This is a genomic window from Streptomyces africanus (assembly GCF_030816955.1).
Lineage (GTDB): Bacteria > Actinomycetota > Actinomycetes > Streptomycetales > Streptomycetaceae > Streptomyces > Streptomyces africanus.
In genome coordinates this window covers 3,863,623-3,920,366 of sequence record NZ_JAUSYP010000001.1, presented here as the reverse complement: position 1 = coordinate 3,920,366, position 56,744 = coordinate 3,863,623, and the positions used below count along the sequence as shown (strand labels likewise).

The following is a 56,744-nucleotide window of genomic DNA, read 5'->3' as shown; positions in this document are numbered from 1 at the left end:
CATCTTCGGATGAGCCGGGTCCCCGGGGCGTGGGATGCGGCGGAAGCGGGCAGCGTAGTCTTGATTGGACTAGACCTGTTTGGGTCAGACCTGCTGTCGTACGCCGACGCCATGCCGACGAAGGGGCCCCATGAGCAAGCGTGCAGTCCTGGAGGTGATCGCCCTCGGCGTCGAGGACGCGGTCGCCGCCCAGGCCGGAGGCGCGGACCGGCTGGAGCTGGTCACCGACATGGCGGCCGACGGGCTCACCCCGTCGGCCGCCACGGTCGCCGGGATCCGCCGGGCGGTCGACCTCCCGCTGCGGGTGATGCTGCGGCTCGCCGACGGCTTCGCGGCCGGGGACGTCGACCGGCTGGCCGGGGTGGCCGCCGGGCTGCGCGAGGCCGGGGCCGAGGAGTTCGTGCTGGGGTTTCTCGTCGCGGGGGGTGGGGTGGATCTGGCTGCTGTGGAGCGGGTTGTGGGGGTGTTGGACGGCTGCCCCTGGACCTTCCACCGGGCCATCGACCGGGCCGCCGACCGGGATGCCCTGCGCAAGCAGCTGGACGGGATGCCCGGGCTGGACACGTACCTGACGGCCGGGTCGGCGGACGGGGTCGACGACGGGCTCCCCGTGCTGCTCGCGGAGGCCGGGCGTGCCGGGGAGCCGGGGTATGAGCAGCGGTTGCTGGTGGGGGGTGGGTTGCGGCTCGATCATGTGCCGATGCTGTTGAAGGCCGGGGTCGACGGTTTTCACATCGGCGGGGCGGCTCGTCCCGGGGGCTGGGACGAGCCGGTGTCGGTGGAGGCGGTCGCGGAGTGGCGGGTTGCGGTGGACGGCGGTTGACGAGGGCTCGGCGTTGGGGCCCTGGTCGGGTGGGTGCGCAGCTCGGCGCAGCGGGGTGCCGCTGCGCCCACCCGTGCCGCCCCAGCGGCACGACTGCCCGCAGCTACGTCGGCACGCGGGCCCGCGGCTGCGTCGGAACGCATGCCCGCGGCTGCGTCGGCACGCATGTCCGCGGCTGCGTCGGCACGCATGTCCGCGGCTGCGTCGGCGCGACTGCCCGCGGCTGCGTCGGCACGCATGCCCGCGGCTGCGTCGGCACGCATGTCCGCGGCTGCGTCGGCGCGACTGCCCGCGGCTGCGTCGGCACGCATGTCCGCGGCTGCGTCGGCACGACTGCCCGCGGCTGCGTCGGCACGCATGCCCGCAGCTACGTCGCCACACGGGCCCGCAGCTACGTCGGCACGCATGCCCGCGGCTACGTCGGCACGCGTGCCGGCAGCTGCGTCGGCGCGACTGCCCGCAGCTAAGCGAGCACCGCAGCTAGGCGATCAACTGGGGCGGCAGCGGCGCCGCGTGCGTCACCGTCAGTCCCGACACCGCTCGCGTCAGCGCCACGTACAGGCGGCGCAGGCCCGTTCGCTCGTCCGGTTCGCCGTCGACCACCGCCCGGGGTTCGTCCAGGACGACGTAGTCGTACTCCAGACCCTTCGCGAGCGACGCCGGGACCAGGGTCAGGCGGGTCTCCCGGGTCGTCTCCTCGCCCGGGCCGAGGTAGGCGATCCCGGCCTCCGTCAGGGCCGCCGCCAGCTCCGGGATCCGGGCGTCCGCCGCGATCAGGCCCGTCGAGCCCTCGTGGCGCAGCGACGCGCGGCAGGCGTCGACCACGTCGGCGGTGCCGGTGACCTCCCGGACCTCGAAGTGGCCCGGGTTCTCACGGATCGACACGACCGGGGTGAGCCCCGGGGCGATGTGCGGGAGCAGCCGGGAGGCGTAGGTGATGACGTCCGTCGGCACGCGGAAACCGGCCGTCAGCTCCTCCACCATCGCCTCCGCCTTGCCCAGGTGGACCAGCGCCTCCTGCCAGCTCCGGGTCGCCCACGGCGTGGTGCCCTGCGCCAGGTCGCCGAGGACGGTCGCACTGCCGGTCGTGCAGCGGCGGCCGACCGCCCGGTACTGCATGGGGGAGAGGTCCTGCGCCTCGTCGAGGACGACATGGCCGAGGGAGTGCGTGCGCTGGATCAGGTCGGTGGCCTCGTCGATGAGGACGGCGTCGGCGGCCGACCACTTGGCGGACCTGACGCTGCGCGCCGGCTTCGCCCACAGCACCGCCTTCTGCTCCTCCTCGTCGAGGATCCCCTCCGCGTGCTCGGCGAGGAAGTCCGCGTCCGACAGCAGGCGCAGCACCAGCTTCGCCGGGTCGACGGCCGGCCAGACCGCCTTGACGGCCGCCTTGACCGCGCTGTTGCGGGCCACCGCGTCCTGCACCCGGTCGTCCGGTGCCTCCCCCGACCGCTCCATCTGCACCAGCACCGCGTGCGCGATGCGCTGCGGCAGGGCCTCGCGGGCGGCGCCGTAGCGGATGTCGCGGTCGAGCAACTCCCGGACGATGTCCTCCAGTTCGTACGCCGCCACGCGCCAGCGGCGGGAGCCGCGCACGACCACGACCGGCTCGGCGGGCATCGTGACGTGCGAGTACAGGGCCCTGCGCAGCACCTGCGCCATGCGGGCGTCGCCCTTGACGACCGCGGCCGTCGCGTCGTCCGTCCCCTTGATCTCCACGTGCGCCACCAGGTCCTCGACAGTGGCCTGCCGCACCGTCAACTCGCCGAGCGCGGGCAGCACTTGCTCGATGTAATGCAGGAAGGACCGGTTGGGTCCGATGACGAGCGTGCCGGTGCGGGCGAGGCGCTCGCGGTGGGCGTAGAGGAGGTAGGCGACCCGGTGCAGGCCGACGGCGGTCTTCCCGGTGCCCGGGCCGCCCTGCACGCACACCGTGCCGGAGAGCCCCGACCGGACGATCTCGTCCTGCTCGGGCTGGATCGTCGCGACGATGTCCCGCATCGGGCCGACACGGGGCCGCTCGATCTCCTGCTGGAGCAGCTTGCTGGTGCGCGCCGCCTCGCCCGGGTCCGACAGGTGCTCGTCCTCGTACGCCGTGAGGTCGCCGCCCGTGTACCCGAAGCGGCGGCGCAGCGCGATGTCCATCGGGTCCTTCTTGGAGGCCCGGTAGAACGGCTGGGAGACCGGTGCGCGCCAGTCGATGACCATCGGGTCGCCGTCGTGGTCGTGCACATGCCGCCGCCCGATGTAGAAGCGCTCGCCCTCGGCACCTTCGGCCTGCTCGGCACCCGGGGCGTGCAGATAGTCGAGCCGCCCGAAGAACAGCGGGGTGTCGCTGAGGTCGGCCAGGGCCTTGATGCGCTCCTCGATCTGGCGGGCCAGGACCTCCGCGTTGACCCAGTTCGCGGTGACGTCGCTGATGTCGAGGGCCTCGACGTCCTCGCGCATGGCACGCAGGGCGGAACGGGACGCGGCGAGGTGGGAGCGCTCACGGGAGAGCGGGTCGTCGACGGGCGTGGACAAGGGGGTGCCTCCGGAGGACCTGCTGAGAGTTGGCGGTGAGATGCCGGCCGGTTTCCGTCCGGTCGGCGGCACTCCGTGAGGGAGGCGGGCAAGAGCGGAGATCCTAGAGGAGCGCAGGAGGTGACCGCCAACGGTTTTTCTCATCCCCTAGGGGACGAGGCCCTCCTCCCTGAGGGGCCGGTGTCGGTCCGCAGGCGTACGAGCGGGGCACGCGGGTTCGGCCCTCAGGCCGACGCGGACTTTACGTGCGGAAACGCACCATGGAGACATGAGCGCAGCAACCATCTCCCCCGCCCCGGCACCGGGCCGCCCGCCCGGCGCCACCGCCGTCGCAGGCAGCCACCGGCACCGCCTCGGCGATGCCCTGCGCGCCGTCAAGGTGTTCGCGGGCGCCGCCTTCGACGTGATCATCCTCGGCCAGTACGGCGAGGAAGTGGGCGTGGTCCGCCGCAAGTGAGCGGCCCCACCGCCCGCGAGCGGCCCGCCCGCCTCAGCTCTCCGTGAGCAGCTCGTCCGCGTCCATGATCCGGTACGCGTACCCCTGCTCCGCCAGGAAGCGCTGGCGGTGCGCGGCGAAGTCCTGGTCGATGGTGTCCCGGGCGACCACCGAGTAGAAGTGGGCCTGGTGGCCGTCGGACTTCGGGCGGAGCACCCGGCCCAGCCGCTGGGCCTCCTCCTGGCGCGAACCGAACGTGCCGGACACCTGGATCGCGACCGTCGCCTCCGGCAGGTCGATCGAGAAGTTCGCGACCTTGGACACGACGAGCACGCTGATCTCGCCCTCCCGGAACGCGTCGAACAGCTTCTCCCGCTGCGCGTTCGACGTCTCGCCCTTGATCACGGGCGCGCCCAGATGCTCACCCAGCTCGTCGAGCTGGTCGATGTACTGGCCGATGACGAGGATCTGCTGCCCGGCGAAGCGGCGGACGATCGCCTCCGTGACCTTCCGCTTGGTGTCCGTCGTCGCGCAGAAGCGGTACTTCTCCTCCGCCTCGGCCGTGGCGTACGCGAGACGCTCCGCGTCCGTCAGGTTGACCCGGACCTCCACACAGTCGGCGGGCGCAATGTAGCCCTGCGCCTCGATCTCCTTCCAGGGCGCGTCGAAGCGCTTGGGCCCGATCAGGGAGAACACGTCCGACTCGCGCCCGTCCTCACGCACCAGCGTGGCCGTCAGGCCCAGCCGCCGCCGCGCCTGGAGATCCGCCGTGAACTTGAACACCGGCGCCGGAAGCAGATGCACCTCGTCGTAGACGATCAGGCCCCAGTCCCGGGAGTCGAACAGCTCCAGGTGCGGATAGACGCCCTTCCGCCTGGTCGTCAGCACCTGGTACGTGGCGATCGTGACGGGCCGGATCTCCTTCTTCGTCCCGCTGTACTCGCCGATCTCGTCCTCGGTGAGCGACGTCCGCCGCACCAGCTCGTGCTTCCACTGCCGGGCGGAGACCGTGTTCGTGACGAGGATCAGGGTCGTGGACTTCGCCTGCGCCATCGACCCGGCGCCGACCAGCGTCTTGCCCGCGCCACAGGGCAGGACGACCACGCCGGATCCGCCGTGCCAGAAGTTCTCCACGGCCTGCTTCTGGTAGGGCCTGAGCGCCCAGCCGTCCTCGGCCAGCTCGATCGGGTGCGCCTCGCCGTCGACGTACCCGGCGAGGTCCTCGGCCGGCCAGCCCAGCTTCAGCAGCGTCTGCTTGATCTGTCCCCGCTCGGAGGGGTGCACGGCGACCGTGTCGGGGTCGATGCGGGCGCCGACCAGCGGCGCGATCCGCTTCGACTTCAGGACCTCCTCCAGCACCGGACGGTCGGTGGTCGTCAGGACCAGCCCGTGCGCCGGGTGCTTGGACAGGGTGAGCCGCCCGTAGCGGTCCATCGTCTCGGCGATGTCGACCAGCAGCGCGTGCGGCACCGGGTAGCGGCTGTACTGCACCAGCGCGTCCACGACCTGCTCGGCGTCGTGGCCCGCCGCCCGGGCGTTCCACAGGCCCAGCGGGGTCACCCGGTAGGTGTGGATGTGCTCCGGCGCCCGCTCCAGCTCCGCGAACGGGGCGATGGCCCGACGGCAGTCGCCGGCCTGCTCGTGGTCGACTTCCAGGAGCAGGGTCTTGTCGGACTGGACGATCAGCGGACCATTCACGCGTGGCACCCTTTCCCACGGCCGGACGGCTCGGACGGCTCGAACGACTCGGCCAAACGTCCAGTGTGCCTGATCGTCGCGGTCCTGAGGGTGTGATCTGCGCGGGACCGGACCGGTTCCGGTCCTACTGAATGCCTTTTCATCCCAACGTGTGGTGTGAATTCAGTTTTTCCACGGCGGCCCCGAAGAATGGCGAACCGTGCGGAATCCCACGACCACCACCCTCGGATACGCCCTGTTCGCCACCCGCTGGCTCCAGGCCCCGCTGTACTTCGGGCTGGTGGCCGCCCAGGGCGTCTACGTCTACAAGTTCTTCAAGGAGCTGTGGACCTTAATCCGGATGTGCGTGAGCGGGCACGCCACCGAGACGTACGTGATGCTCGCGGTGCTCAAACTGGTCGACGTCGTCATGATCGCCAACCTGCTGATCATGGTGATCGTCGGCGGCTACGAGACCTTCGTCTCGCGCATCGGCCTCCAGGGCCACCGTGACCAGCCCGAATGGCTCTCGCACGTCAACTCCAACGTGCTGAAGGTCAAGCTCGCCACGGCGATCGTGGGCATCTCCTCCGTCCATCTGCTCCAGATGTTCGTGGATGTCCACCACACCTCCCACCACGCCCTGTTGTGGGGGACGGTGATCCACATGGCGTTCATCGGCTCGGCGGCGATCCTCGCGTACATGTCGGGCCCGATGGCGGCACAGTCGGATCGCGGGCATGCGGATCGCGGGCATGGGGACCGCGGGCATGCGGACCGTTCGCCGGCCGGCCGGACTCAGGACGAACGCCCGCAGACCGGCAGCGTCCCCACCCCCGCCGAGCAGCCCGAGGCGTCGTACGCGGAGGCCCCGGCGGCCACCCCTGCCCTGCCCCGGCAGTCCGCTCCCGACGCGGACGCCGAGGCCCGGATCCGCGCGGCCGGCTTCCCGGCCCGCAAGCTGCTGGAGGACTTCGACCAGGAGCACCCCCGGGGCCTCGACCGGGAGGCACTGGCCCGGCTCGGCAAGGCGGAGTTCGTCGCCGCCCGGGGCAACGTGGTCCTCGTCGGGCCGCCCGGCACCGGCAAGACGCACCTCGCCATCGGCCTCGGCGTGCGCGCCTGCCAGGCCGGGCACCGGGTGTTGTTCGCGACCGCCGCCGAGTGGGCCGCCCGGCTCTCCGAGGCCCGGGCCGCCGGCCGGCTCGACGCGGAACTGGCCGCCCTCGACGAGCACCCCCTGCTGATCGTCGACGAGGTCGGCTACACGCCCTTCGACGCGGCCGCCGCCGGCCTGTTCTTCCGGCTGGTCGCGCACCGCTACGAGCGTGCCTCGCTGATCGTGACCAGCGACCGCCCGCTCGGCCGCTGGGACGAGGTCTTCGGCGGCGCCTCCACCGCGGCGATGGTGGACCGTCTCGCCCATCACGCCGACGTGGTGCGGCTGGACGGGGACAGTTACCGGACGCGCCGCGCTACTTCAGCGTGGGCAGACTGACGTTGTTGATCAGTGGCCCCTCGATGCCGACCCCCTCGGAGATCAGGGGCTCGCCCGCGGCGGCCGGCAGGGGCAGCGGCGGCGCGTGGGCCGCGGCGGCGCAGGGCGCGAGCACGCCCACGAGGGCGACGGCGGACAGGGCGGCGGCGGGGAGCTTTTCACGCATGGGGACGACAGGGCCTTTCGCGTTCAGGGAGGCGGGGGCGGCGCGCCGGGCCGGCCCGGGGGATGCCGGGGCCGGCCCGATGGTGCGCGGCGGGCGGATCAGACCTGCGGCGTCTCGAGGACGAGGCCGGCGACGTCGATGCTCACCGCGGCGGCCGGAGTGGCCAGCCCGCCGAACGTCATCAGGGCGGCGGTGGCCAGGACGGCGGCGAATCGACGGACAGCGCGCATGCTGGGACTTCCTTTCGGCAAGGACTCAGGACACCCGGTGGCTGCCCCCGCGCGAACGGCGGAATGCGGCACGCCCGGCAAGGTCGCCCAAGGGTGGGAAATCCCCGGCGTGGCGTGCATGAACGCCGGTGTGCACCCGAACGGGTGAGACCAGCCCCGAGCAGCCCCCGGCGGCTCAGCCCGCGTCGTCGGCGAGCTCCGCGACCCCGGTGATCCGGTGCAGCGGATACGTACGGACCTCGTCCGCCGTGTGGTCGTACGCGGTGACGAAGCCGCCCTCGACGCGGATCGGGGCGATGACCCGCTGGCTGGCGGCGCCCTCGGCGTTGACGTAGCCGATCCACAGGGCCTCTCCGGTCAGGACGGCGGCCTGCATCGTGGCGAGGGTCTCGGCGGAACCGGTGCGGGGCAGTTCGCCGTTGACCGCCGGAGCCGTGCCGGGCTTGCGCGGGGTGGTGGAGGCGAGGTCGCCGGCCCGGATGGCGCGCACCGCCGCCGCGAGGAGCGTGTCGTCGGGAACCGGCGGGCCGTCCGGCACCGGCTCGGGTGCCGTACGCGGCGGGGTGCGGTGCGCGTGCGCGCGGGTGATCAGCACATCGCCCTCGGCGGACTCGGCGGCCGGCGCGAACCCCATCGCCCGCAGGCCCTCCAGCAGCCCCGCCGGGTCGCTCTGCGCGGCCAGCACGGTCGGGGCGAGCCGGCGCAGCCCCAGAGAGGCGGCCCGCTTGTCGGCGAGGATCTCGCCCAGCACCGCGTCGTCGTCGCAGCGCACGTACGCCGAGGCCGCGCCCACGCGCAGATGGCCGTGCCTGCGGGCCACGTCGTCGATCAGGTACGTCAGCGGCTGCGGCACCGGCGTACGGGAGTGCGCGGCGAGGAAGGCGTGCAGGTCCGAGGCGCTCTGCCCGGCGTCGAGAGCGCGCCGCACCGATCCGGGCGTGAAGCGGTAGACGGTGGCCCCGCCCTTGGACTCGACGTCCGCCAGCGCGCCCAGCATGTCGGCGAGCGGACGCCGCAGGGGCCCGGGCGCGACCGCCGTCAGGTCGGCCTGGAGCAGCACGTGGTCCAGCGGCTCGGGCAGCAGGGGCGTGAGCAGCCGGGCCGCGGCGGCGGAGGCGACGGCCTGTTCGGTGGCGGAGAGGGTGGTGACATGGGTGGGGCGGTGGTGGACGGGGAGCTTGTCCCCTGGACCGGATGGCTCCGCTTCCGGGCTCTTCGCGGGAGCCGCGGGCGCCCCCAGCAGGGCCCGGCCGTGGGCCGACAGCGCACCTCTGCCCGTGACGCCCAGCAGTTCCGCTTCGGACAGGGCCCACTGGGCGAGCCGGCCGCGCAGGTCGTCCTCGGGCTGGGCGCCGCGCAGGGGGCGCTCCCAGCGCAGCCGCGCCAGCACCGACTCGGCGGCCGGCGCGGTGCCCTCCGGCAGCCCGGCCAGCAGCGCCAGCACCCGGTGCCGTACCTCGGGCGCCGCCGAACGGTCCAGACCCGGCCCGAGCGCCGACAGCGTACGGTCCTTCGCGTCCCGCCCGCCCACCAGCCCGGCCGTGCGGGTCGCGGGAAGCCACGCCGTGACCAGCCGCGACCAGCGCTCGGCGGCGGGCAGCTCCCGCCACTCGTCGTACGCCGGGGTCGCCGCGTACCGCTCGTCGGCCTCCCCGTCCGGGGCGATCAGGCCCGCCGCGTACGCCAGCTCCACCCAGAACGCGGCGACCGGCTCGGGCACGTCGAGGGCGACGGCGGTCCGCTTCAGGTCCCGCACGCTCAGCCCGCCGGCCCGCAGCACCGCCGGCCCGCCCTCGTCCCAGTCCTTCAGCAGCTCCTCGACGGTCGCGAGCGAGGTGTACGCCTGCCCGGCCGCGGTGCTGTCCACAACCTGTGGACGGTGAACGGCGGCGGCCTCGACCGTCGGCGGCACCGGCTCGGGCGTCCGGTGCGCGAGCCCCCGCCGCAGGTGCAGGGCGACCTCGCGCGGCAGTACGACCGTCCCGGGCGCCGTCGGCAGCAGCAGCCCCCGGTCCAGCAGCCAGCGCAGCCGGGGCGCCGGATCGGCCGTGACCTGCCCGTACGGCGGCCCCCACACCAGCCGCTCCAGCACGTCGAGGGAGTCGGCCGGGGCCCCGGCGAGCAGCGCGGCCATCCGGCGCCGGTCCGAGAACAGCTCGGTCAGGGACGTCACCGCGGAGACCGAGTCGTGGGTCGAGGGCAGCCCGGCGGCCGTGACGATCTCCTGGATGCGCCCCGGGGACATCCCGGCTGTGGCTTCCTGGACCGTCGGGCCGAGCCCCGTCGGCGACGGGTGCTGCGGCGAGGGAGCCAGCAGCTCACGGGCCGTGCGGACCAGCCGCAGCCGGTCGTCGCCGCCCCAGACCAGGGCCTGCTCGCGCAGGACGCCCAGGGCGTGCGGCAGGGCGGCGGCGACGGCCGGGTCGGCGTCGTCCCCGGCCATGAGCCCGAGCAGTTCGTCGTACGTCGCCGGATCGGCCGCCACGGCCAGCGCTTCCGCCGTCTGGAGGGCGAACCGGTCCAGCCGCTCCAGGGCCCGCACGACCGAGGCCCGGGTGCCGGCGCGGGTCGCGAGCTGCGTGAGGTCGGTGGGCACGGGCGTGATGAGATCCGGACGGCTGCGCAGGAGCGCGCCCAGCGAGACGTCGTCCCGCCCGCGGAGCGCTTCCGCGAGGGAACGGGGGGCCGACGGCCTGTCCTCGGTGCTCATCCGGTCCACGGTAGCGGGTCGCCTCCGGCGGCCGGGGCGACTGTGCGTGGGCATGTGGGTCGCCCGCTCGGACTCGCGGTACCGTCGACCGACGGCGTCAGCCAACGCACACGCCCCGGAGGGGACTTCGTGGGGATTGAGAGCGACCAGGTCGTTTACGAGTATCTGAGCCGCGTCGGGGACGTGGCCCAGCAGCGCCAGTTGTCGTCGGCCACCCGGATGCGTCTGGTCGCGGACCTGCGCAACGAGATCGACAAACGCCGCGCGAAGGCCACCGTCGACTCGCCCGCCGCCGTCCGCCGCATCCTGTCCCGCCTCGGCAGCCCGGACGAGATCGTGGCGGCGGCCGCGGACGGCACGGGCGCGGGCACGGGCAGCGGCGGTACGACGCAGAGCGCCCCGGCCGCCGTGCCCGTACAGCGCGAGGCCCGCGAGCCGGAGGAGACGGGCGAGCGGCCGAAGGGGGTCCTGCGGCGCGTCGTACCGCGTCCCCGCCCGGCCCGGCCCGCCGAGGAGTCACACCCCGCCGCCGGGGGCGCGGCCCCGCCGCACCTGGCCGCCGGGCACGAGCTCGGGGACAGCGCCGTCCAGCCGGACTGGTGGCGGGTGGACAGCAGCCCCTTCGGCGTCGGCGACGAAGTGCCGGGCTTCGTGGGCGGCGTGGAGCTGCCGGACCTGCTGAAGTCGCCGAAACCGAGGAAGCCGGAGCTGGAGAAGCCGGCGGCCGACGAGGACGCGGCCCCGGCTGTCGAGGTTGCCGGGGAGCCGGAGGAGACGGCCGGCAAGGCGACCCGCCGGCGTCTCCCGGGCCTGCCCGCGGGCGGCTGGAGCAACCCGCTCCTCCTCGTCGCCGCCGGTCTCCTCGTCGCGGGCGCCGTGCTCGGCAACTGGTTCGTGCTGATCCTCGGCTGGCTCATCGCCTACGCCTCACGCCGCCTGACCCCGGCGGAGACGAAGTGGGCGGTGATGATCCTCCCCAGCCTCTCCGTCGCGGCCGGCATCCTCTGGCTGTGGGGCAGGACGAACGACCGCTGGGGCACCCCGATCGCCGAGGGCCACATGAACGACGCGGTGGCACAGACCTGGCCGTGGGTGGTCAGGGGCGCGGCGGTGGCGTCGGCCCTGTTCCTGGTCTGGCGCTCACAACGCTCCCGCTAGCCGATCAGCTCTCGCCGGCCGATCACAGGGTGACGTCTGCCGTTCACACCGGCTGGGCACAATGGCCCATATGGCAATCACCGTCGGCTTCGACCTCGACATGACCCTCATCGACTCCCGCCCCGGCATCCGCGCCTGCTACCAGGCACTGGCCGAGCGGACGGGGACGTACATCGACGCCGACCTGGCGGTGACGCGGCTCGGGCCGCCGCTGGCCGAGGAGCTGATCAACTGGTTCCCGGCCGAGGAGATCCCGGCCGTGGCGGACCTGTACCGGGAGATGTACCCGACGATCGCCATCACCGCGACCTCGGCGCTGCCCGGCGCCCGGGAGGCCATCGAGGCCGTACGGGAGGCCGGCGGACGCGCGATCGTCGTCACGGCCAAGTACGAGCCCAACGCCAAGCTGCACCTCGCCCACCTCGGCATCGAGCCGGACGCCGTCATAGGTGACCTGTGGGCCGAACAGAAGGCGGAGGCGCTGCGCGAGCACGACGCCGGTGTCTATGTCGGCGACCACGTCGGGGACGTGCGCGGCGCCCGGACGGCCGGCTCGCTGTCGGTCGCGGTGGCCACCGGCCCGTGCCCCGCGGAGGAACTGCGCGCGGCCGGCGCGGACGTCGTCCTCACCGGTCTGACGGAATTCCCCGGGTGGTTTTCGGACTACCGTCCCGCACGCGCCTGACGCCGGCCCGCCGCCACGGAACGCAGTACTCCCGCACCGGCCATCAGGAATCCGACCGCCATGAGCATGCTCAGGCCGAACATGTACGTCGGAAAGGGCGTCGTCCCCAGGAACAGCGGGGCGACCGTGACCAGTGTGGCCACGGCGCCGATGAAGAAGACGATGGCACCGGCACGGACCAGACGGTCACCGGGAGCGGCGGAATTCGTTTGGGTTTTGTCACGCACCCGACCAGGGTAGTTCCCAGCGCGAAGGAACAACCGGGTGACGTCTTGTCACCGGCCTGAAGACCATTAGCCTGGGTACCGGCGGGTCCGTACGACCCGCCCGAGTGCTATCAAGAGCCGTTTCCAGAAGCAGTTTTCCGACGAGTACGAGGACGAGGACAGACGTGCCTACCGGCAAGGTCAAGTGGTTCAACAGCGAGAAGGGCTTCGGCTTTCTCTCCCGTGACGACGGCGGCGACGTCTTCGTCCATTCCTCGGTCCTCCCCGCCGGAGTCGAGACGCTCAAGCCGGGACAGCGGGTGGAGTTCGGCGTCGTCGCCGGACAGCGCGGCGACCAGGCGCTGTCCCTGACGATCCTGGACCCGACCCCCTCGGTCGCCGCCGCGACCCGCAAGAAGCCGGACGAGCTCGCCTCCATCGTCCAGGATCTGACGACCCTGCTGGAGAACATCACGCCGATGCTGGAGCGGGGCCGCTACCCCGAGAAGACCGCCGGCAAGAAGATCGCGGGCCTGCTGCGCGCGGTCGCCGACCAGCTGGACGTGTGATCCCCGCCAGGGAAGACGCTCAGGGAAAAGCGAGTGCGTTCGGGCCGAGGGGCGGCACCAGCCCCTCGGCCGCCGCGCGTGTCAGCAGCCCGCGTACGGCGGCGTAGCCGTCCTCGCCTAGGTCGGCGGTGAACTCGTTGACGTACAGCCCGATGTGCTGGTCGGCGACGGCCGGGTCCATCTCCTGGGCGTGCTCCATGACGTAGGGCCGGGACACCTCGGGATCGTCCCAGGCGGCGCGCACCGACCTCCGGATGGAGTCGGCGAGCAGCCGCAGCTTCTGTTCGCCCAGCGACCGCTTGGCGATGATCGCGCCCAGCGGGATCGGCAGCCCGGTGGTGTTCTCCCAGTGCTCGCCCATGTCGGCGAGCTTGTGCAGCCCGTAGTTCCGGTACGTGAAGCGCGCCTCGTGGATCACGAGCCCCGCGTCGACCTTCCCGTCCCGCACGGCCGGCATGATCTCGTGGAAGGGCATGACGACGATCTCGCCGACCCCGTCGCGCACCGTGTCCGCGGCCCACAGCCGGAACAGCAGATAGGCGGTGGACTTCTCACTGGGCACGGCGACCGTACGGCCGGTGAGGTCGACATCCGGCTCCCGCGTCAGCACCAGCGGCCCGCACCCACGCCCCAGCGCGCCCCCGCACGGCAGCAGGGCGTACTGCTCCAGCACGTACGGCAGCACGGCGTACGACACCTTCAGCACGTCGAACTCGCCGCGCTCGGCCATGCCGTTGGTGATGTCGATGTCGGCGAAGGTCACGTCGAGGGCGGGGGCGCCGGGGACGCGGCCGTGGGCCAGGGCGTCGAAGACGAAGGTGTCGTTCGGGCAGGGGGAGTAGGCGATCTTCAGCTGCTCACTGGTCATGCCGGTTCCAACTCTCCAGTACGGGCACGAGCTTCCCGAAGCCCTCGGTGAGGGCCGCCAGGGCGTCCGGAATACGCCAGGCGGCGCGGTCGCGCGGCCCGACGGGATTGGAGATCGCCCGCACCTCCAGCACGGGCACCCCGTGCACGGCGGCGGCCTCGGCCACCCCGAAGCCCTCCATGGCCTCCGCGAGGGCGGTGGGGTGACGCTCCCGGAGCGCGGCCGCGCGCTCGGCGGTCCCGGTCACGGTGGACACGGTGAGCACGGCCCCGGTAGGCGCCCCGACGGCGTCGCCGACCAGCCGTACGAGGTCCGCGGGCGGCTGATGCCGCACACTCCCGAACCCGAGCTCGGTGACCGACACGAACCCGTCATCGGTCTCGGCCCCCAGATCGGCCGCGACGATCTCATCGGCGACGACGAGCGACCCCACCCGCGCCTCCGGCAGAAACCCCCCACCGATCCCGGCGGAAACGACGAGGTCGTAGGGGGTGCCTTCGAGGGCGGCGGCGGTCAGGGCGGAAGCGGTGGAGGCAGCGGCGAGGGCGGGCCCCACACCAACGGCGACGACGTCGATACCGCCGCTCCCGCCGTGGGCAGTCGCCCCGCTACCGCCGTGGGCAGTCGTTCCGCTGGGGCGATGGGGGTCCCCCCTGCTCGAGCGAAGCCGAGAGCTTGGGGGAGGGTGGGCACGGCCTGCAGCGCCGAGCACCTCGTCACCGGACGCCAGGGACAACGCCCCAAAGCCAGCAGCCACCGCGTCCCGCTCCACGGAAACCGCGGTGGCGACAAGCACCCTGCCCAGCCCAGCGGCAGCGATTACGCGTCCTTCTCCAGCTTGAAGTTCCACAGCCCCGACGCGTCCTTCTTGCCCTCCTTGATGGACACCAGCGTCGAGTCGCCCTGCGCCCCGTACTGCGCGTTGAAGAACACGCTGCCCGGAATGGTGCGGTACGTCTTCGTGCTGGAGTCGGTCAGCGGCTGACCGTTCATCAGGATCGTCCAGCCCTCGTCCGCGATCTCCGGGTCGACACCGAAGCGCACGGTCTCGTCCGGGTCGACGGAGATGCTCTTGATGCCCTTGTCCTTCAGGCACTGGTTGAGATCGGACGGCTTCAGGGCATCGCCCTCGCCGCCACAGGTGGCCTCGGAGTTCACCGAGTCCTTGCCCACGGTGACCGTGGCCATCGGAGTCGGCTTGTCACAGGCCGAGAGGACGAGCAGTCCGGCGGACACGACGCCGGCGGCGGCGACGGCGCGGCGGCGTCGCACAGCGGATTGCAACCTGGTCATGGGCGAAGGCTATCTGGCCCGCAGCCCGGACCGCCCACGCGGGGTACGGCGTGCCCGTACGCCTAGGCCACGCGCGGCCGTGCCGCACTCCCGCGCCGGGCCGAGGAGATCAGCCCCCGCACGGTCGTCAGCCAGCCCGCGCCGACGATCGCGGCCCCCACCGCCAGCCCGAGCGTGCCGTTGAGCGGCATCGCGATGCCGACCGCCCCGCCCAGGACCCAGGCCATCTGCAGGAGCGTCTCGGAGCGGGCGAAGGCCGACGTGCGGACCAGTTCGGGCACGTCCCGCTGGATCAGCGCGTCGAGCGACAGCTTGGCCAGGGCCTGCGCGAAGCCGGCGATCGCGGCCAGGCCGGCCACCAGGACCGCGCCGAAGAACAGCGCGGCGGTGATCGCCGCGCCCAGCACGCACGCCAGGACCGTCACGATGATGATCTCCGGCGCCCGGGACCGCAGCCACGCCCCCACGGCCGTACCGAGCGCGTTGCCCGCGCCCGCCGAGACGCCCACTATCCCCAGGGACACGGCGGCGCTCTGGCCGGAGATCGGGTGCTCGCGCAGCAGGAAGGCGAGGAAGAAGATCAGGAAGCCGGTGAGACAGCGGATGGCGGCGTTGGCGGCCAGGGCGTGCGTGACGGCCGGGCCGACCGTGCGCAGCCCGGGGCGCTTGACGGGACGGCGGTGCGGTCCGTGCAGGTGCTCCTCGTCCGCGGCCAGCAGGGCGGTGTCCTCGCCCTTGGCGGAGTCGACCTTCGGCGGCAGCGTGAACGACAGGAACGTCCCTGCCACGAAGATCAGGAAGGCGCCGTAGAGCGGCCAGCGCGGTCCGACCTGCTGGAGTCCGGCACCGATCGGCGCGGCGATGCCGGTGGCGAGGAGCCCGCCCAGGGTGACGCGTGAGTTGGCCTTCACCAGGGAGAAGCCGGGCGGCAGCAGCCGGGGCACGACGGCGCTTCTGACCACCCCGTACGCCTTCGACGCGACGAGGACGCCGAGGGCCGCCGGATACAGCTGGAGGCTGCCGCTGACGACCGCGCCGGACAGGATCAGTGCCAGCAGTGCCCGGGCGAGCATCGCCCCGGCCATCGCGGCCCGGCGGCCGTGCGGGAGGCGGTCGAGGAGCGGGCCGACCACCGGCGCGAGGAGGGTGAAGGGCGCCATGGTGATCGCGAGGTACAGCGCGACACGGCCGCGGGCCTCGTCGGTCGGCACGGAGAAGAACACCGTCGACGCGAGGGCGACGGTGATCATCACGTCCCCGGCGCCGTTCACGCCGTGCAGCTCGATCAGCTTGCCGAGGCCGGACTCGCCGGCGCCGTGCGCGTGGGTGGCCTTGCGGATGCCGCGGGCGGTGCCGGTGAACGGGAGGTGCAGGGCATGGCCGACCGCACGGAGGGGGCCGCTCAGACGGCCCGGCCCGCTCAGTCGGCTGCTTCCCTTGACCCGTTTCGGCCCACCGGTCCCGGTGGCGCCCTGGGGCGTCCTCGCGGCTGCCACGACGTCATAGTGCCCCGAGATGGCCGTGGGTAGTGCCATTACCGCTTGTATAGGGCCTGTGGGGTGACTGTCCGGGTTGCGGGGGCCCGGTCGGCACGGCGGTCGGGGGCGTCGGTCAGGACCGTCGGTGTACGCGAAGTGGGGCGGAAGGGTAGCGTGCGTATCTCAGCCATCCCGCAAAATGGATGAAGGACGTCGACGCGGTCCCCTGGTCCGCTCCGTCCGCCCCCTGCGCTGGGAGTGGCGCACACGTGAGACGGCGTATGGAGAGAAGCGATACCTGTGAGCGCAGCGACAACGCGAAGCCGCACCCCTGACCGTCTGTGCGCCGAGGCCGTCGACCTCGCCCGCGCCGCAGCCGAGGAGGCCGCGGCACCAGGAATCGTCGGCGAGCACGTGGAGCTGGTCTCCGAAGGGGATCGCGTTGTCACGCACTTCTTCGAGTGCAAGGAGCTCGGGTACCGGGGCTGGCGCTGGGCCGTGACCGTGGCCCGGGCGTCCCGGGCGAAGATCGTCACGGTGGACGAGGCGGTGCTGCTGCCCGGCCCGGACGCGGTGCTCGCGCCCGAGTGGGTGCCGTGGAGCGAACGGCTGCGCCCCGGCGACATGGGCCCGGGCGATCTGCTGCCCACCGACGCGGAGGACCTGCGTCTGGAGCCCGGCTGGACCGGCGAGGACGAGCCGCCGCCGAACTCCGTCGTCTCCGACGAGATGGCCGCACTGGCGGAGGCCGAGGACGCGGAGGTCACGGCGGGGCCCCTGGCCGTCCCCGCCCGCGGCTCCATCGCGGCGGTGGCCGAGGAACTCGGCGTGCGCCGTGCCCGGGTGCTGTCCCGCTACGGCCTGCACATCGCCGCCGACCGCTGGGAGGAAGCCTTCGGTCCGAAGACCCCGATGGCGCAGGCGGCCCCCGCCGCCTGTGTGAGCTGCGGCTTCCTGCTCCGTATCGGCGGTTCCCTGGGCCAGGCCTTCGGCGTCTGCGCCAACGAGTTCTCCCCGGCCGACGGCCGCGTCGTCTCCTTGTCCTACGGCTGCGGCGGCCACTCCGAGGCGGCGGTCATGCCCAAGCCGCCCCAGCCGGCCCCGCCGGTCATCGACGAGACCCGGGTGGACCCGTTCCCGCTCCGCCCGGCCTCGGACTCGGGCTCGGTCCCGGCGACGCCGGACGAGGACACGGAGGAACTGGGCCACTCGTAGCCGCAGCCGCCATCGCGCGGCGTTCGAGCGGGCGGGCCTCGGTGAGGTCGCTTCGAGCTTCAGGTGATGCCGACTCCCAGCACGCCGAAAGCCCCCGGCTCGCCGTCGCCTCCGCCGCATGGTCGGATTTCGTGACGTTCGCCTCCGGGAGCTGAAGCGGGGCCGGACGGCGCGCGCAGCCCCGCTCCCCAGGCGGTACCTTCGTCCTCTCGTCGATGAGGAGAAGGAACGTGAGCAGCAAGTTCGTGCGGCCCGCCGCCGAGGGCGCCGACCCGTTCGGTACGGCACGTCTGCGGCGTGGCGTCATCGATGCCTGGGCCACCAGCCCCGCCCGGTTCCGTGAGGACGCCAACGCCGAGGAGGATCTCGTCCTCGGTGGCTACCGGGACCGGCTCGTCGTCGAGCTCGCGCAGAACGCCGCCGACGCGGCGGCCCGGGCCGGGGTGCCGGGGCGGTTGCGGCTCACCCTCCGGGACGGGGTTCTCGTCGCCGCCAACACCGGCGCTCCGCTGGACGCCGCCGGCGTGGAGTCGCTGTCCACGCTGCGTGCCTCCGCGAAGCGGGAGACCCACGAGCAGGCCGTCGGGCGGTTCGGCGTCGGGTTCGCCGCCGTCCTCGCCGTGACCGACGAGCCCGCCGTCGTCGGCCGGCACGGCGGCGTGCGGTGGTCGCTGGCCGAGGCCCGGGAGCTGGCCGCCGAGACCGCCCGGCACAGCCCCGGCCTCGGGGACGAGGTCCGGCGGCGCGACGGTCACGTACCGCTGCTGCGGCTGCCGTTCGCCGCCGAGGGCACCGCCCCCGACCCGTACGACACCGCCGTCATCCTGCCCCTGCGCGACACCCCTGCGGCCGACCTCGCCGAACGCCTGCTGCGGGCCGTCGACGACGCGCTCCTGCTCACCCTCGCCGGTCTCGAAGAGGTCGTCGTCGAGATCAACGGCGAGAGCCCCCGGACGATCACCCGCCGCACCGACGGCCCCTTCACCGTCGTCGACGACTCCGGCGACGGCGTCACCTACTGGCGCACCGCCGCCGCCCACGGCCCCCTCGACCCCGAGCTGCTCACCGGCCGGCCCGTCGAGGAGCGGCTGCGCCCCCACTGGGCGGTCACCTGGGCCGTGCCCGTGGACTCCGACGGCACCCCGGCCCGGCCCCGCACCAGCCCGGTCGTGCACGCCCCCACCCCCAGCGACGAGCCGCTCGGCGTCCCCGCCCTGCTCATCGCCTCGTTCCCGCTGGACTCCACCCGCCGGCACGCCGCCCCCGGCCCGCTGACCGACTTCCTGATCCAGCGCGCGGCCGACTCCTACGCCGAACTCCTCGGCGCGTGGCGGCCGGTGACGGCCGGGCTCATCGACCTCGTGCCCGGCCCGCTCGGCAAGGGCGAGCTGGACGGCGCCCTGCGCCAGGCGATCCTGGAGCGGCTGCCGCGCACGTCCTTCCTGCCGCCCGCGGTCGAGCGCCGCGAGCACGACGGCGACGAGCTGCCCGAGTCGCTGCGGCCCCGGGACGCCGAGGTCGTCGAGGGCGCCGGCGCGGACACGGTGCGGGTGCTCGCCGAGGTGCTGCCCACGCTGCTGCCCGCCGGTCTCGAACGCCGGGTGGAGCTGCGCACCCTCGGTGTCGCCCGGGTGCCGCTGACCGACGCGATCGACCGGCTGGCCGGGCTGGAGAAGGAGCCCGGCTGGTGGCGGCGGCTCTACGACAGCCTGGCCGGGGTCGACCCGGACCGGCTGTCGGGCCTGCCGGTGCCGCTCGCGGACGGCCGTACGACGATCGGGCCCCGGCAGATCCTGCTGCCCAGCCCCGACGCCACCGGTATGGACCCGGAGACCCTGGCCCGGCTCGGTCTGAAGGTCGCCCACCCGGACGCCGCGCACCCGATCCTGGAGAAGCTGGGCGCCCTGCCCGCGACCCCGCGCGCCGTGCTCACCACCCCGCAGGTCAGGGCCGCCGTCGCCGCGTCGCTCGACGACGAGGGCGGTGTGCTGTGGGAGGAGGACACTCTCGACGCGGAGGAACTGGCCGACACCGTCCTCGCGTTGGTGCGGGACGCCGGTCTGGAGCCCGGTGACGAGCCCTGGCTCGGCGCGCTCGCGCTGCCCGACGAGGACGGCGAACCGGCCCCGGCCTGCGAACTCGTCTTCCCCGGCGGCCCGTTCGCCCAGGTCATGCGCGAGGGGGAACTGGCCGCGGTGGACGCCGAGCTGGCCTCGAAGTGGGGCGAGCAGCCGCTGGCCGCCTGCGGGGTGCTGGTGAACTTCGCGCTCGTCCGCGCCACCGACGTCGTCCTCGACCCCGACGAACTGGAGCCCCGGGAGGGTGACTTCGCCGAGCCCGACGACCCGGGCCTGCTGGACGCGGTCGACGTGTGGGCCGAGGACATCCTCGACCGTTTCCCGGACAGCCCGGTGCCGCCGGTCGCGACCGAGATCATCGCTGTCCGGGATCTGGACCTGGTCGACGAGGACAAGTGGTCCCAGGCCCTGTCCCTGCTGTCGCAGCCGCCCCTGCGGGACGCGATCATCCAGCCCGTGCGCGTCCTGCTGCCGGACGGCACGCACGAGGTCGTCCGGCCGTACACGGCGTGGTGGCTGCGCGGGAACCCGGTCCTGGACGGCCGCCGCCCGGCCGGACTGCGGGCCGCCGGCGGCGACTCGCTGCTGCGCGGCCTGTACGACGAGGCCGACGCGACCGGTTTTGACGACGAGCAGGTGCTGCGGGCGCTGGGCGTACGGACGTCCGTCGCCGCGCTGCTGGACGAGCCCGGCGGTGCCGCCGAACTCCTCGACCGGCTCGCCGACCCGGAGCGCGAGGTGACGGACGCCCAACTGCACGCGCTGTACGGGGCCCTGGCCGAGCTGGACCCGGAGCAGGTGACCCTGCCGGACGAGCTGCGTGCCGTCATCGACGGCCGGGTGGAGGTCGTGGACGCGTCCGACGCCGTGGTGTGCGACTCACCGGACCTGCTGCCCTTCACGGCGGGCGTCCCCCTGCTGCCGGTCCGCCCGGCCCGGGCCGCCGATCTGGCCGAACTCTTCCAGGTGCGGCGCCTGAGCGAGTCGGTCACCGGGCAGGTCACCTCCGAGGGCGCCGAACACGACGTCCCGGACTCCGTCCGCGTCCTGCTCGGTCCCCGCACCCCCTCCTCCTACATCGAGCACGAGGAACTCGTCGTCGACGGCGTGGAGATCGACTGGCGGCTCACCGACGACGGCGTCCTGCACGCCGCCACGCTGGAGGGCGTCGCCGCGGGGCTCGCCTGGGCGGCGGGGCAGTGGCCGCGGCGGTTCGAGGTGGCGGCGCTGCTGGAGGATCCGTCGCGGACGGAGGAGCTGGCGCGGGACCGCTGGTTCGACTGAAGCGTGCGGCGGCGCTTGGTTGTTCGGTGAAAACTCCCGCACAAATTTTTCACCTCCCGTACAACCATGCGCCTTGCTCGTGTATCTGATCACGTGAGTCAAGAGACTCCACGATCACTTGGGCCCCAGGAGCCGACGACGAGCGCCGGGGCCCCTCTCCACCTGGAGAACGCATGCGTATCCGAGCCACCGTGGCCGCCGTGACCGGCGCCCTGGCCCTTTCCGCACTGGCCGTCCCCGCCGCGCAGGCGGACGACCACATGCCGAACCTGGCCTCGCTGGTCCCCTCCACCTCGAAGGCCACGCCGTTCGCGGCCGCCGGCCCGACGGACGAGGGCGAGGGCGACACGAAGATCACGAGCGTCACCGTCAACGGCGGCAAGAACATCGTCGTCGGCACGACCGTCAAGAAGTCCTTCACCGTCTCCGTGACGGCCACCGACCCGGAGGGCATCTACGACGCCTACCCCGTCCTGTGGCACGGCACGGACCCGGACAACGCCGACGGGGCGATCGTCCCGGAGAGCCTGGACCAGGAGTTCGTCGGCGACTGCACCAACTCCAGTGCCACCACCGCGACCTGCAAAGTGACGCTCGTCGCCGACCCGGCCGTGGACCTCTACAGCAACATCCTGGCCGGCACCTGGAAGGTGTGGGTCGGCGCGATCGGCAACGACGGTGACTACGTCATCCGCGACGCCTACAAGACCGCCAAGGTCCAGCGTGCCTCGAAGCTGACGGTCAACGCATCCCCGGAGCCGGTGGTGAAGGGCAAGACCATCACCGTCACCGGCAAGCTGTCCCGGGCCAACTGGGAGGACCACAAGTACCACGGCTACACCAACCAGCCGGTGAAGCTGCAGTTCCGCAAGAAGGGCTCCGACACCTACAGCACGGTGAAGACCATCACGTCCAACTCCACGGGCGAGCTGAAGACCACCGTCAAGGCCGCCACCGACGGTTACTTCCGCTACTCCTTCGCGGGCACGACGACCACTCCGGCCGTCAACGCCACGGGTGACTTCGTCGACGTGCGATAACACCGTCCCGCACGACACGGACGACACCGCCGGCCCCGGAATCCGTTCCGGGACCGGCGGTTCCGTATGTCTCCTGTCCCGAGTCTCATGCCCAGGTCAAACATTGGGGATGCGGCGGCAAAACCGGAACGGGACGTACAACCTGTTCCCCGGCTCGTGGATCTGATCATCCGAGTCAACAGACTCCTAGATCACTTCTCCACCTGGGGAACACATGCACATCCGAGCCACCGTGGCCGCCGTCGCCGGCGCCCTGGCCCTGTCCGCCCTCGTCGTTCCGGCCGCGCAGGCCGCCGACGCGCCGTCCGGCAAGGCGGCCTTCAGCTCCGCCTCGGCCGACGCCGACTCGGGCACCACCGCGTCGACCCTCGACGTCACCTTCTCCGACGTCAAGGTCAACAGCGGCAAGAACATCGTCGTCGGCACCACGAACGTGGTCAGCTTCCCGGTCACCTACACCGTGACCCACGCCGCGGACCTGGACACCAGCTCGGACAACTTCGCCACGGGCCCGCTGATCTACCACGGCTCCTCGATCGACACCGCGGACAACCTGTTCATCAGTGACGACCCGGCCACCTGCACCGCCGCCTCGTCGACCGTGCTCGACTGCAAGGGCGTCATCAACATCCGCCCGGCCGACGGCGACCTGTTCAACTCCGACGCCGGCACCTGGGGCGCCGGCGCCCTCGCCGTCACCAGCAACGACGAGGAGAAGATGCAGGGCGGCCTGGGCACCACCAAGGTGCAGCGCTACTCCAAGCTGACCGTCAACGCCGGCCCCGAGCCCGTCTACAAGGGCAAGACCATCACGTCCACCGGCAAGCTGTCCCGCGCCAACTGGGAGGACAACGCCTACCACGGCTACACCAACCAGCCGGTCAAGCTCCAGTTCCGCAAGGCGGGCACCAGCACGTACACCACGGTCAAGACGGTGTACTCCGACCAGTACGGCAACCTGAAGGCCACCGCCACCGCCCAGTACGACGGCTACTGGCGCTTCAGCTTCGCCGGCACGACGACCACCCCGGCGGTCAACGCCACCGGCGACTACGTCGACGTGAAGTAACCCCGGCTACGCCGGCACGCGGCGGTCCACCCACCTCCACAGGAGTTCCAGGGTGGCCGCCGCCACCACCGCGATGCCGACCGCCAGCCACGGCACCGTCATCCCGACCAGCTTCAGCGCGAAGAAGTGCTGGAGCCCCGGCACGACCAGCACCAGCAGGAACGCCCCGCCCATCGCCGCGACCAGGGCGATCCGCCACCAGGTGTAGGGGCGGGCGATGATCGCCAGGACCCACATCGAGATGAGGAACAGCGTGAGCGTCGCGGCGCTGGTCTCCGCGTCCAGGGCGCCCGCGCCCGTGTAGTGGTGCCGGGCGATCAGGTACGTCGCGAAGGTCGCCAGCGCGGCCACCACCCCGCCCGGGGTCGCGTACCGCATCACCCGCCGTACGAAGTTCGGCTGCGCGCGCTCCTTGTTGGGCGCGAGCGCGAGGAAGAAGGCCGGGATGCCGATCGTCAGGGTCGACAGCAGGGTCAGGTGCCGGGGCAGGAACGGGTACTCGACCTGCGAGCAGACCACCATGATCGCCAGCAGCACCGAGTAGACCGTCTTGACGAGGAACAGGGTCGCGACCCGCGTGATGTTGCCGATGACCCGTCGGCCCTCCGCCACCACCGACGGCAGCGTCGCGAAGCTGTTGTTCAGCAGCACGATCTGCGCGACCGCCCGGGTCGCCTCCGAGCCGGAGCCCATCGCGACACCGATGTCGGCGTCCTTCAGGGCGAGGACGTCGTTCACGCCGTCGCCCGTCATCGCGACCGTGTGTCCCCGGGACTGCAACGCGCCCACCATGGTCCGCTTCTGCTGCGGGGTGACCCGCCCGAACACCGTGCCGTCGTCCAGGACCCGCGCCATCCCGTCCTGCTCGGCGGGCAGCCGGCGCGCGTCCACCGTGGCGCCGGACAGCCCCAGCTTGGCCGCGACCGCGCCGACCGACACCGCGTTGTCGCCGGAGACGACCTTGGCGGCCACGTTCTGGTCGGCGAAGTAGCGCAGCGTCTCGGCCGCGTCCGGCCGCAGCCGCTGGTCCAGGACCACCAGCGCGACGGGCTTCGCTCCCTCGGCCACCTCCGGGTCGTCGAGGTCCCGGTCGACCCGGGCGAGCAGCAGCACCCGCAGGCCCTGCTCGTTCAGCCGCCCGGTCTCGGCGAGGGCCGGGTCGTCGTCGGGCAGCAGCACGTCCGGCGCCCCGAGCAGCCAGGTGCTGCTCTCCCCGTCGGCCTCGGCGAACGCGGCGCCGCTGTACTTGCGGGCGGAGGAGAACGGCAGCGCCTGGGTGCAGCGCCAGTCCTCGGCGGCCGGGTAGGCGTCGATGATCGCCTTGAGGGAGGCGTTCGGCCGGGGGTCGGAATCGCCGAGGGCGCCGAGCACCCGGCGTACGTACGTCTCGTCGGCGCCCTGAAGGGGCCGCAGCCCGGTGACGTCCATGCCGCCCTCGGTGAGGGTGCCGGTCTTGTCGAGGCAGACCGTGTCGACCCGGGCCAGTCCCTCGATCGCGGGCAGCTCCTGGACGAGGCACTGCTTGCGGCCGAGGCGGATGACGCCGATGGCGAAGGCGACCGAGGTGAGCAGGACCAGCCCCTCGGGGACCATCGGGACGATGCCGCCGACCGTGCGGGCGACGGAGTCGTCGAAGGCGTTCTCCTTCACGAACAGCTGGCTGATGATCAGGCCGATCGCGGTCGGGACCATCATCCACGTGACGTACTTGAGGATCGTGGAGATGCCGGAGCGCAGCTCGGACTGGACGAGGGTGAACCGGGACGCCTCCTCCGCGAGCTGCGCGGCATACGCCTCGCGCCCGACCTTCGTGGCCTGGAAGGCCCCGCCGCCCGCGACCACGAAGCTGCCCGACATCACCTGGTCGCCGGGACGCTTGACGACCGGGTCCGCCTCGCCCGTCAGCAGCGACTCGTCGATCTCCAGCCCGTCGGCCTCGGCACAGACGCCGTCGACGACGACCTTGTCGCCGGGCCCGATCTCGATCAGGTCGTCGAGGACGATCTCGGAGGTGCTGACCTGGCCGGAGGTCCCGTCCCGGCGGACGGTGGGACGCACCTCACCGATGAGCGCGAGCGAGTCCAGCGTCTTCTTCGCCCGCCACTCCTGGACGATCCCGATAGCGGTGTTGGCGAGGATCACGAAGCCGAACAGGCTGTCCTGGATCGGCGCGACGAACAGCATGATCAGCCACAGCACACCGATGATCGCGTTGAAGCGGGTGAAGACGTTCGCGCGGACGATGTCGACGGTGGAGCGGCTGCTGCGCACCGGCACGTCGTTGACCTGGCCGCGCTCCACCCGCTCGGCGACCTGAGCCGTGGTCAGGCCGGTCTCGCGTGAGGTGACCGTCGCCGGCCGCGCGGAGTCGGTCCGGGCACCCGCGTCGAGATGCGTCATGCATTCGACGGTACGTGCGGATTTGCCGCTTCACCTGCCGAATGCGGGGAAGATCCGACCTGGGAACGAGGGACGTCGTGCCCTGGTCGTACGGCAGTTGTACGCCCTTCCAACCCCGTCGGACCCTGGTACCACCGGCGGTGTCAGCCCGCCCGGCGCGCGGTGAACAGCAGGTACTCCCACTCCCTGACGTCACCTGCTCCCGGGGCGCCGTCGCGGGCGAGGTCCGCCAGGTCGCGGTCCAGGGCGGCGGTGCGCTCGGGGTCGCCGGCGATGTTCCTGTAGACGGTGATCGTGGGGCCGTAGCGCTCCTTGAAGTAGTCGCGGAACGCCTCGGGTGTCTCGAAGCGGTCGACCCGGACGGTCCGGCGCTCGGCGCGCACGTCCGTGACCCGGTCGCCGAGGAGAGCGCGCACATGGCCCTCGTCCCCCCACAGCGGGGGCGGCTGCGCGCCCGGCGGGGGCGGTGGCGCGTACGGCTTCATCGTGGCGAACATCCGGCCGATGAAGCCCTGCGGTGTCCAGTTCAGCAGGCCGATGGTGCCGCCCGGACGGCAGACCCGGACGAGTTCCTCGGCGGCCTGCTCGTGATGCGGCGCGAACATGACCCCCACGCAGGACAGCACGGTGTCGAACTCCGCGTCGCCGAAGGGCAGGGCCTCGGCGTCGGCCTCCTGCCAGCTGAGCTCCACGCCCTGCCGCTCGGCCACGCGCCGGCCGGCCTCGAACAGCTCCGGGGTCAGGTCCGAGGCGACCACGTCCGCGCCGGCCAGGGCCGCCGGGATCGCGGCGTTGCCGCTGCCGGCGCCCACGTCCAGCACCCGCTGCCCGGAGCGCACCCCGCAGGCCTCGACCAGGACCGCCCCGAGACCGGGGATGACCTCGGCGGCCAGGGACGGGTAGTCGCCCTGCGCCCACATCGCCCGGTGCTTGGCCTTCAGAGCACGGTCGGCCTCGGTCGCGCTGTTCTGCGTCGTCATGGCTGCGCTCCTCACCGGTGGGGCGGCGCCCCCGACGGTTTCGGGCGTTTCGCCGCCTTCCTCCGAGCGTAGGGACGGAACGGGGGCGTGTCTCGCCGGGGACCGGGCGGGAACGCGCCTACTCGGCCGCCGGAGTCGCCGTCACGTCCTGCTGGGCCGCCGCCCGCTTGATCGCGGCATCGCGCCTGCGGACGTACCAGATGCCGATCAGCCCCAGACCGCCGCCGGCCAGGCAGGTCCACACCCACCAGGTGTGGCCGTGGTCGTCGAACCAGCCGTAGAAGGGGAGCTGGACCAGGAAGAGGACGAACCAGAGGATCGTGCCGCCGGTGACGGTGGCGACCACGGGGCCCTCCAGGGGCTCCGGCGCCTCGTGTCTGGGGGTCCATTTCGCCATGGGGACAGCTTACGAGGCGATCGGGTCTACGCGCGGAGATGTGCGATCGCGGCCTTATATGTTCATACTGAAACGGTTTGTGTCTGACCACTTCTCTTCGTAGGAAACACCAACACATGTCCTCCTCGGCTCCCGCCAAGGCCCCCGCCCCTGACCAGCCGGGAGCCGGGCCCGCGTACGGCGCACTCGACCGCTTCTTCCGGATCTCCGAGCGGGGCAGCACGCTGTCCCGCGAGGTCCGGGGCGGCCTCGCCACCTTCTTCGCGATGGCCTACATCATCGTGCTGAACCCGATCATCCTCGGCAGCGCCAAGGACATGTACGGTCACCAGCTCGACAACGGACAGCTGGTCACCGCGACGGCCCTCACGGCCGCGCTCACCACCCTCCTCATGGGTGTCATCGGCAACGTGCCGATCGCGCTCGCCGCCGGCCTCGGGGTGAACTCGGTCGTCGCCCTCCAGCTCGCCCCGCGCATGTCCTGGCCGGACGCGATGGGCATGGTGGTCCTCGCCGGGTTCGTGGTCATGCTGCTGGTCGCCACGGGGCTGCGCGAACGCGTCATGAACGCCGTCCCCTACGGGCTGCGCAAGGCCATCTCCATCGGCATCGGCCTGTTCATCATGCTGATCGGCCTCGTCGACGCCGGTTTCGTCTCCCGGATTCCGGACGCCGCCCAGACCACCGTCCCACTGCAGCTCGGCGGTGACGGCCACCTGGGCGGCTGGCCGGTCCTGGTCTTCGTCCTGGGCGTGCTGCTCACGCTCGCCCTGATCGTGCGCAAGGTCTCCGGCGCGATCCTGATCTCGATCGTCGCCATGACCGTCGTGGCCGTGGTCATCGAGGCCGTGGCCAAGGTGCCGAGCTGGGGTCTCACCGCCCCGAAGTGGCCCGGCAACCCGGTCGCCAGCCCCGACTTCGGGCTGGTCGGGCAGGTCAGCCTGTTCGGCGGGTTCGAGAAGGTCGGTGTGCTGACCGGTGTGCTGTTCGTCTTCACCGTGCTGCTGTCGTGCTTCTTCGACGCGATGGGCACGATCATGGGCGTCTCCGACGAGGCGAAGCTGACCGACGCGCAGGGCCAGATGCCCGGCATCAACAAGGTGCTGTTCGTCGACGGTCTCGCGGTCGCCGCCGGCGGAGCCAGCTCCTCCTCGGCGACCACCGCCTTCGTCGAGTCCACGGCCGGTGTCGGCGAGGGCGCCCGGACCGGCCTCGCGAACGTCGTCACCGGCGGCCTCTTCGCTGTCGCCCTCTTCCTGACGCCGGTCGCCACCATGGTGCCGTCCCAGGCGGCCACCCCGGCCCTGGTCGCGGTCGGCTTCCTGATCATGGCCGGCTCGGTCAAGGAGATCGACTGGGCGGACCACACGATCGCCGTCCCGGCCTTCGTGACGATGCTGATGATGCCGTTCACGTACTCGATCACCAACGGCATCGGTATGGGCTTCATCACCTTCGTGGTGCTGCGGCTGGCGGCCGGGCGGGGCCGGGAGGTGCCGACGGCGATGTACGCGGTGGCGGCGGTGTTCGCGTTCTACTACCTGATGCCGGCGCTGGGTCTGACCTGATCCTGGTCCTCGTCGCCCGAGTCGGGTGACCCGTAGAACCTCTCCGTCTCCTCGACGGCGGCCTGGAAACGCTGGTCGAAGTCATCGCGAATGAGCGTCCGGACGACATAGTCCTGGACGCTCATTCCTCTTTTCGCGGCTTGGTGCCGGAGCCGCTGAAGCAGCTCGTGGTCTATTCGCAGGCTGAGCACGCTGGTCCCCATGACCGAAGGGTCGCGGCACCCTTCGGTCTGGTGTGTCACGTTCCACCACTGGATCACCCATATGAGTGATGTCACGGTTCAGTGGCCGGGGTCACGGGCGTTCGTGCGCGCCCCGGGTGGTACTTAGCGAGAGTAATGAGTTATGCTAAAGAACATGCCGGACCTCACCCATGGCGACGACGTAGCCGCCGTGAACTCCCTCCGATCCGCCGTGATGCGGCTGTCCCGTCGGCTCAAGCACCAGCGGGTCGACGAGTCGCTCAGCCCCACCGAGATGTCGGTGCTCGGCACCCTGTCCCTGTGCGGCAGGGCCACCCCGGGCGAGCTCGCCCGCAAGGAGCACGTCCAGCCGCCCTCGATGACCCGCATCGTGGCGCTGCTGGAGTCCAAGGGACTGGTCCGTCTGGAGCCGCACCCCGAGGACCGGCGCCAGAAGGTCGTGACGCGCACCGAGCAGGCCGAAGCGATGCTCGAGGAGAGCCGCCGCAAGCGGAACGCGTTCCTGGCCACGCTGGTCGAGAACCTCGACGAGGACGAGTGGGCCAAACTGCGCGCCGCCGCCCCCGTGCTGGAGAAACTCGCGCATCTGTAAGCCGTAGTCGTCGCAAGGAGGCGAACCCTTTTGAGTACGGGACCCGGAGCAGCTTCCGCCCCCGCACCTGATCCCCACGACTCCCCGCCCACCTCCGACACCCGCCCCTCCGACGACGCCCGGCCGGTCCGCAAGTCCTCGATGTTCTCCTCCCTGAAGGTCAGGAACTACCGCCTGTTCTTCATGGGCCAGGTCGTCTCCAACATCGGCACCTGGATGCAGCGCATCGCCCAGGACTGGCTGGTGCTGAGCCTCACCGGCTCCTCCGCCGCCGTCGGCATCACGACGGCGCTCCAGTTCCTGCCGATGCTGCTCTTCGGCCTCTACGGCGGTGTCCTCGTCGACCGGCTGCGCAAGCGGCCCGCCCTGCTCGTCACGCAGTCGTCGATGGCCCTCACCGCCCTCGCCCTCGCCGTCCTCACCCTCACCGGCCAGGTCCAGGTGTGGCACGTGTACGTCGCCGCCTTCGCGGTCGGTCTCGCCACGGTGGTCGACAACCCGGCCCGGCAGTCCTTCGTCTCCGAGCTGGTCGGCCCGCGGCAGTTGCAGAACGCGGTCAGCCTGAACTCGGCGAACTTCCAGTCCGCCCGCCTGGTCGGCCCCGCCGTCGCGGGCATACTGATCACCGGCGTCGGCACCGGCTACGCGTTCCTCTTCAACGGCCTGTCCTTCATCGCGCCGCTCACCGGCCTGCTGCTGATGCGCGCCCGCGAGCTGCACGTCGTCGAGCGCGCCCCGCGCGGCAAGGGGCAGCTGCGGGAAGGCGTGCGGTACGTCACCGGCCGCCCGGAGCTGATCTGGCCGATCGTCCTGGTCGGGTTCGTCGGCACCTTCGCCTTCAACTTCCCCGTCTACCTCTCGGCCTTCGCGGACGACGTGTTCCACGCGGGCGCGGGCGCCTACAGCATGTTCAACACGCTGATGGCGGTCGGCTCGGTCGCGGGCGCGCTGCTCGCCGCCCGGCGCGGCACGGCCCGGCTGCGGCTGCTGATCGCGGCGGCGATGGCCTTCGGCGCGCTGGAGATACTGGCGGCGACCACCCCCACCCTGTGGATGTTCGCGCTGCTCATGGTCCCGCTGGGCCTGTTCGGCATGACGGTCAACGTCACGACGAACACCAGCATCCAGATGTCCACGGACCCGGCCATGCGCGGCCGTGTCATGGCCCTCTACATGATGGTCTTCCTCGGCGGCTCCCCGGTCGGCGCGCCGATCGTCGGCTGGGTCACCGACACGTACGGCGCCCGGGTCGGCCTCGCGGCCGGTGGTGCCGTCGCGGCCGTCGCCGCGGCCGTGATCGGCCTGATCCTGGCCCGCGTCGGCAACCTCCGCCTGTCGGTCGGCTGGCACCGCGGCCACCCACGGGTGCGGTTCGTCCCCCGGGAGCAGCGGGAGCAACTGGCACCGGCGGCTTAGGGCGGCGTGGCGCGTGCCCGGCCGGGAGGCTCACACCCTCCTGGCCAGCAGCTGGCCCGGCCAGTTGCTCTCGCCGACCGTGAAGGCCTCGGTCCGGGTGAAGCCGTTGGCCTCGTAGTAGCGGACGAGCTTGCCGTCGTCGCCGGCGTAACAGTCGACCCGCAACAGGCCCACCCCTGCCCGCCGGGTCACCTCGGCGGCGTGCGCGAGGAGCGCGCTGCCCACGCCGTGGCCCTTGAAGCGGCGGTCGGAGGCGAGCCAGTGGATGTACCGCTCGGGCTCGCCGGGCTGCGCGAGGTGGGACAGGTAGGCGCCGGGCGAGTCGGTGAGGGTGAGGGTGGCGGCGGGGACGCCGTCGGCATCGGCCATGAACACGCTGCCCTCGTCCATGTACCGGCCGACCGACTCCACCGTCTTCGGGCTCTGAGACAGGGGTTTCGTCCCCCACTGCCCCGTGCGCCCCTGCGAGACCAGCCACTCCACGCAGCTGTCGAGCATGCCGAGTATCGCGGGAATGTCGTCGCGGCCGCCTTCTCTGATGGTGATCTCCATGACCTCATGGTGCCAGGCTGGAGCCATGAGACTCTTCGCCGCCGTGCTGCCCCCTGACGGGGTGATCCGCGAACTCGGTGCCGTGGTGAACGCGTTGCGCGAGCTGCCCGGGGCGGACGGGCTGCGGTGGACCGGCCGCCCGGGCTGGCACTTCACCCTCGCCTTCTACGGCGAGGTCGACGACGGGATCCTGCCGGAGCTGTCGGCCCGGCTGGAGCGGGCCGCTCGCCGTACCGGCCCCTTTCCGCTGGCCGTGCGGGGTGGCGGCCAGTTCGGCCACGGCCGGGCGTTGTGGGCCGGGGCCGAAGGCGACCTGGCGACCCTGCGACTGCTGGCCGAGCGGGTGGAGGCGGCGGCGCGGAAGGCCGGGGTGCCCATGGGGGAACACCGGCGGTACAAGCCGCACCTCACCGTGGCCCGTAGCCGGGAGGCCTCCGATGTCCGGGCCTATGTCGAAACCCTGGACACGTTCGTGAGCCGGACCTGGACCGTGCGGGAGCTGGTGTTGGTGCGGAGCAATCTGCCGACCTCGGGGGTTGCGGGGGAGCAGCCCCGGTACGAGGCGGTCGGCCGCTGGCCGCTCGGAGGCGCCGGTTAGGCTCGGGGCGTGGACCCGAAGACCCGGAACCGGATCATGGCCGGTGTGCTCGTGCTGATGTTTCTTGTTGTCGCCCTGGCTTCCGTGCTCGGGAGGTAAGGGGCGGGGGACTGCCCGTCGCTTTCCGGCTGCCGGCCGGTGGGGGCTGGTCGCGCCCACGCGGCGGAGCCGCACATCAAACACAGTCCCGCGCCCCTGAAAGAAGGGCGTCTGCTACCAGGCGAAGGCCTCCGGCGACGGGCCCGGGCCCGGGAAGATCTCGTCCAGGCCCGTCAGGAGCTCCTCGGAGAGCTCCAGCTCGGACGCGCGTACGGCGGAGGCGAGCTGCTCGGCCGTGCGGGGGCCGACGATCGGGCCGGTCACGCCGGGGCGGGTGAGCAGCCAGGCCAGGGCGGCCTCGCCGGGCTCGATGCCGTGCTTGTCGAGCAGGTCCTCGTAGGACTGGATCTGCGCGCGGGTGGCGGGGTCGTTGAGCGCGTCGGCCGCACGGCCGGAGGCGCGGCGCCTGCCCTCGACCTCCTTCTTGAGGACGCCGCCCAGCAGACCGCCGTGCAGCGGCGACCAGGGGATGACGCCGAGGCCGTAGTCCTGCGCGGCCGGGATGACCTCCATCTCGGCACGCCGCTCGGCGAGGTTGTACAGGCACTGCTCGCTGACCAGCCCGATGGTCCCGCCCCGCCGGGCGGCGATCTCGTTGGCCTGGGCGATCTTGTAGCCGGGGAAGTTCGACGACCCGACGTAGAGGATCTTGCCCTGCTGGACCAGGACGTCGATCGCCTGCCAGATCTCCTCGAAGGGCGTGTTCCGGTCGATGTGGTGGAACTGGTAGACGTCGATGTAGTCGGTCTGGAGCCGCTTGAGGCTGGCGTCCACGGCCCGCCGGATGTTGACGGCGGAGAGCTTGTCGTGGTTGGGCCAGGCCGGGCCGTCGGCGCCCATGTTGCCGTACACCTTCGTGGCGAGGACGACCTTGTCACGCCGTCCCTCGCCCTTGGCGAACCAGGTGCCGATGATGCTTTCGGTACGGCCCTTGTTCTCGCCCCAGCCGTACACGTTGGCGGTGTCGAAGAAGTTGATGCCCGCGTCCAGCGCCGCGTCCATGATGGCGTGGCTGTCGGCCTCGTCGGTCTGCGGGCCGAAGTTCATGGTGCCGAGGACGAGCCGGCTGACCTTGAGTCCCGTGCGTCCGAGCTGCGTGTACTTCATGCTGCCCAAGCCAACGTCTTGAAGTGCGCTCCAAGCAAGCACGCGGTGAGCTCGAAGGGGGGAAGGCCCCCGCTGCGAATCGGGTGACAGCCTCAGCGAAACGCGCGGCTCACGCCCCTACCGTGCTGGTCATGAGGACTCCCGCGTCATCCACCACCCGTCGCACCGTGCTCGCGCTCGGCACCGCCGCGGCGGCCACGCCCTGGCTCGGCACGGCCTCGGCCCGGGCCCGCACCGATGCCGGGGAGCCGGACGAACAGGGCATCACCGAGCTGCGCCGCCGGATGAGCGACGGGAGTCTCGACGCCGAACGCCTCACCCGCCACTACCTGGAGCGCATCGAGCGCCTCGATCCGCTCCTGCACTCGGTGATCGAGGTCAACCCGGACGCCCTGCGGGAGGCCCGTCGGCTGGACGCGCGGCGGCGATCAGCGTGCCGGCCGGGTTCGCCTTCGGCCTGCCGGTGGGGCTGACGTTCATGGGGACGGCGTGGAGCGAGCCGGTGTTATTGCGGTTGGCCTATGCGTATGAGCGGGTGAGCGGGGTGCGGCGGCCGCCGGGCTATCGGCCTGCGGACGTGGGGTTCTGACGGGGCGTGGTCAGTCGCGGGGGAACTCGTCGGTCTTGAGGGTGAGGCCGAGGTGAGTGGTGGTCATGTCGACGTCCGCGCCGAAGGACACGGTCAGTTCGCTGAGGTACTCGCCGTCCTTCGGCTGGGTGTAGACGTGGGTCTTGCCCTGGTAGGGGTCGAGGATGAGGTAGACGGGCACTTCGGCACGTGCGTACGTCCTCTTCTTGGGGCCGTAGTCGTTGTGTGCGGTCCCTTTGGAGATGACCTCGGCGACAAACTCGACGTCCTGGTGGTACCAGCCGCCCTGTGGGGTCTGCACTGCCCTGTCCCGCAGTTTGGCCACATCGGGTGCCAGGCCGTTGAGTACACCGGGAAAGTCGATGCGCACATCTGAGGCGATCTTGGCGTCCATGCCGAAGGCGTCTTCCAGAGCCCGGACGAGTCGCCGGATGATCTGCCAGTGTGCGTTCCGCTGCGGCGACATGAAGACGGACCCCTCGACGATCTCGACCTTGTATCCCTCGGGGACGGGCATCCGCTCCAGGCGCTCGAACAGGACGTCGAGCGTGAGCTCCTCGCTCTCGTGGGCCATCTCGATCCTGTCTTCAAGGACGGTCATCGTGGCGCTCCTCCCCGACCGTCCCATGGACGTGGGCAGCCGCGCAGTACAACGATACGCACGGTGACCAGGACACGGGAAAGGAGCGCATATGCCAGACGGGCCCGCCACCGACCACCTCGTCCAGCTCCTGCGCACCACCCTCGGCGACTCGCTCCTCGGTATCTACCTGCACGGCTCCGCCACCCTCGGCGGCCTCCGCCCGCACAGTGACATCGACGTCCTGGCTGTCGTACGGGAGCCCGCGACACATACCCAACGCAGAGTCCTGGTCGAGGAGTTGCTCAAGGTGTCCGGCGTGGACGGGCGGCGGCACGTGGAGCTGATCGTCGTCGTACAGGACGACGTACGGCCCTGGCGCTACCCGCCCACCTGCGACTTCCTCTACGGCGACTGGCTGCGGGAGGACTACGAGCGCGGAGTGACCCCGGCCCCCGAGCCCAGCCCCGACCTCGCGCCTCTCCTCACGATGGTCCTGCGCGCCGACGCGCCGCTCCACGGCCCGCCGCCCGCCGACCTCCTCGACCCGGTCCCGCACGACGACCTCAGGCGCGCCATCGTCGCCGGCGTGCCGGAGCTGATGGCCGACCTGGACTCCGACACCCGCAACGTGCTGCTCACCCTCGCCCGGATCTGGACCACCCTCACCACCGGGACCATCCGCTCGAAGGACGCGGCAGCCGCGTGGGCGCTCGACCGGCTCCCCGCCGGGCACCGGCCCGCCCTCGCCCGCGCCCGGTCCGTCTACCTGGGGGAGGAGGCGGAGCGCTGGGACGACCTGGCGCCCGGGCCCTGCGCGGAGTTCCTGACCCGGGTGATCACCGAGAGTTACTCCTCGTAGGACTCGCCCAGGTCCCAGGCCTGGTGCATCGCCTCGGCGAAGGCCGCCGCGATCTTGTGCTCGCCGCTGTCGTTGGGGTGGGTGCCGTCGTAGGTGTCGGCGTCGATGTCGTACGACGGCGGGGCCGAGGCCAGGAGGACCGGCGAGCCGGACTCGTCGAGGTCGGCGGCCGTCTTCGCCAGCAGCTCGTTGAAGCGGGCGACCTCGGCGGCGAAGGCCGGGTCGGACTGGGCCCGCACGTTCGGGATCACCGGCAGCCACACCATCCGCACCCGCCGGTTCGCCGCGCGGGCCTCGGCGGCGAAGGCCCGGACGTTCTCGGCGGTCTGCTCGGCGTTCGTGTAGAAGCCCAGGTCGATCAGCCCGAGGGAGACGAGGAGAACGTCCGCGCGGCACGACCGCACCGCCTCGCCGATCAGCGGCGCCATGTGCAGCCACCCCTCGCCCCAGCCGGCCAGGTGGGCGCGCGGGAAGTCCGGATCGGCGTACGCGTACGACGTCGGGGCGTCGGCGAGCTTGTCGTGCAGCGTCTCGCGCGGGCCGACGAGGGTGAAGGAGCCGCCGTAGGAACGGCACAGGTGCTGCCACATCCGATAGCGCCACGTGTGTTCGCCCGCGCTCCCGATCGTCATGGAGTCACCGACGGGCATGAACCTGAGCATCCGCTCATCATGAACGATCAGAACTCCGGACGGGGTGTGAGTCGGACCACGCGCCCTGGGGAGCGCTGGTCATTCGGGCTCCGGCTGCTTCAGGAGGAGTTCGTCACCGGCCGGGAACCGGGTTGTACCGCCCTCCTCCCAGGTGACGACCACGGCCAACCCGCCCATCGGCCCCCGGTCGGTTCTGGCCTCCTTGACCGTGCGCCATACGCCTTCGTAGCCGATCACGTCACCAGCGCCGACCAGGACCGCGCACTTGGTGGGGTGGCTCAACCGTTGCCGTCGGCGGGGCGGATGCGGGTCAAAGGGGCCTCCCACTCGACGCCACCTCCTCTCGGCCGGATGAACGCGGTCCGACTGACGACCCTGTCGCCGTCCTTGGTGCGCTCCTCGATCACGCCTTGCAACTCTCCCGTGCGTTCGGTCTCCACGTCCGTGACCAACGTCCCCCGGGGGTACGGCAGCTTGCCGTGACTCAGCATCGTGGGCGGTTTCTCGTGTGTCAGTTCCATGACTCCTCTTCCCACCTGCGCATACGTGTCTCACACAAGAGAACTGCCGTTGTGTAAGGCGAACTTGCACACCCCTTGCACAACACCAGGGCGTCGGAGTGGCCGCGGTGCGACGATGGGTCGTAACGGAAGTCGAGCGGGGAAGACGCACAGTATGAGCGCGACCAGGATTCCCGGACCCGGAGCCAATGTGGCCGTGTGCCGCAAGGCGCGCGGCTTCAGCCAGGTTGCCCTCGCCCGGCGGGCGGGTGTGTCGGTCTCGCTGCTCAGCAAGATCGAGGTGGGCGACCGCGCGCTGACCCAGGGCATTGCCGCTGCTCTCGCTCAGGCCATGGGGCTGACGCTGGACGAGCTGCTGGGCACGGCCCCGGTCCAGCGAGCCGACGAGAACAGCTTGACCGCCCTCAACCACGCCATCCGGCGGTTCGACATCTCCGACGTGCCACCGGTCCACCCCGAAGACCTGCCGCGCCGGCTCGCCGAGCTGAATGAACATCGCTACCGGACTGAGCTGTCGGCGGTGTTGCAGGAGCTCCCCAGTGTGCTGGCCGACGCCACCAACCACGCCCACGCCACGCAGTCGCCCGACGCCTGGACCCGTGTCGCCGACGCGTACTCGGTGGTCTACTGGCTGGCCGCCCGGCACCGCTGGATGCACCTCGCCGAGCTGGCCGTGATGAAGCAGCGGCTGGCCGCCGAGCGTGCCCACCCGATCGCCGCCACCGTGGCCGCCCGTGACGAGGCCGGGGCCTTCCTCAATTCGGGTGACTTCGGCGGCGGGCTGGCCATCGTGGACCGCGCCATCGTCGAGGCGGAGTCCACACTCCGAGGACGCGACCGCGCGTTCGGCCTGGGCATCCTGCACCTGCGCGGGCTCACCTTGGCAGGCCGGCTCAAGGACAGCGCCACCGCAGACAGCCACATTCAGGCGGCGTGGCGGGTGGCCGAGGAGTATGGCGAGGACGCCGACGAACACGGCATCCACTTCGGGCCGGACCAGACGGCCACCCATGTCATCTCGACGTACAGCGACATGGACCAGCACCGGACCGCGTTGGAGACCGCCGACGACCTGATGCGGCGTGGCACGTCTCTACCGGCCACCCGCATCGGTCCCTTGCACATGAACCTCAGCAGGTCGCACCTTGCCCTCGGTGACCGGGATTCCGCCCTGGTCTCACTCGAAGAGGCGTGGGAGGTTGCCCCGGAGATGGCCAAGGTGCACCCGACGAGCCAGGAGCTGATGCGCGTGCTGACCTCGCTGCACCGTCGCAGCAACCCCCGGCTGACCAAGCTGGCGAAGCGCGCCGGCGTGCCTTTCTAGCCCTCAGCCCGGCCCGTTCAGGAACAGGCACTCAGCTTGTTCTTCAACCTTGGCCTGGGCACCTGCCGTTTTGTCCGTCCACAGGCCAGTGGCAGTGTGAGCCGGATGATCGGACGCCTGTACACCGTTGTCATCGACTGCCCCGACCCGGATGAGCTCGCCGGTTTCTACGCGAAGCTGCTGTCGCTCTCACGGCAGGCGGACACCGGCGACTTCGTCGTGCTCCAGAACGCGGCGGGCACACCGGTGGTCGCCTTCCAGCGGGTAGACGACTTTCGCGCGCCGCGGTGGAAGGATTCCGCGCGCCCTCAGCACATGCACCTCGACGTGATGGTCGCGAACCTCGATACGGCTGAGGCCCAGGTGCTCGCCCTCGGTGCGACGCTGCTGGATGGTTCGGACAAGCCGATCGGTTACCGCGTCTACGAGGACCCCGTCGGTCATCCCTTCTGCCTGATCACTCCCGAGGGAGCCTGACCCTGCCACTCGAGGTCCGGCGTCGAAAACGACTCGAACTGCGTCGAGACCCTCAAGTCCCATGCTGAGAAGCTCCGCTGAGGGCAACTCGGTTATTACCTCGACCACTCGTTGTCGTCACGGTTCGGCGTCGCACCCAGCGTGCAGGCGTGCTCGCGCTGGAGGCTGTTCCCATGGGGAGAAGGCCACAAGTCCAGACCGGCACTACCGGTGGCTGCTTATTCAACGGGTGCATAGCCCTGTGTGTCCTCCTGCTCGTGACCGTCGTCAGCGCCTGGATCTGGCTGGCGACTCAACCAGAGCGTGATGAGGCCGAGGCCCGCGCAGACTTGCGTGCCAACGTAGAAGAAGGCCGGCAGCGCCTCAGCCGAGCCGCGGCTGACGGGGTCTTGCAAGACGCAGAGATCGCTCAGCTCTTCCCTCTCGCGAAGCCGGCCGAGGGATTGGTCGACATCAAAAGGCAGGGGGAATCGACCACCGTCATCGCGGAGATGCTCGGTCTTGGACCGACACGCACGTACATCTTCGTGTACGAGACCACAGTGGAGGGCTGTTACGCCTTCCACATCCCCCCGCGCGCACGCGGAGCCCCGCGCGTTTCCGTGCGGCAACTCCCCGACGAGACATGTACAGCCAGGGCCGCGTCCTCGCCACCTCCATCACGCAGCACTCGTAAGGTTCCGTCGTGACCAGAGGAAAAGGGCGGTGGTCCAAGCCGGATCCGGACCATGGCGTCGAAGAGGCGACGCTGCTCATTCTGGAATGGCTCGGTGAGCAGGGCGTTGGGGCGATGATCCGGGTCGACTCGGAGCGGATGCGGGAAGGCCGGCCGGCGTGGACCTTTGCCGCTGGTGGGGGGCCACTGTCCGAAGGGCTGAGAGCCGACGGAGCCTCAGTCGCGGAATGCATGGGCAGAGCACTGCTCAAGCTGCGAGAGGCCGGTCTGGCTGTGCCCTTCTGAGCACCGGAACCCCAGCCGGCCTCCCCGTGATCCGTTACCCGCCATGAACCGCGCAGCGGGATGGCAGGCTTGGGGCATGCGCCGACCGTTCGCCATCATCGCCGCGGCCCTTCTCGTGGGCGCCTTCGCCGTGCCCGCCTCCGCCGCCGACGGCGACGAGGACTTCACGATCAAGGACCCGCGCATCACCGAGTCCAGCGGTCTGGCCGCCTCCCGGCTCCACCCCGGTATCTACTGGACGCACAACGACAGCGACGACGGTCCCTACATCTACGCCGTCGACAGCAGGACGGGCGAGACCGTCGCCCGCCTCACCCTCACCGGCGTCGGAACGCCCCGGGACGTCGAGGCCATCTCCATCGGCCCGGGCAACCGGATCTACGTGGGCGACATCGGCGACAACCTCGGCGGCAGCTGGCCCCATGTGTGGATCTACGAGCTGCCCGAGCCGAAGACGCTGAAGGACCAGACGATCCGGGCCACGCAGTACGTCGTGAAGTACTCCGACGGGGCCCGCGACGCCGAGTCCCTCGTCGTGCACCCGAAGACCGGCCGCGTCTACATCGTCGACAAGAACGAGAAGGGCGGGCACCTGTACGAGGGTCCCGCCGAGCTCTCCGCCTCGGGCACGAACGTCTTCCGGCCCGTCGCGGCCGTGCCCGACCTGGAGGCCACCGACGCCACGCTCTCCCCGGACGGTGAACACCTCGTCGTCCGCAGCTACTTCGGCGCGATCGCGTACGACTGGAACGGCGGGAAGATCAAGCGGGAGCAGCGGCTCGGCGTGCCGTTCCTCGGGCAGGGGGAGTCCGTCACCTACACCGCCGACGGGACGAGGCTCATGTACGGCGCCGAGGGGGCCGACAGCTCGGTGGAGGGGCAGGACCCGCCCGGTGGCTCCGGATCGTCGTCCGAGGGAGGGAGTTCGTCCGCGCGCGGCGGCCGTGGCAGCGGCGACGGGCTCAGCGTCGATCTCAAGACGGGCGCCATCGCCGTGGCCGTGGCGTGTGCCGCCCTGCTCGGCCTGCGCGGGCTGAGGCGGCGCAGGTAGCAGCCGGAGACGGCGGCGGCTTATGGGGCCGGCTCGTCCCGGCGTTGCGCGACCAGTACTTCCAGCCCGTCCAGGATGCGCTGGAGTCCGAAACCGAAGTGGTCGAAGTCCGGCCCGAACGTGTCCTCGGAGAGCGACGCCATCACCGGGTAGCGGCCCGAGGCCAGGACCTTCTCCAGCACCGGCACCTGTGCCTGCCAGAACTCCGTGTCCGTCAGGCCCGTCCGGCGCTCCGCCTCCTGCTGGTAGAGCTGCGTGCGCGCGGCCCCGACGACGTACCCGTCGATCATGATGATCGCGGATACCAGTTCGGGGTCGGTCAGCCCCATCGGGCGGATCCGGGTGAGGACCTTCTCCATGCCGTCCAGGGCGCTCGGGCCGAGGATCGGGCGGGACTGGTTGACCTGGAGCAGCCAGGGGTGGCGGCGGTAGAGGGCGAGCGTCGCGCGGGCCATGGCCTCCAGGGCGGCTCGCCAGCCGCTGTCGCCCAGGTCCGCCGGATTCTCGGAGGGGCGCTGGACCCGGTCCAGCATCAGGTCGAGCAACTCGCCCTTGCCGGGGACGTACCGGTAGAGCGACATGGTGCCGGTGCCGAGTTCGGCGGCGACCCGGCGCATGGAGAGCCCCTCCAGACCCTCCGTGTCCGCGACCTGGACGGCGGCTTCCACGATCCGGTCCAGGGTCAGGGTCGGCTTGGGGCCGCGGCTGGGACGCCGGCCGGTGTCCCACAGCAGTTCGAGGGTGCGCGCGATATCGCCGCTGCCACTGGTCTCCGTACCGACCGTATGGCCGGTACCACCCGTCCTGCCCGTACCGCTCCTGCCGCTTTCCATGGAGCCCAGCTTAAGTCCCCCGCAAAAAACTGGGTACGGCGTACGCGTAACCGGGTACGCTGTACCCAGTTCGGTGCCCGGAGCAGGGCACGAGCACAGGGGAGGGGCGGTATGGACGGATACGCGGTGCGGGCCGAGGCGCTGGAGAAGCGGTACGGCGAGAAACGCGCCCTGGACGGCTTCGACCTGGCCGTACGCGAGGGCACGGTGCACGGCCTGCTCGGACCCAACGGGGCGGGCAAGACCACCGCCGTCCGCATCCTGTCCACGCTGATCCGGCTGGACGGGGGCAGGGCGACGGTCGCCGGGCTGGACGTGGCCCGGCAGCCGCGCGAGGTGCGGGCCCGGATCGGGCTCACCGGGCAGTACGCGGCGGTGGACGAGGTGCTCACCGGCCGCCAGAACCTGGAGATGTTCGGCCGGCTGTTCCACCTGGGCGGCAAGCGGGCCGGGCTCCGGGCGGCCGAACTGCTGGAACAGTTCGACCTGACCGACGCCGCCGACCGGGGCGTCGGCAAGTACAGCGGCGGCATGCGGCGCCGCCTCGACCTCGCCGCGTCGATGATCCTCGCCCCGGCCGTCCTCTTCCTCGACGAGCCGACGACCGGTCTCGACCCCCGTAGCCGCGGGGAGGTCTGGGACTCCGTACGGGCGTTGGTGGCGGGCGGCACGACCGTGCTGCTCACCACGCAGTACCTGGAGGAGGCCGACCGGCTCGCCTCCCGCATCACCGTCATCGACCAGGGGCGGGCCATCGCCGACGACACCCCGGACGGGCTGAAGAACCTGGTCGGCGGCGACCGTATCGAGGTCGTGGTCGCCGAGCGGGCCGAGATCCCGCGGGTGGTGAAGGTGGTCGCCCGGGTCACGGACGGCGAACCCGAGGCGGACGAGAACGAGTTGCGGGTGCACGCCCCGGTCACCGACCGGGTCACGGCGCTCACCGAAGTGGCGCGGACCCTTCAGGACGAGGGCGCCCGCGTCCAGGACATCGGGCTGCGCAGGCCCAGCCTCGACGACGTGTTCCTGCGCCTGACCGGACACCGGACCGAGGAAGGAGCCGCGGCGTGAGCGCCATCGACCTGAGCCCGCCCGGCACGCGCGGCCGCACCTACTGGCTGCTCGCCGACTGCTGGAACGTCGTCCGCCGCGGCCTGACCCACTACCAGCGCCAGCCCGTGAACATCGCCTGGCAGCTGGGTTTCCCGATCCTCTCCGTGCTGCTCTACGGCTATGTCTTCGGCAGCGCCATGAAGGTGCCGGGCGGCGGGGACTACAACGACTACCTGATGCCGGGCATGTTCGCGATGACCATGGCGTTCGGCTTCATCAACACGGCGACCGTCGTGGTCCACGACTCCACCAAGGGCGTCATCGACCGCTTCCGCTCCATGCCGATGGCGTCCTCCGCCGTGGTGGCCGGACGCGGTGTCACCGATCTGCTCGTCGCCTGCGCCGAGTTGGCGATCATGATGCTCACCGCGCTCGCCATGGGCTGGCGGCCGGAGGGGGGCCTCGGCTTCCTGGGCGCGTTCGGGCTGCTGCTGTGGCTGCGGTTCGCGCTGATCTGGATCGGGGTGTGGCTCGGCCTGCTCGTGCCCAACCCGGAGGCGGCGGGCGGCCTGTTCGCGGTCGCCTTCCCGCTGACGATGATCTCCAGCATCTTCGTCGCGCCGCAGCTCATGCCCGGCTGGCTGAGCTGGGTGGCGGTCTGGAACCCGATCTCCTCCACGGCGGCGGCGACCCGCGAGCTGTTCGGCACGCCGGTCGGCGGCGACACCTGGGTCGAGCGGCACGCGCTGCTGATGGCCGGGGTGTGGCCGGTGATCCTGACGCTGATCTTCCTGCCGCTCGCGGTACGGCGGTTCAGGAAGCTGAGCCGCTAGGCGGACACCTCTCGAGCGGAACCCGCACCTCCCGGAGGGTTGACGTGCTCATGGTGCGTCAGTTTCCTGGGAGGTGCGCGGCATATGGGAGCGCTCCCATGCGAGTTCCGGGGCCGCGCCTCCCCCGAGAGGAAGCAGCCATGTTCCGCACTCTGCGAAGAGCGCTGTGCGTCGCCGCGGCGCTCCTGTTACCCCTGGCCGGTACCCAGTCGGCACAGGCCGACGCCGACGCCGACGTCGACGCTCAGGCCGGCGCCGGCTACTGGCACACCAGCGGTCGGCAGATCCTGGACGCGGCCGGCCAGCCGGTCCGTATCGCCGGCGTCAACTGGTTCGGCTTCGAGACCGACATCCATGTCGTCCACGGCCTGTGGGCCCGCGACTACAAGAGCATGATCGACCAGATGAAGTCGCTGGGCTACAACACCATCCGGATGCCCTACAGCGACGACATCCTCAAGCCCGGCGCCATGCCCGAGAGCATCAACCACGACGGCAAGAACACCGACCTGCGGGGCCTGACGTCGCTCCAGGTCCTGGACCGGATCGTGGCGTACGCCGGGCAGGCCGGACTCAAGATCGTCCTCGACCGGCACCGCCCGGACGCGGCGGGACAGTCGGCGCTCTGGTACACGGCGTCGGTCCCCGAGTCGACCTGGATCACCAACCTCAAGTCCCTCGCGACGCGCTACAAGGGCAACCCCACCGTCGTCGGCATCGACCTGCACAACGAGCCCCACGACCCCGCCTGCTGGGGCTGCGGCGACACGGCCCGGGACTGGCGGCTGGCCGCCCAGCGTGCGGGCAACGCGGTGCTGTCGGTCAACCCCGAGCTGCTGATCATGGTCGAGGGCGTGCAGTCGTACAACGGCGCCAACGGCTGGTGGGGCGGCAACCTCATGGGCGTCGCCCAGTACCCGGTCCAGCTGGACGTCCCGAACCGGCTGGTGTACTCGGCCCACGACTACGCCACGTCGGTGGCCCAGCAGTCGTGGTTCAGCGACCCGTCCTTCCCGGCCAACATGCCGGGGATCTGGGACAAGTACTGGGGCTACATCTTCAAGCAGAACATCGCGCCGGTGTGGCTCGGCGAGTTCGGTACGACGCTCCAGCCGGCGGTGGACCAGAAGTGGCTGTCCGCGCTGGTGACGTACCTGCGGTCGACGTCGGCGAACGGCGCCGACAGCTTCCACTGGACGTTCTGGTCCTGGAACCCCAACTCCGGGGACACGGGCGGGATCCTGAAGGACGACTGGCAGACGGTGGACACCGCGAAGGACGGGTACCTCAAGGCGATCAAGGCGCCGGGGTTCGAGGGCGGCGGTTCCGGGCCGGATCCCGGCGGGCCGGGCGAACCCGGCGGCGCGGCCGCCTGCACCGCCGCCTACGCGGTGAGCAGCGACTGGGGCGGCGGCTTCAACGCCGAGGTGAAGGTGACCAACACGGGCACGACGCCGCTGAAGTCCTGGAAGGTCACGTGGGCGTGGAGCGGTGCGGAGAAGATCACCAGCATGTGGAACGCGTCGTACACGCAGAGCGGGACGGGCGTCACGGCGGTGAACGCCGCGCACAACGGAAGCGTGCCGGTGGGGGGTTCGGCGAGCTTCGGCCTCGGAGGTGCTCCCGGGGGCGGGGCTGTGCCGAGTGTGACGTGCACGGCGACATGACGCCGGTGTGACGGGGGCGCTCGGTGCCGGCCGGGCGTCTCCGGATCACCTGCATACCCGGCCATGTACCTGACCGGGGGGCTCGCCGGGAGCGCCCTTCTTCTGATGCGGAGGATTCCGTACTGACCCGCCCGGCACCGGCGTACGCTGAGCCGTATGGTGCTTTACCGTGCCAAGAGAGGACAAACGGGTCAGGTATCGCCGGGCGATCCGAACCTTCCCGTGTTCGTCGACGCCTCCGGCCGGCGTGCGCGGAATCTGCGGCGCGCCGGCTACGGGCTGGCGGCCTGCGCGGCCACGTACATGGCGGTGCTGGGGCTGAGCCTGATGGGAGCAACGCCCTTTGCGCCGGGGGCGATCCTGCCCGGTGACATAGCGGCGCCTGCCGCACCGGGACCGCGCACCCCGGGCCGGACGCCCCTGGCGCCGCCGGACGACCCTTCGGCCGCGGCCGGTCCTCCGGTCGCCGTCGGTCCTTCGGCCGCGGCCGGCCCGAGCACCCTGCTCCTTCCGCAGCTCACCACGCCCGGCCCTTCCCTTGCTCCACCGCTTGTGCCCGGGGACCCACCGACCAGCGCACCGGCACCTCCTGACACAACAGAACCGCAGGCACCAACGACCCAGGCGCCACCGTCACCGGCGCAGCCCACGAGCCCTCCTGTTCCTCCCGCTCCCGCCCCTGCGCCCAGCACGGGCGGCACTCCCGCATCGCCGCCGCCCTCGCCCGCACCTGCTCCGCCGACCAGTGCCCCACCGGCCCCACCGGCACCCGCGCCCCCGGCGCCGGCGCCGACGCCGCCAGCCACCCCCCAGCCCACTGCGCCGGCGACCACTCCCTCGGCGCCGCCCGGTGGCGTGGCCGAACCCCCGCCCTCCGGCCCATCGGTGGTTGAGGCTCCCTGATGCGGCGGCACCCTGACCGGTCACCCGGCCGCTCACCGGGGTCGCCCGGCCCGCGGCGGAGGCGAGCACCCCTGTCGCCGCGGCACCGCTTCCGCATCGTCGTTCCCCTCGTCCTGCTGGCCTTCGTCGCCTCGGTCCTCCTCGTCGAGGGGTACACCACCAGGGGCTTCGCCGGTGACCAGGAAGGGCGCGGCGGACGACCGGCCACCGGCGTCCCCCGCAGGATCGCCGGCGGCGGCCCGGTCGTCGACACCACCGACGATCACCAGCGGACGTATCGCACACCGGACAAGACCATCGTCCTGACCTTCGACGACGGCCCCGACCCCACCTGGACGCCCCGCATCCGGGCCGTCCTCGACCACTACGGCACGCCCGGCACCTTCTTCGTCACCGGGCAGCAGACCGCCCGGCACCCGGGAGTCCTGCGCAGTGTGGTCCGCTCCGGCCATGAGATCGGCGTGCACACCTTCTCCCACCCGGACCTGGCCACCCGGTCCGCGAGCGAGGTCGACCGTGAGCTGGCGCTGACCCAACTCGCCCTCGCGGGGGCCGCGGGCATCAACACGTCGCTGATGCGGATGCCCTACTCCTCGGTCCCCTCCGCCCTCGACGACTCGGCGTGGTCCGTGGCCCGGCGCCTGGGGGAGAAGGGCTACGTCCTGGCGTTCATCGACCAGGACACCAACGACTGGCGGCGGCCGGGCGCCCGGGCCATCGCCGACGCGGCCACCCCGAGAGTGCCGGGCCGGGGCGCGGTCGTCCTCCTGCACGACGCGGGAGGGGACAGAGCACAGACGGTCGAAGCCCTCAAGACCCTGATCCCCCGGCTGAAGGCCCAGGGCTATCGCTTCACCACCCTCGCCGATCTCGTCGGCACCGACAGTTTCACCAGCCCCGTCGACACGGCGGACCGCTGGAGCGGCCGCATCTTCGTGGCCGCCGTGACCGTGTCGGGGGCGGCGGTGTCGGCCGTCAGCGTGCTGCTGCTGGTGGTCGGTTCGCTCGTCCTCGCGCGCTGTGTGCTCCTGCTCGTCCTGGCCCGTCACCACGCCCGCCGTCAACGGCGCCCCCACGGCGACCGGCACGGGCCGGTCACCCGGCCGGTCAGTGTCGTCGTACCCGCCTACAACGAGGAGCTGTGCATCGCCAAGACGCTCCGCTCCCTCGCCGCGAGCGACCACCCCGTCGAGATCATCGTCGTGGACGACGGATCCAGCGACGACACCGCCGACCTCGCACAGTCGCTCGCCCTCGACAACGTCACCGTCATCCGGCAGCCCAACGGCGGCAAACCCTCCGCCCTCAACACCGGCGTCCTGCGCGCCTCCCACGACCTCGTCGTCATGCTGGACGCCGACACCGTCTTCGCCCCCTCGACCGTCGGCCGCCTCGTCCAGCCGTTCGCCGACCCCCGCGTCGGCGCCGTCGCGGGCAACGCCAAGGTCGGCAACCGCCGGCGGCTGCTCGGCCGGTGGCAGCACATCGAGTACGTCATGGGCTTCAACCTCGACCGCCGCATGTACGACCTGCTGCGCTGCCTGCCCACCATCCCCGGTGCCGTGGGGGCGTTCCGCGCCGAGGCCCTGCGGGACGCCGGAATGATGAGCGCGGACACCCTCGCCGAGGACACCGACATCACCATGGCCCTGCACCGGGCCGGGTGGGAGGTCCACTACGCGCCGGACGCACTCGCCTGGACCGAGGCACCGTCCTCGCTGCGGCAGCTGTGGCGCCAGCGCTACCGATGGAGCTACGGCACGATGCAGGCCACGTGGAAGCACCGGCACGCGCTGTTCGAGCGTGGCCACGCGGGCCACTTCGGCCGCCTCGGTCTGCCCCTGCTGGCCGTCTTCCAGATCTTCACCCCGCTGCTCGCCCCGCTGATCGACATACTGGCCGTCTACGGGCTGGTGTTCGGCAACCCGCGCACCACCGCGCTGGCCTGGGGCGGCGTGCTGGCGGTGCAGGCCGTCTGCGCCGGGTACGCCTTCCGTCTCGACGGCGAGAGGCTCCGGCCCCTGTGGGCGCTTCCGCTCCAGCAGGTCGTCTACCGCCAGGTGATGTACCTGGTCCTGACCCAGGCCTGCCTGACCGCGATCAACGGCTACCGGCTGCCCTGGCAGCGGCTCAAGCGCAGCGGGGACGTCATGCTGCCTCCCCAGCCCTCCACCCGCCGGACGTGAGCTTCCCTGCCGCAGCCCTCTACGCCTCATGGCTCATCCGGTTCACCGGGGCCCCTGACCCCAGGGGCGCTTCGGTGTTCCCGGCGCCCCTCTCATCGCGACCTGCGCTCTTCCTGCGGGTGTTCGCTGTAGTCCAACAACCCCCGTTTTCCGGGGATTTGGGCACAGTAGATGACTCGATTCGGTCAAGTCTTGGTCGAATACGTACGTGCATGGCGTGCTCTTCCGAAACGATGCGGCACGGACCGCGTGACACGCGGTCCTGACCCCCCTCACCGTTCTGAGAGAACTCCATGAGAAGAAGCGCAGCCGTCCTGTGCGGCGCGACCGTCGTCCTGGCCGGGACGCTCACCGCCGTCCCCGCCAGCGCCAGCGCGCCGCACTCCGCGACCACCGCCCAGGCCGCGAAGGTCACCTGGAAGAAGTGCGGCACGGAGGACTACCCGACGCTCCAGTGCGCGTCGGTGAAGGTGCCGCTCGACTACGCCAAGCCGCAGGGGAAGCAGATCACGCTGGCGCTGTCCCGCGTGCCGCACACCGCCAAGACGTACCAGGGCCCGCTGCTGGTCAACCCCGGCGGCCCCGGCGGCAGTGGCCTGTCGCTGGCCGGTTTCGTCGCGTCGTCCCTGCCGAAGGAGGTCGCCGCCCAGTACGACGTCGTCGGCTTTGACCCGCGCGGCGTGGGCAAGAGCCAGCCCGCCCTGGACTGCAAGCCGGGTTACTTCGACCCGGTGCGCCCCGACTCCGTGCCCAGCACGCCCGCGCTGGAGAAGGCCAACCTCGACCGCGCCAAGTCCTTCGCCCAGGCCTGCGGCAAGAAGTACGCGGACGTCCTGCCGTACATCAACACGGTCAGCGCCGTGAAGGACATGGACTCGATCCGCAAGGCCCTCGGCGCCAAGAAGATCAATTACTTCGGCTACTCGTACGGCACCTACCTCGGCTCGGTCTACGCCAAGCTGTTCCCCGAGCGGGTGCGGCGCCTGGTGCTGGACTCGATCGTCGACCCGACCGGGGTCTGGTACGAGGACAACATCCAGCAGGACTACGCCTTCGACAAGCGTCACAAGGCGCTCATGGCGTGGATCGCCAAGTACGACTCCACGTACAAGCTCGGCACCGACCCGAAGAAGGTCGAGGCCAAGTGGTACGCCATGCGGGCGGCCCTGGCCAAGAAGCCGGCGGGCGGCAAGGTGGGCGCCTCCGAGCTGGAGGACATCTTCATACCCGGCGGCTACAACAACGCCTACTGGCCCACCCTCGCCCAGACGTTCGCGGCGTACGTCAACAAGAAGGACACCGCCGCGCTGGTGAAGGCGTACGACAACATCGCCGCCATCGACGCCTCCGGCGACAACGGCTACAGCGTCTACACCGCGGTGCAGTGCCGTGACGCGTCCTGGCCGCGCGACTGGAAGCAGTGGCGCAAGGACAACTGGGCGGTGTACGAGAAGGCGCCGTTCATGGCCTGGAACAACGCCTGGTACAACGCGCCGTGCGCGTTCTGGCCGACGAAGACGCTGAAGCCGGTGAACGTCGCCAACACCAAGCTCCCGCCGGTGCTGCTGTTCCAGGCGACGGACGACGCGGCCACCCCGTACCAGGGCGGTGTCACCATGCACCGCCTGCTGAAGGGCTCCAGCCTGGTGGTGGAGCAGGGCGGCGGCAACCACGGCATCACGCTGGGCGGCAACGCCTGCCTCGACAAGTACCTGGCGGCGTACCTCACCAGCGGCAAGGTGCCGCACGGCAGCGGCGTGGCCGACGCGGTCTGCAAGAAGCTGCCCGACCCGAAGCCGCAGGCCACGGCGGAGAAGACGCCGAGCACGGGCCAGTCGGCCGTCGCGACGGTCGGCAACACCCTGCGCGGGATCCTGGGGTCCGGGGTCTGAGCGCGCTCGCGTGAGCATCGCCTGACATGACGTGAGGGGCGCCCGGTACCAGCCGGGCGCCCCTCATCGTCTGCGGGAGAAGATCAGAGCTTCTCGATCACGTAGTCGACGCACTTCGTCAGGGCCTCGATGTCCGCCGGGTCGATCGCCGGGAACATCGCCACGCGCAGCTGGTTGCGGCCGAGCTTGCGGTAGGGCTCGGTGTCGACGATGCCGTTGGCGCGCAGGACCTTGGCGACGGCGGCGGCGTCCACCTCGTCCGTGAAGTCGATCGTGCCGATGACCTGGGAGCGCTTGGCCGGGTCGGTGACGAACGGGCTCGCGAACTTGACGTCCTCGGCCCAGCCGTACAGCGTCCGCGCGGACGTGGCCGTGCGGCGCACCGACCAGTCCAGGCCGCCCTGGCCGTTGATCCACTCCAGCTGCTCGTTGAGGAGGAACAGGGTGGCGAGGGCCGGGGTGTTGTACGTCTGGTTCTTGCGGGAGTTGTCGATCGCCGTCGGCAGCGAGAAGAACTCCGGGACGTGCCGGCCGGACGCGTGGACGCGCTCCGCGCGCTCGATCGCGGCCGGGGAGAAGACGCCGATCCACAGGCCGCCGTCGGAGGCGAAGGACTTCTGCGGGGCGAAGTAGTAGACGTCCGTCTCGGCGATGTCGACGGGCAGGCCGCCGGCACCGGAGGTGGCGTCCACGAGGACCAGGGCGCCCTCGTCGGCGCCGGCCACGCGCTTGATCGGCATGGCGACACCGGTCGAGGTCTCGTTGTGGGTGAACGCGTACACGTCGACGCCCGCCCCGGCGACCGGCTCGGGGTGCGTGCCCGGGTCACTGGAGATGACGTCCGGCTCGGCCAGCCAGGGCGCGAGCTTGGCGGCCTTGGCGAACTTGGAGGAGAACTCGCCGAAACTGAGGTGCTGCGACTTGTTCTCGATCAGGCCGTGCGTCGCGATGTCCCAGAACGCGGTGGAGCCGCCGTTGCCGAGGACCACCTCGTACCCGTCGGGGAGCTGGAACAGCTCACGGATGCCCTCACGCACCTTGCCGACCAGGTTTTTGACAGGGGCCTGGCGGTGGGAGGTGCCCATGAGGGACGTGCCGCTGGCGGCGAGGGCGTCCAGCGCCTCCGTCCGCACCTTGGAGGGACCCGCGCCGAAACGACCGTCCGCGGGCTTGATGTCAGAGGGAATCCGGATCTCAGCCACGGAGGGGAGCGTAGTCGCTTCCCGAAACGCGGGCGAAACGTCGTCCGTCGGGTGAGACGGTGTTGAGTGGAGGCATGAGCGCAGACATGAGTGGCGGCATGTCCGAACTTGAGGCGGAATTGCGGGCGGCCGTCCGCGGCGAGGTCGGGTTCGACGTCACCTCCCGGGCACTGGTCACCATGGACGCGTCCAACTACCGGAGGGTCCCTCGTGGCGTCGTCGCCCCCGTGGACGCCGACGACGTGGCCGCCGTACTGGCCGTCTGCCGGGAGCACGGCGTGCCCGTCGTCGCCCGCGGCGGGGGCACGTCCATCGCGGGGCAGGCCACCGGAACCGGTGTCGTCCTGGACTTCACCCGGCACATGAACCGGCTGGTCACCCTGGATCCCGAGGCGCGTACGGCCGTCGTGCAGCCGGGTCTGGTGCTCGACCGGCTCCAGGAGGCGGCGGCCCCGCACGGGCTGCGGTTCGGGCCCGACCCCTCCACCCACAGCCGGTGCACGCTCGGCGGCATGATCGGCAACAACTCGTGCGGCTCGCACTCGGTGGCCTGGGGGACGACCGCGGACAGCGTGCGCCAGCTGGACGTGATCACCGCACGCGGGCGGCGGCTGCGGCTCGGGCGGGACGGGGCCGGCGCGCCGGACGGCCTGCGGGAGCTGGTGGACGGCGAACTGGCCCGGCTGCGCACCGGCTTCCCGGAGCTGCCCCGCCGTATCTCCGGGTACGCGCTGGACGCCCTGCTGCCCGAGCGCGGCGCCGACGTGGCCCGCTCCTTCTGCGGTTCCGAGGGCACGCTGGGCGTGCTGACGGAGGCGGTCGTAGGCCTCGTCGAGGCACCACGCGCGCGTGCGCTGGCCGTGCTCGGCTACGCCGACGAGAGCGCGGCGGCGGAGGCGGCGGCCGGGCTGTTGCCGCTGCGCCCGCTGACGGTGGAGGGCATGGCGGCGGACCTGGTGCCGTCCCCGGCCGCGCTGCCGCGGGGCGCGGCCTGGCTGTTCGTGGAGACCGGCGGGGAGTCGGCCGAGGAGGCATGCGCGCGTGCGGAGACGATCGTGCGGGCGGCCGATGTCCTGGACGCGTTGGTGGTCACCGACCCGGCGGGGCAGCGCGCGCTGTGGCGGATCCGGGAGGACGCGAGCGGTACGGCGACCCGGATGCCGGACGGGACGGAGGCCTGGCCCGGCTGGGAGGACTGCGCGGTGCCGCCCGCCCGGCTCGGGGCGTATCTGCGGGACTTCCGGGGGCTGCTGGCCGCCCACGGGCTGCGCGGCACGCCGTACGGGCACTTCGGGGACGGCTGCATCCACGTCCGGATCGACTTCGACCTGCTGACCGAGCCCGGCGTCGCCCGGTTCCGCCGCTTCTCGGAGGAGCTCGCGGAGCTGGTGGTGACGCACGGCGGTTCGCTGTCCGGGGAGCACGGGGACGGGCAGGCGCGGGCGGAGCTGCTGCCGAAGATGTACGGGCCTGAGATGGTCGGCCTGTTCGAGCGGGTGAAGGGGGTGTGGGACCCGGACGACCTGCTCAACCCCGGCATGCTGGTCCGCCCCGCGCCCCTGGACGCCGGCCTGCGTTTCTCCGTCCTGCCCCGCGAGCCCGTCGACGTCGCCTTCGGCTACCCCTTTGACGGCGGTGACTTCTCGGCGGCGGTGCGGCGCTGCGTGGGCGTCGCCAAGTGCCGCACGACGTCGGTGTCCGGCTCGGGCGTCATGTGCCCGTCCTTCCGGGCGACCGGCGCCGAGGAGCACTCCACGCGCGGGCGGGCCCGGCTGCTGCACGAGATGCTCGCCGGTGAGCTGGTGAGCGACGGGTGGCGCTCCACGGAGGTGCGGGACGCCCTGGACCTGTGTCTGTCCTGCAAGGGCTGCCGGTCGGACTGCCCGGTGGAGGTGGACATGGCCACGTACAAGGCGGAGTTCCTCCACCACCACTACGCCGGCCGGCGCCGCCCCGCCGCGCACTACGCGATGGGCCGGCTGCCCGTGTGGCTCCGTGCCGTGACCCGTACGCGCACGGCGCGGCTGGTCAACGCCCTGGCCCGGCTGCGGCCTCTGGCCCGGGTGGCGAAACGGCTGGGCGGGATCGCCCCCGAGCGGGAGCTCCCCCGGGTGGCGACACAGACGTTCAGCCGGTGGTGGGAGCGGCGGCGGGCCTCCGTGCAGGGCGGCGACCTGGTCGTGCTGTGGCCCGACACCTTCACCGAGTACCTCTCGCCCTCCGTGGGGCGGGCCGCCGTGCGGGTGCTGGAGGCGGCCGGGCTGCGGGTGGCGCTGCCGCCGACCGTGCGTCTGGAGAAACCGCCGGTGGGCGACGGCCGGACGGTCGCCCTCGACCCGCTGTCCCTGCTGCGGGGCCGGGGGCACGTCTGCTGCGGGCTGACGTATGTGTCGACGGGGCAGCTTGACCGCGCCCGAGCGGTCATGCGCCGCACGCTCGACCTGACGGAACCGGTGCTGGAGACCGACGCCCCGGTCGTGGTCCTGGAGCCGAGCTGCGCCGCGGCGCTGCGCACGGACGTCCCCGAGCTGCTGCACGACGACCCGCGCGCCGCCCGCCTCGCCGCCAAGGTCCTCACGTTCGCGGAGACACTGGAACGCCACGCCCCCGGCTGGACACCACCGCGCGTCGACCGCCCGGTGGCCGGCCAGACCCACTGCCACCAGCACGCGGTGCTGGGCGACGCCGCCGACCACCGGCTGCGCCGGGCCGCGCTGCTCACCGGCGAACTGAGCGGCGGCTGCTGCGGCCTCGCGGGGAACTTCGGCTTCGAGAAGGGCCACTACGAGGTGTCCACCGCATGCGCGGAAGAACAGCTCCTGCCGTCGGTACGGGAGGCCCCCGACGGCACGGTGGTCCTGGCGGACGGCTTCTCCTGCCGCACGCAGCTGGAGCAGCTGGCGGGCGTGCGGGGGAGGCATCTGGCGGAGGTGCTGGCGGCGGCGCTGGAGGGGGACGGCTGACACTGACTGCCCCTTCACACCCGCGCTTGGGGCGTTCGGGCCACGGCACGGGCCGACCCGAGTGTCTGAGCCGGGGCAGGGGCGAAGCCGCTCCTAGGCTCTCGGCACCAGCCACTCGAAGGAGCCCGCGCATGAGCGTCCGCGTCCAGCAGATCACCCGTGACGAGCATCTCGCGTTCGTCGCGGCCCGCCCCTTCGCCAGCCACACCCAGATCCCGTCCTGGGGCGAGGTGAAGCCCGACTGGCGGGCGGAGAGCCTCGGCTGGTCCGACGGAGCCGGGCAGCTCGTCGGCGCGGGACTGGTGCTGCTGCGCCCGCTGCCCGGGCCGAAGCTGCCCGGACTGCCGCGGTACCTGGCGTATCTGCCGGAGGGCCCGCTGATCGACTGGCACGAGCCCGGCCTCGACCATCTGCTGGAGCCGATGGTCGCCCACCTCGCGAGCCGGGGCGCCTTCGCGGTGCGGATGGGCCCGCCGGTCGTGGTGCGCCGCTGGAGCGCCGAGGCGGTCAAGGCCGCGATCGCGGACCCGGCCGCCCGGCGCCTGCGCGACGTGCGGGCGACGTCGTTCGAACCGCGTGCCGGCCAGGTCGCGGACACCCTGCGCCGTATGGGCTGGCGGCAGACCGAACCCGGCGGCGAGGACGGCTTCGCCGCGGGACAGCCCCGGTACGTCTTCCAGGTGCCGTTCGCCGGACGGTCGCTGGAGGACATCCGCGGCGGCCTGAACCAGCAGTGGCGACGCAACATCAGCAAGGCGGAGAAGGCCGGCGTGAAGGTCGTACGCGGCGGTTACGAGGATCTGCCGGCCTTCCACGAGCTGTACTCCGAGACCGCCGAGCGGGACCGCTTCCTCCCGCGCCCGCTGCCCTACTTCCAGCGCATGTGGAGCGCGCTCACCGCCGAGCATCCGGACCGGATGCGGCTCTACCTCGCGTATCACGACGGCGAGGCGCTCGCCGCCGCGACGATGCTGACCGTCGGCGACCACGTCTGGTACTCCTACGGCGCCTCCACCAGCCGGCGGCGCGAGGTCCAGCCGAGCAGCGCCATGCAGTGGCGCATGATGACGGACGCCCATGAACTCGGCGCCGCCGTCTACGACCTGCGCGGCATCACGGACACGCTGGAGGAGTCCAGCCACCTGCTGGGCCTGCTCCGGTTCAAGGTGGGCACCGGCGGCGAGGCCGTCGAGTACCTCGGCGAGTGGGACTTCCCGATCAACCGGCTGCTGTACAAGGCGCTGAACCTGTACCTGGCCCGCCGCTGAGGCCCGCATTCCAAGACAGTGGCATAAGCGGTTTACGCGCCTGGCTGAGTCCATTACTCTGGACTTCAAAGTACATCCTGATGCACGCCAGCGTGCATCAGGATTGTAGGTACGCAGCCGAGCACAGGACCGCCCGTGACCACTCCGGACACCGCCACCACGCCCCAGTCCGCGACGACCGCCGCTGCCGGCGCACCGACCGCAGGACCGGGCAGGCCAGGCCGGCTGGGCTCCCTCGGGCCGGTGGGCCTGGTGTTCGCGGGCGGGATCTCTGTGCAGTTCGGCGGTGCGCTGGCGGTGATGCTGATGCCGAGGGCGGGCGCCCTCGGGGTCGTGGCGCTGCGGCTGCTCGTGGCGGCGGCCGTCCTGCTGGTGGTCTGCCGACCGCGCCTGCGCGGCCACTCACGCACCGACTGGGGCACGGTCGTGGTCTTCGGCATCACCATGGCCGCGATGAACGGCCTCTTCTACCAGGCCGTCGCCCGCATCCCGCTGGGGCCCGCGGTCACCCTGGAGGTCCTCGGCCCGCTCGCCCTCTCGGTCCTGGCGTCCCGCCGCGCGGTCAACGTCGTCTGGGCGGCACTCGCCCTCGCCGGTGTCTTCCTCCTCGGCGGCGGAGGTTTCAGCGGCCTCGACCCCATAGGAGCGGCCTTCGCCCTGGGTGCCGGCGCCATGTGGGCGACCTACATCATCTTCAGCGCCCGTACGGGCCGCCGCTTCCCTCAGGCGGACGGCCTGGCACTGGCGATGGCGGTGGGGGCGGTGCTGTTCCTGCCCCTGGGCATCGCGGAGTCGGGCACGAAGCTGCTCGACCCGGTGACGCTGGGCCTCGGCGCGGCGGTGGCCCTGCTCTCCTCGGTCCTGCCCTACACCCTCGAACTGCTCGCCCTGCGCCGCCTGCCCGCCTCCACCTTCGCGATCCTCATGAGCCTGGAACCGGCCATCGCCGCGACGGCCGGCTTCCTCCTCCTCGACCAGACTCTGACCACCACGGAGGCCGCCGCGATCGCCCTCGTCATCGCGGCGAGCATGGGAGCGGTACGGACCCAGGTCGGCCGGGGCCGGGGCCGCGGCCGCCGGAAGACGGCGGCGCTGGAGGGTACGGGTCTGGAGGGCTAGGGCGACCGGGACGCGTTCACTGCGGCTGGGATCCGCGCACCACGCGGAATCCCACGTCGTCGATCCGGAACGTCGGATGGCTGCGGCGCCGTACGGAGGCACGGCAACTCCAGTGCTCGTCGGCCCAGCCGCCGCCCCGCAGCACCCGGTAGGCGCCGTAGACCTCGGCGTCGTAGAGGTCCCAGCACCACTCCCAGACATTGCCCAGCATGTCGTAGAGGCCCCACGCGTTGGGCTGCTTGCCGCCCACGGGGCGGATCCGCTCCTGTGAGGTGCCGCGGTACCAGGCGATCTCGTCGAGCCGCCCGTACCGCGGCCCGCTGGTGCCGGCCCGGCAGGCGTGCTCCCACTCGGCCTCGGTCGGCAGCCGGTACCCGTCGCCGGAGGCGTCCCGGTCGACCGACTCGGAGTCGTCGCACAGGCGGTACACGGGCGTCAGCCCCTCCGCCCGGGACAGCGCGTTGCAGAACCGGACCGCGTCCCACCACGACACGCCCTCGACGGGCAGCCGTGCACCATGAGCGGCGCTCGGCCGCTCACCGGTGACCTGGGCGTACCAGGCCTGAGTGACCGGCACCGCGGACATCCGGAACGGCGCGACGTCGACGGCCCAACTCCGCTGCGTCCGCCGGTCGGACAGCGTCACCCGCCCCGGCGGGACGGTCACCATCCCGTTCTCCACGTCCATGTCGGCCCCCATGTCGAGCCACACTAACGACGCGCGGACGCCGGCCGTGAAATTTCCGTGCGCGCCGTGAAGTTGACCTGGCCATGACTCAAGGCCCCGCACCCCGCCCCCTGTCCGACGAAGCCCTCTCCGGCCTGCTCGGCAAGCAGCAGTTCGGCACTCTCGCCACCGTCAAGCGCAACGGCCGGCCCCATCTGACCA

52 protein-coding genes and 1 pseudogene (2 of these 53 only partly in view) are annotated in these 56,744 nt (G+C 71.7%); 30 read left to right on the top strand and 23 right to left on the bottom strand.

The features are described 5' to 3' along the window. A protein-coding gene (locus tag QF034_RS18055) for a maleylpyruvate isomerase family mycothiol-dependent enzyme (protein ID WP_307175951.1) crosses the window boundary here: on the top strand, positions 1-13 show its final stretch. Its footprint begins 665 nt before the window's first position; 13 of the gene's 678 nt are visible here — the last part of the coding sequence; its start codon lies off the left edge, out of view; its stop codon occupies positions 11-13. 117 nt (positions 14-130) lie between these two features. Further along, positions 131-823, top strand: a complete 693-nt coding sequence (locus QF034_RS18050) for a copper homeostasis protein CutC (RefSeq protein ID WP_307175950.1) — start codon at positions 131-133, stop codon at positions 821-823. Positions 824-1,303: 480 nt separating this feature from the next. On the opposite strand, the gene QF034_RS18045 is transcribed toward QF034_RS18050, so the two are convergent. After that, entirely contained in the window at positions 1,304-3,346 is a 2,043-nt protein-coding gene (locus tag QF034_RS18045; protein ID WP_307175949.1) for a HelD family protein, read from the bottom strand. A 268-nt stretch (positions 3,347-3,614) separates the two neighbouring features. Here QF034_RS18045 and QF034_RS18040 point away from each other — a divergent pair, with 268 nt between their 5' ends. After that, positions 3,615-3,803, top strand: a complete 189-nt coding sequence (locus QF034_RS18040; protein ID WP_307175948.1) for a hypothetical protein — start codon at positions 3,615-3,617, stop codon at positions 3,801-3,803. Between the two features lie 33 nt (positions 3,804-3,836). Here the strand turns inward: QF034_RS18040 and QF034_RS18035 are convergent, their stop codons facing one another. Continuing rightward, positions 3,837-5,480 carry a DNA repair helicase XPB gene (locus tag QF034_RS18035; protein ID WP_307175947.1) on the bottom strand — a complete coding sequence of 548 codons (1,644 nt, stop codon included), beginning with the start codon at positions 5,478-5,480 and terminating at the stop codon, positions 3,837-3,839. Positions 5,481-5,679: 199 nt separating this feature from the next. Here QF034_RS18035 and istB point away from each other — a divergent pair, with 199 nt between their 5' ends. Beyond that, a complete protein-coding gene (gene istB / locus QF034_RS18030) occupies positions 5,680-6,957 on the top strand; it encodes an IS21-like element helper ATPase IstB (protein ID WP_307175946.1) in 1,278 nt (425 codons plus the stop codon). Here istB and QF034_RS18025 read toward each other — a convergent pair. The 3 genes from QF034_RS18025 to QF034_RS18015 all read right to left on the bottom strand — a co-directional run bounded on the left by QF034_RS18025 (position 6,935) and on the right by QF034_RS18015 (position 10,063). Next, the gene (locus QF034_RS18025; RefSeq protein WP_307175945.1) at positions 6,935-7,123 is read right to left on the bottom strand and encodes a hypothetical protein; all 189 of its coding nucleotides are present in this window, start codon (positions 7,121-7,123) and stop codon (positions 6,935-6,937) included. The two genes, istB and QF034_RS18025, sit on opposite strands and share 23 nt — an antisense overlap. Before the next feature lie 98 nt (positions 7,124-7,221). Next, on the bottom strand, positions 7,222-7,353 hold the full coding sequence (locus tag QF034_RS18020; protein WP_307175944.1) for a hypothetical protein: 132 nt from the start codon (positions 7,351-7,353) through the stop codon (positions 7,222-7,224). A gap of 175 nt (positions 7,354-7,528) precedes the next feature. Continuing rightward, on the bottom strand, positions 7,529-10,063 hold the full coding sequence (locus QF034_RS18015) for a helicase C-terminal domain-containing protein (protein WP_307175943.1): 2,535 nt from the start codon (positions 10,061-10,063) through the stop codon (positions 7,529-7,531). A 129-nt stretch (positions 10,064-10,192) separates the two neighbouring features. Here QF034_RS18015 and QF034_RS18010 point away from each other — a divergent pair, with 129 nt between their 5' ends. Then, a complete protein-coding gene (locus QF034_RS18010; RefSeq protein ID WP_307175942.1) occupies positions 10,193-11,221 on the top strand; it encodes a hypothetical protein in 1,029 nt (342 codons plus the stop codon). Positions 11,222-11,282: 61 nt separating this feature from the next. Further along, a complete protein-coding gene (locus QF034_RS18005; protein ID WP_307175941.1) occupies positions 11,283-11,906 on the top strand; it encodes an HAD family hydrolase in 624 nt (207 codons plus the stop codon). On the opposite strand, the gene QF034_RS18000 is transcribed toward QF034_RS18005, so the two are convergent. Beyond that, a complete protein-coding gene (locus QF034_RS18000) occupies positions 11,885-12,133 on the bottom strand; it encodes a hypothetical protein (protein WP_010035898.1) in 249 nt (82 codons plus the stop codon). The two genes, QF034_RS18005 and QF034_RS18000, sit on opposite strands and share 22 nt — an antisense overlap. A gap of 164 nt (positions 12,134-12,297) precedes the next feature. Between QF034_RS18000 and QF034_RS17995 the strand changes: the two genes are divergently transcribed. Further along, positions 12,298-12,681 carry a cold-shock protein gene (locus tag QF034_RS17995; protein WP_010035896.1) on the top strand — a complete coding sequence of 128 codons (384 nt, stop codon included), beginning with the start codon at positions 12,298-12,300 and terminating at the stop codon, positions 12,679-12,681. 19 nt (positions 12,682-12,700) lie between these two features. On the opposite strand, the gene QF034_RS17990 is transcribed toward QF034_RS17995, so the two are convergent. The 4 genes from QF034_RS17990 to QF034_RS17975 form a co-directional block, all read right to left on the bottom strand. After that, the gene (locus QF034_RS17990) at positions 12,701-13,549 is read right to left on the bottom strand and encodes a 1,4-dihydroxy-6-naphtoate synthase (RefSeq protein WP_307175940.1); all 849 of its coding nucleotides are present in this window, start codon (positions 13,547-13,549) and stop codon (positions 12,701-12,703) included. Beyond that, a complete protein-coding gene (locus QF034_RS17985; protein ID WP_307175939.1) occupies positions 13,539-14,345 on the bottom strand; it encodes a futalosine hydrolase in 807 nt (268 codons plus the stop codon). The genes QF034_RS17990 and QF034_RS17985 overlap by 11 nt, the downstream gene beginning before the upstream one ends. Positions 14,346-14,368: 23 nt before the next feature. Then, positions 14,369-14,842 (bottom strand): DUF2771 domain-containing protein, encoded by a 474-nt coding sequence (locus tag QF034_RS17980; protein WP_307175938.1) that lies wholly within the window; start codon positions 14,840-14,842, stop codon positions 14,369-14,371. A gap of 62 nt (positions 14,843-14,904) precedes the next feature. Further along, the gene (locus QF034_RS17975; RefSeq protein WP_307179908.1) at positions 14,905-16,338 is read right to left on the bottom strand and encodes an MFS transporter; all 1,434 of its coding nucleotides are present in this window, start codon (positions 16,336-16,338) and stop codon (positions 14,905-14,907) included. Positions 16,339-16,620: 282 nt separating this feature from the next. On the opposite strand from QF034_RS17975, the gene QF034_RS17970 reads away from it, so the two are divergent. From QF034_RS17970 to QF034_RS17955, 4 genes are all read left to right on the top strand, one after another. Further along, entirely contained in the window at positions 16,621-17,535 is a 915-nt protein-coding gene (locus tag QF034_RS17970) for a DUF3027 domain-containing protein (protein WP_307175937.1), read from the top strand. Positions 17,536-17,750: 215 nt separating this feature from the next. Next, entirely contained in the window at positions 17,751-20,897 is a 3,147-nt protein-coding gene (locus QF034_RS17965; RefSeq protein WP_307175936.1) for a sacsin N-terminal ATP-binding-like domain-containing protein, read from the top strand. Positions 20,898-21,070: 173 nt separating this feature from the next. Continuing rightward, the gene (locus QF034_RS17960; RefSeq protein WP_307175935.1) at positions 21,071-21,937 is read left to right on the top strand and encodes a calcium-binding protein; all 867 of its coding nucleotides are present in this window, start codon (positions 21,071-21,073) and stop codon (positions 21,935-21,937) included. A 214-nt stretch (positions 21,938-22,151) separates the two neighbouring features. Next, positions 22,152-23,006 (top strand): hypothetical protein, encoded by an 855-nt coding sequence (locus QF034_RS17955; protein WP_307175934.1) that lies wholly within the window; start codon positions 22,152-22,154, stop codon positions 23,004-23,006. Between the two features lie 6 nt (positions 23,007-23,012). On the opposite strand, the gene QF034_RS17950 is transcribed toward QF034_RS17955, so the two are convergent. From QF034_RS17950 to QF034_RS17940, 3 genes are all read right to left on the bottom strand, one after another. Then, the gene (locus QF034_RS17950; protein WP_307175933.1) at positions 23,013-25,406 is read right to left on the bottom strand and encodes an HAD-IC family P-type ATPase; all 2,394 of its coding nucleotides are present in this window, start codon (positions 25,404-25,406) and stop codon (positions 23,013-23,015) included. Positions 25,407-25,549: 143 nt separating this feature from the next. Then, the gene (locus QF034_RS17945; RefSeq protein WP_307175932.1) at positions 25,550-26,386 is read right to left on the bottom strand and encodes a class I SAM-dependent methyltransferase; all 837 of its coding nucleotides are present in this window, start codon (positions 26,384-26,386) and stop codon (positions 25,550-25,552) included. Positions 26,387-26,504: 118 nt separating this feature from the next. Further along, complete coding sequence (locus QF034_RS17940; protein ID WP_307175931.1) at positions 26,505-26,783, bottom strand: DUF2530 domain-containing protein; 279 nt, start codon at positions 26,781-26,783, stop codon at positions 26,505-26,507. A 116-nt stretch (positions 26,784-26,899) separates the two neighbouring features. On the opposite strand from QF034_RS17940, the gene QF034_RS17935 reads away from it, so the two are divergent. Beyond that, the gene (locus tag QF034_RS17935; RefSeq protein ID WP_307175930.1) at positions 26,900-28,351 is read left to right on the top strand and encodes an NCS2 family permease; all 1,452 of its coding nucleotides are present in this window, start codon (positions 26,900-26,902) and stop codon (positions 28,349-28,351) included. Positions 28,352-28,380: 29 nt separating this feature from the next. Here the strand turns inward: QF034_RS17935 and QF034_RS17930 are convergent. Then, positions 28,381-28,554, bottom strand: a pseudogene (locus tag QF034_RS17930) (ribbon-helix-helix protein, CopG family); the annotation flags it as partial. Positions 28,555-28,708: 154 nt separating this feature from the next. Here QF034_RS17930 and QF034_RS17925 point away from each other — a divergent pair. Together QF034_RS17925 and QF034_RS17920 are read left to right on the top strand one after the other, a co-directional pair. Then, on the top strand, positions 28,709-29,146 hold the full coding sequence (locus QF034_RS17925; RefSeq protein ID WP_307175928.1) for a MarR family winged helix-turn-helix transcriptional regulator: 438 nt from the start codon (positions 28,709-28,711) through the stop codon (positions 29,144-29,146). A gap of 30 nt (positions 29,147-29,176) precedes the next feature. Next, positions 29,177-30,562: an MFS transporter gene (locus QF034_RS17920; protein ID WP_307175927.1), complete on the top strand. Its 1,386-nt coding sequence runs from the start codon at positions 29,177-29,179 to the stop codon at positions 30,560-30,562. A gap of 30 nt (positions 30,563-30,592) precedes the next feature. Here the strand turns inward: QF034_RS17920 and QF034_RS17915 are convergent, their stop codons facing one another. Next, entirely contained in the window at positions 30,593-31,114 is a 522-nt protein-coding gene (locus QF034_RS17915; protein WP_307175926.1) for a GNAT family N-acetyltransferase, read from the bottom strand. A 25-nt stretch (positions 31,115-31,139) separates the two neighbouring features. Between QF034_RS17915 and thpR the strand changes: the two genes are divergently transcribed. Further along, a complete protein-coding gene (thpR, locus tag QF034_RS17910) occupies positions 31,140-31,712 on the top strand; it encodes an RNA 2',3'-cyclic phosphodiesterase (protein ID WP_307175925.1) in 573 nt (190 codons plus the stop codon). A 213-nt stretch (positions 31,713-31,925) separates the two neighbouring features. Here the strand turns inward: thpR and QF034_RS17905 are convergent, their stop codons facing one another. Beyond that, positions 31,926-32,918, bottom strand: coding sequence for an aldo/keto reductase (locus QF034_RS17905; protein WP_307175924.1), 993 nt, complete (start codon positions 32,916-32,918; stop codon positions 31,926-31,928). Positions 32,919-33,049: 131 nt separating this feature from the next. Here QF034_RS17905 and QF034_RS17900 point away from each other — a divergent pair, with 131 nt between their 5' ends. Next, positions 33,050-33,391 carry a hypothetical protein gene (locus QF034_RS17900; RefSeq protein WP_307175923.1) on the top strand — a complete coding sequence of 114 codons (342 nt, stop codon included), beginning with the start codon at positions 33,050-33,052 and terminating at the stop codon, positions 33,389-33,391. Between the two features lie 126 nt (positions 33,392-33,517). Here QF034_RS17900 and QF034_RS17895 read toward each other — a convergent pair whose 3' ends face one another. Beyond that, positions 33,518-34,108 (bottom strand): Uma2 family endonuclease, encoded by a 591-nt coding sequence (locus tag QF034_RS17895; RefSeq protein WP_307175922.1) that lies wholly within the window; start codon positions 34,106-34,108, stop codon positions 33,518-33,520. A gap of 91 nt (positions 34,109-34,199) precedes the next feature. Between QF034_RS17895 and QF034_RS17890 the strand changes: the two genes are divergently transcribed. Next, the gene (locus QF034_RS17890; RefSeq protein WP_307175921.1) at positions 34,200-34,949 is read left to right on the top strand and encodes an aminoglycoside adenylyltransferase family protein; all 750 of its coding nucleotides are present in this window, start codon (positions 34,200-34,202) and stop codon (positions 34,947-34,949) included. On the opposite strand, the gene QF034_RS17885 is transcribed toward QF034_RS17890, so the two are convergent. The 3 genes from QF034_RS17885 to QF034_RS17875 form a co-directional block, all read right to left on the bottom strand. Then, entirely contained in the window at positions 34,937-35,611 is a 675-nt protein-coding gene (locus QF034_RS17885) for a GDSL-type esterase/lipase family protein (RefSeq protein WP_307175920.1), read from the bottom strand. The genes QF034_RS17890 and QF034_RS17885 overlap by 13 nt on opposite strands. Before the next feature lie 69 nt (positions 35,612-35,680). Further along, positions 35,681-35,884, bottom strand: a complete 204-nt coding sequence (locus tag QF034_RS17880) for a hypothetical protein (RefSeq protein WP_307175919.1) — start codon at positions 35,882-35,884, stop codon at positions 35,681-35,683. Then, positions 35,881-36,123 carry a hypothetical protein gene (locus QF034_RS17875; protein WP_307175918.1) on the bottom strand — a complete coding sequence of 81 codons (243 nt, stop codon included), beginning with the start codon at positions 36,121-36,123 and terminating at the stop codon, positions 35,881-35,883. The genes QF034_RS17880 and QF034_RS17875 overlap by 4 nt, the downstream gene beginning before the upstream one ends. 154 nt (positions 36,124-36,277) lie before the next feature. Between QF034_RS17875 and QF034_RS17870 the strand changes: the two genes are divergently transcribed. The 4 genes from QF034_RS17870 (at position 36,278) to QF034_RS17855 (ending at position 39,936) form a co-directional block, all read left to right on the top strand. After that, complete coding sequence (locus QF034_RS17870) at positions 36,278-37,447, top strand: helix-turn-helix domain-containing protein (protein ID WP_307175917.1); 1,170 nt, start codon at positions 36,278-36,280, stop codon at positions 37,445-37,447. A 36-nt stretch (positions 37,448-37,483) separates the two neighbouring features. Continuing rightward, on the top strand, positions 37,484-37,924 hold the full coding sequence (locus QF034_RS17865; RefSeq protein ID WP_307175916.1) for a VOC family protein: 441 nt from the start codon (positions 37,484-37,486) through the stop codon (positions 37,922-37,924). Between the two features lie 685 nt (positions 37,925-38,609). Next, the gene (locus tag QF034_RS17860) at positions 38,610-38,885 is read left to right on the top strand and encodes a hypothetical protein (protein ID WP_307175915.1); all 276 of its coding nucleotides are present in this window, start codon (positions 38,610-38,612) and stop codon (positions 38,883-38,885) included. A 76-nt stretch (positions 38,886-38,961) separates the two neighbouring features. Beyond that, a complete protein-coding gene (locus tag QF034_RS17855) occupies positions 38,962-39,936 on the top strand; it encodes a WD40 repeat domain-containing protein (RefSeq protein WP_307175914.1) in 975 nt (324 codons plus the stop codon). 20 nt (positions 39,937-39,956) lie between these two features. Here QF034_RS17855 and QF034_RS17850 read toward each other — a convergent pair whose 3' ends face one another. After that, entirely contained in the window at positions 39,957-40,769 is an 813-nt protein-coding gene (locus QF034_RS17850; protein ID WP_307175913.1) for a TetR/AcrR family transcriptional regulator, read from the bottom strand. Between the two features lie 111 nt (positions 40,770-40,880). On the opposite strand from QF034_RS17850, the gene QF034_RS17845 reads away from it, so the two are divergent. The 5 genes from QF034_RS17845 (at position 40,881) to QF034_RS17825 (ending at position 49,303) form a co-directional block, all read left to right on the top strand. Then, positions 40,881-41,840 carry an ATP-binding cassette domain-containing protein gene (locus QF034_RS17845; protein ID WP_307175912.1) on the top strand — a complete coding sequence of 320 codons (960 nt, stop codon included), beginning with the start codon at positions 40,881-40,883 and terminating at the stop codon, positions 41,838-41,840. Next, positions 41,837-42,655: an ABC transporter permease gene (locus QF034_RS17840; protein ID WP_307175911.1), complete on the top strand. Its 819-nt coding sequence runs from the start codon at positions 41,837-41,839 to the stop codon at positions 42,653-42,655. The genes QF034_RS17845 and QF034_RS17840 overlap by 4 nt, the downstream gene beginning before the upstream one ends. 140 nt (positions 42,656-42,795) lie before the next feature. Then, a complete protein-coding gene (locus QF034_RS17835) occupies positions 42,796-44,322 on the top strand; it encodes a cellulase family glycosylhydrolase (RefSeq protein ID WP_307175910.1) in 1,527 nt (508 codons plus the stop codon). Positions 44,323-45,224: 902 nt separating this feature from the next. Next, on the top strand, positions 45,225-47,411 hold the full coding sequence (locus tag QF034_RS17830) for a bifunctional polysaccharide deacetylase/glycosyltransferase family 2 protein (protein ID WP_307175909.1): 2,187 nt from the start codon (positions 45,225-45,227) through the stop codon (positions 47,409-47,411). Between the two features lie 293 nt (positions 47,412-47,704). Next, the gene (locus QF034_RS17825) at positions 47,705-49,303 is read left to right on the top strand and encodes an alpha/beta hydrolase (protein WP_307175908.1); all 1,599 of its coding nucleotides are present in this window, start codon (positions 47,705-47,707) and stop codon (positions 49,301-49,303) included. A gap of 83 nt (positions 49,304-49,386) precedes the next feature. Here QF034_RS17825 and serC read toward each other — a convergent pair whose 3' ends face one another. Next, entirely contained in the window at positions 49,387-50,505 is a 1,119-nt protein-coding gene (gene serC, locus QF034_RS17820; RefSeq protein ID WP_307175907.1) for a phosphoserine transaminase, read from the bottom strand. Between the two features lie 98 nt (positions 50,506-50,603). On the opposite strand from serC, the gene QF034_RS17815 reads away from it, so the two are divergent. From QF034_RS17815 to QF034_RS17805, 3 genes are all read left to right on the top strand, one after another. Beyond that, entirely contained in the window at positions 50,604-53,468 is a 2,865-nt protein-coding gene (locus tag QF034_RS17815) for an FAD-binding and (Fe-S)-binding domain-containing protein (protein ID WP_307179907.1), read from the top strand. Positions 53,469-53,599: 131 nt separating this feature from the next. Continuing rightward, positions 53,600-54,736 carry a lipid II:glycine glycyltransferase FemX gene (locus QF034_RS17810; protein ID WP_307175906.1) on the top strand — a complete coding sequence of 379 codons (1,137 nt, stop codon included), beginning with the start codon at positions 53,600-53,602 and terminating at the stop codon, positions 54,734-54,736. A gap of 135 nt (positions 54,737-54,871) precedes the next feature. After that, positions 54,872-55,855: an EamA family transporter gene (locus tag QF034_RS17805; RefSeq protein WP_307175905.1), complete on the top strand. Its 984-nt coding sequence runs from the start codon at positions 54,872-54,874 to the stop codon at positions 55,853-55,855. A 16-nt stretch (positions 55,856-55,871) separates the two neighbouring features. On the opposite strand, the gene QF034_RS17800 is transcribed toward QF034_RS17805, so the two are convergent. Beyond that, the gene (locus tag QF034_RS17800) at positions 55,872-56,555 is read right to left on the bottom strand and encodes a formylglycine-generating enzyme family protein (RefSeq protein WP_307175904.1); all 684 of its coding nucleotides are present in this window, start codon (positions 56,553-56,555) and stop codon (positions 55,872-55,874) included. Between the two features lie 71 nt (positions 56,556-56,626). On the opposite strand from QF034_RS17800, the gene QF034_RS17795 reads away from it, so the two are divergent. Next, positions 56,627-56,744: the 5' end (the start) of a pyridoxamine 5'-phosphate oxidase family protein gene (locus tag QF034_RS17795; protein ID WP_307175903.1), read on the top strand. The gene runs 341 nt beyond the window's last position; 118 of the gene's 459 nt are visible here — the first part of the coding sequence; its start codon is at positions 56,627-56,629; the stop codon falls past the right edge of the window.

Excerpts from the sequence above, each read along its gene's own strand:
- QF034_RS17925 (WP_307175928.1), top strand. The coding sequence starts at position 28,709 with ATGCCGGACCTCACCCATGGCGACGACGTAGCCGCCGTGAACTCCCTC.
- QF034_RS18025 (WP_307175945.1), bottom strand. The coding sequence starts at position 7,123 with ATGCGTGAAAAGCTCCCCGCCGCCGCCCTGTCCGCCGTCGCCCTCGTG.
- QF034_RS17800 (WP_307175904.1), bottom strand. The coding sequence starts at position 56,555 with ATGGGGGCCGACATGGACGTGGAGAACGGGATGGTGACCGTCCCGCCG.
- QF034_RS18040 (WP_307175948.1), top strand. The coding sequence starts at position 3,615 with ATGAGCGCAGCAACCATCTCCCCCGCCCCGGCACCGGGCCGCCCGCCC.
- QF034_RS18050 (WP_307175950.1), top strand. The coding sequence starts at position 131 with ATGAGCAAGCGTGCAGTCCTGGAGGTGATCGCCCTCGGCGTCGAGGAC.
- QF034_RS17875 (WP_307175918.1), bottom strand. The coding sequence starts at position 36,123 with ATGGAACTGACACACGAGAAACCGCCCACGATGCTGAGTCACGGCAAG.
- thpR (WP_307175925.1), top strand. The coding sequence starts at position 31,140 with ATGAGACTCTTCGCCGCCGTGCTGCCCCCTGACGGGGTGATCCGCGAA.
- QF034_RS17960 (WP_307175935.1), top strand. The coding sequence starts at position 21,071 with ATGCGTATCCGAGCCACCGTGGCCGCCGTGACCGGCGCCCTGGCCCTT.
- QF034_RS17810 (WP_307175906.1), top strand. The coding sequence starts at position 53,600 with ATGAGCGTCCGCGTCCAGCAGATCACCCGTGACGAGCATCTCGCGTTC.
- QF034_RS17935 (WP_307175930.1), top strand. The coding sequence starts at position 26,900 with ATGTCCTCCTCGGCTCCCGCCAAGGCCCCCGCCCCTGACCAGCCGGGA.
- QF034_RS17815 (WP_307179907.1), top strand. The coding sequence starts at position 50,604 with ATGTCCGAACTTGAGGCGGAATTGCGGGCGGCCGTCCGCGGCGAGGTC.
- QF034_RS17990 (WP_307175940.1), bottom strand. The coding sequence starts at position 13,549 with ATGACCAGTGAGCAGCTGAAGATCGCCTACTCCCCCTGCCCGAACGAC.
- QF034_RS17955 (WP_307175934.1), top strand. The coding sequence starts at position 22,152 with ATGCACATCCGAGCCACCGTGGCCGCCGTCGCCGGCGCCCTGGCCCTG.
- QF034_RS17835 (WP_307175910.1), top strand. The coding sequence starts at position 42,796 with ATGTTCCGCACTCTGCGAAGAGCGCTGTGCGTCGCCGCGGCGCTCCTG.
- QF034_RS18005 (WP_307175941.1), top strand. The coding sequence starts at position 11,283 with ATGGCCCATATGGCAATCACCGTCGGCTTCGACCTCGACATGACCCTC.
- QF034_RS17885 (WP_307175920.1), bottom strand. The coding sequence starts at position 35,611 with ATGCTCAGGTTCATGCCCGTCGGTGACTCCATGACGATCGGGAGCGCG.
- QF034_RS17950 (WP_307175933.1), bottom strand. The coding sequence starts at position 25,406 with ATGACGCATCTCGACGCGGGTGCCCGGACCGACTCCGCGCGGCCGGCG.
- QF034_RS17895 (WP_307175922.1), bottom strand. The coding sequence starts at position 34,108 with ATGACCGTCCTTGAAGACAGGATCGAGATGGCCCACGAGAGCGAGGAG.
- QF034_RS17965 (WP_307175936.1), top strand. The coding sequence starts at position 17,751 with ATGAGGAGAAGGAACGTGAGCAGCAAGTTCGTGCGGCCCGCCGCCGAG.
- QF034_RS17945 (WP_307175932.1), bottom strand. The coding sequence starts at position 26,386 with ATGACGACGCAGAACAGCGCGACCGAGGCCGACCGTGCTCTGAAGGCC.
- QF034_RS17830 (WP_307175909.1), top strand. The coding sequence starts at position 45,225 with ATGCGGCGGCACCCTGACCGGTCACCCGGCCGCTCACCGGGGTCGCCC.
- QF034_RS17900 (WP_307175923.1), top strand. The coding sequence starts at position 33,050 with ATGAGGACTCCCGCGTCATCCACCACCCGTCGCACCGTGCTCGCGCTC.
- QF034_RS17825 (WP_307175908.1), top strand. The coding sequence starts at position 47,705 with ATGAGAAGAAGCGCAGCCGTCCTGTGCGGCGCGACCGTCGTCCTGGCC.
- QF034_RS17855 (WP_307175914.1), top strand. The coding sequence starts at position 38,962 with ATGCGCCGACCGTTCGCCATCATCGCCGCGGCCCTTCTCGTGGGCGCC.
- QF034_RS17905 (WP_307175924.1), bottom strand. The coding sequence starts at position 32,918 with ATGAAGTACACGCAGCTCGGACGCACGGGACTCAAGGTCAGCCGGCTC.
- QF034_RS17845 (WP_307175912.1), top strand. The coding sequence starts at position 40,881 with ATGGACGGATACGCGGTGCGGGCCGAGGCGCTGGAGAAGCGGTACGGC.
- QF034_RS17940 (WP_307175931.1), bottom strand. The coding sequence starts at position 26,783 with ATGGCGAAATGGACCCCCAGACACGAGGCGCCGGAGCCCCTGGAGGGC.
- QF034_RS17890 (WP_307175921.1), top strand. The coding sequence starts at position 34,200 with ATGCCAGACGGGCCCGCCACCGACCACCTCGTCCAGCTCCTGCGCACC.
- QF034_RS18020 (WP_307175944.1), bottom strand. The coding sequence starts at position 7,353 with ATGCGCGCTGTCCGTCGATTCGCCGCCGTCCTGGCCACCGCCGCCCTG.
- QF034_RS17870 (WP_307175917.1), top strand. The coding sequence starts at position 36,278 with ATGAGCGCGACCAGGATTCCCGGACCCGGAGCCAATGTGGCCGTGTGC.
- QF034_RS17915 (WP_307175926.1), bottom strand. The coding sequence starts at position 31,114 with ATGGAGATCACCATCAGAGAAGGCGGCCGCGACGACATTCCCGCGATA.
- QF034_RS17850 (WP_307175913.1), bottom strand. The coding sequence starts at position 40,769 with ATGGAAAGCGGCAGGAGCGGTACGGGCAGGACGGGTGGTACCGGCCAT.
- QF034_RS18015 (WP_307175943.1), bottom strand. The coding sequence starts at position 10,063 with ATGAGCACCGAGGACAGGCCGTCGGCCCCCCGTTCCCTCGCGGAAGCG.
- QF034_RS17980 (WP_307175938.1), bottom strand. The coding sequence starts at position 14,842 with ATGACCAGGTTGCAATCCGCTGTGCGACGCCGCCGCGCCGTCGCCGCC.